Source organism: Prevotella pallens ATCC 700821 (assembly GCF_000220255.1).
In the GTDB taxonomy this organism is placed as follows: Bacteria; Bacteroidota; Bacteroidia; order Bacteroidales; family Bacteroidaceae; genus Prevotella; species Prevotella pallens.
This window is the reverse complement of sequence record NZ_GL982513.1, coordinates 938,021-995,691: the sequence shown is the minus strand read 5'-3', so window position 1 is coordinate 995,691 and position 57,671 is coordinate 938,021. Positions and strand designations below refer to the sequence as shown.

Below are 57,671 nucleotides of genomic sequence, written 5' to 3'. Positions count from 1 at the left end.
TACCAAGCATAATTGCAGGTACTGGCATAGCTGTTTGTGTTTGGTCGTCGTGTGGGAATTTAACTTTACCAATGAGGTAGAGTCCCATTATTCCAAAGATAACAATCCATATTGCGAGGAATGTTTCTCTGTCGAGTATACGCCAGCCGTATGCAAGGTCGGCAACTGATAGGAACTTGAAAGCGAATGCTAATTCTATGAAGCCTAATACTACCTTAATCATATTCATCCATGAACCTGATTTAGGTGCTTGCTTCAGCCATGTTGGGAACAATGCAAACAGTGTGAAAGGCAAGGCTAATGCAAATGCAAAACCAAACATACCTATTGCTGGTGCTACCCAGTCGCCACTTGTGGCTGCTTGTACAAGAAGAAGTCCTACTACCGGTGCTGTACAAGAGAATGACACCAAAGAAAGTGTGAATGCCATCAGGAAGATGGAAAGCAAGCCTGTTGTTGCTGCTGCCTTGTTGTCGATTGCATTTCCCCACGATGCTGGCAAACGGAGTTCGAACCAGCCGAAGAAACTCAATGCGAATACTACCAACATTAGGAAGAAGAAGATGTTGAACGGTGCGTTTGTTGCGAGTTCGTTCAGTTTCTGCGGACCGAACAGGGCTGTTATAACAGCTGCCAAGCCCATATAGATTACGATGATTGAGATTCCGTAGGTTACGGCGTCGCGAATACCTTTCTTCTTGTCGTCTTTAGCACGTTTTAGGAAGAAGCTTACTGTCATTGGAATAATAGGCCATACGCAAGGTGTTAGCAAGGCTATGAAACCTCCTACGATACCCATAAGAAAGATTCCCAATAACGACTTGTCGTTGTTGTCTTTTTCTGCGCTAAACGCTTTCAGTTCTTTAATTACGGGTTGCCAAAGTTCTGAAGCTGTTGCTGCACTTGTTCCTGCTGATTGCACAGAGTCGCCTGGCATTGTTCCGCCCAATTCGGCTGTCTTTGCTGTATCTGTGGTTGCACCTGGTGCAGCTGCCACTTCGCCTATTTCGTTTTCTCCCTCTTTGGCTGCTGTGTTTTCTGTTGCTGCTGGTGCATCGGCTGGTCCGTTGCCTGAATAGCTAAACTCTACTGAAGAAGGTGGCATACACATTTCGTCGTTGCATGCGCCATATTCCATATAGCCTGCTATCTTATAAGTTTTGCCTGTTATTTTATATTTCTGTACGAAGCTTACACTGTGTTCGAAGTAGCGTAGTTTCATTTCGAACACTTTGTCGAATACGTTTATTTCTTTACCACGTGGTGTTAGCTTACCCATTGGCTGTGCGCCTTCAGCTTTTTCTGTGGTGAGTGCTGCTGATGTTGGTCCGCCAGATGGTAGTCCTGTTGAATATACGTGCCAACCTGCATCGATTTTACCTGTAAAAATAACATCTACCTCTGTTGGCGATACTTTCTTTTGTTGTACACTAAAGCGTACTGGGGTTTGCGCCATTGTTGTAAGACTGAATAACGCAAACAAGGCTAAAAGAATCTTAGATTTCATTGTTGTTAGCTTATTTAAATTGTTGCTATTTTGTTCTGTTTTCATTTGATGTTGTTTGAGAATGGAAAGATTACTGTTTGCAAAGGTAATGTTATTTTTTTAAAAACAAAATCATTATGTTATATTTGTGCTTTCTTACTGTTGTTTTTTCGCCTTGTAAATGCTGTGAAGCCCGTATTACGGTGGTGTTAAAGAGTATATATAATAAGGTGAAACCGACGAGCTGAATGGCTCAACGCATAAAACATTACGAACTAAACAATGCCTATTCAGTGTGTTTTCAAGCAATTACTATTAATAACTTCATTGTTCCTTATTAGTTTATTAGCAACTTCTTATTAGCTTATTACCAATTACTTATAAGTTTTTGATAGAAAGCTTATAAGCTTTCTGTAAATAGCTTATAAGCTTTTTGCGAATAGCTTATAAGCTTTTTGATAATAACTTATAAGCTTTTTATTTATAGCTTATAAGTTTTTTTAGTTCTATCTATTGTAAAAACCGAAGGAATTAAGTATCTTTGTGCTGTTAATGTAGTAAAAAGGCTTCTGAAGACTAATTCCTTCGGCTTCGGAAAGACAGAATAAGGGAGGAGTTATTACTAACTTATGGCAGGAAAATCATTGAGTTACATTTTGGTAGAGCGTAAACTAAATGTTGGTCCGAAAGGCAAACAGATTATGCAGATTGCACAGCCTACGAATCGTCGTCGGGTTGATTTTGAAAACTTTTGTGCACAAGTGGCTCGTGCTACCACATTCACCCGCCAAGAAGTGGCGGCTGTTTTAAGCTATTCAACAGAGATAGCACGCGAGATTGTTGCAAGTGGCGACATTGTGGAATTTGGCGATTTGGGTACACTTAAACCATCATTTAAAAGTAAAGCGGTGCCTAAGGGCGAGAAGTTTAAGCCCAATGTGCATATAGAGAAAGCTGTGGTAAAGCTTTCGCCATCGGCTAAATATTTCACGTTGAACGATGTGTCGTACGAACAAGTGAGTAAGTCGGAGAAGAAAGGTAAGCTGTAGGGAACCGAGTTTGATGGGTTTCGTATATACTATGATGCCTACAAACACAAAGTATGCCGTCTAGAAGTATCGGGACGGCATACTTTGTGTAGAATATAATGTGGCGGTTATGGTCGAATAAGTTTCAACGAACAACTGCGCTTAGCTCCACAGAGAGTAAGAACGTAGACTCCTGAAGGTATGCTGGTTGCATCTATTCGGGCATTGCCTGAATGTATTGCAACTTCGGCAAGTTTGCAGCCAGTAAGGTTGTAGAGTGCAACTGTATTGAAGTGGTGCGATACGTTCGATAGAACTATGCTGTTTTCGTTGTTCTGCACGGTTGGTGTTTCGCTGTTCACAGCCTCTACGGCATCTGGCGTGGCTTCAACAATGTTAAACTCTTTCCAAGTGCGCGAGGTGCTGTAAGCCTGCTTGCTTCCTACTGGTACAATTAGCGTACACGTTTCGTGTTTTACACCTTCGAACACATCGTCTGTGTAGGTGTTCTCTACTGGTTTAATGTTCTTAACTGTTAAGCTGTTTAAACCGCTGCAGCCACAGAATGCTCTGTATCCGAACTCGTTGAAAGCTGGCGAAAACTCTAGTTTCTCAATATTTTTGCAGTACCAGAAGGCAAAGTCGGCAATCTTCTTTGTGCTGACATTCATCGTAAAGTTCTTGTCGTTCTTTCCATTTGGATAAATGTAGAGCGTTGTGTAATTCTTGTTGTAAAGTACACCATTCTCTACAGCATACTTTTCGTTGTTGGCATCAACTTCGAACAATTGGAGGGCAGCGCAACCAAGGAACGGATTGTCTATAAGTTTGGCAGCCGACATACCTAACGCCACTCGCTTCAGTCCGAGACATTCGGCAAAGGCAGCGTAGTCTATCATCTCTGTCGCCGTAGGTATTTCGAGCGATTCTATGCCGTGATTGTGGAAGAATGCTTTCTCGCCAATCGTTTTCAATCCGCTTCCTAACTTTAGTCCTGCCATATCGTTGCAATTCAGGAATGCTTCGTTTTCAATGATTTCCAATGAATTTGGAAGCGTAACGTTGTGTAGTTTCTTACAGTTCTGAAACGCATATACAGCAATGTGTTTTAGCCCTTCTTTCAGTTCTATAGTTTCTAAGTTGTGGCAATCTTGAAAAGCATTCTTGTCTATCTTTGTGAGCGATGCGGGCAGTTCTGCTTTCTTCAGTGCCTCGCACATACCAAAAGCACCTTCGGGCAAGGTGGTGATGCCTTCAGGAATTTGAATCTGTTCCAGTCCGTTTGCACCAAAGAAAGCTTCAATTGCCAAGTCTTGGAGCGATTTTGGCAGCGTTAGCTTCTTTAGCATGGGTGTTTGGTCGAATGTGCGCTTGTTTATCTTTGTTACGCCATCGGGTATTGCCACTTCCTTTAGCTTAGCACAATAGGTAAACACGTAGTTGCCCATTGTTTTTAGTTTAGATGGCAGCTGAATGGTTTCCAATGCATCGCAAACACCAAATGCTGTGCTTTGTATCTCGGTAACTTCGTCTGGAATTACAACTTCTTTCATACTGACGCATTTAAAGAATGCACCAATGCCTATTTCTCGAATATGTTTTGGAAGCACCACCGACTCTATGCTGCAACACTTAAAGAATAACTTTTCGGGCAGCAAGGTGGGTTTTGTTCCATCAACAAAATACTTTCTGTCCTTCCCCATATCGTCGGTAAAGATGTAATAGCTATCCGATGTGTCGCCTGTAGATACAAAGGAAACTTCGGATAGGTCTATTCTTTTCAGCGTTGTGGGTATCAGCGCACCATATTCATCAGCCCCGCAGAACTTTCTTACCCAACGCAGGTCGTAACTGTTCAGTGGTCCAACTATCTTTAGAGTGTCCACAACATCGAGCCACACATTCTCGGGAATCTTGTCTTCAAGTTCTCCTGCTTTATCCACACTTACCACTACCTTCTTTATTCTATCGCCTACTTCTTCCTGACAGCCTGTTCCATCGCCTACTACTGAAACCAGCCAGCCCTTGTCTGTTGCAATCTTCGTGTTGCTCACTTTGGCAGCTCCTGGCACATCATTATATAGCAGAATGCCGTGCAAATCGCTCTCGTCGTCCTCTGGTCGTTTTTCTCTCAACGAACGATACATTGCATTCAGGGCACACGCATCTAACTTTGTGTTGTTCACCGAAACATAGCGCAGATTTTTACAGTTATCGAAACCAATGCCAGTGCTGATGGGATTGCCCGCAATGACAACGTCGAGCAGACTTGTACAGTTGCTGAAATCGAGTTGCTCAATTTTGTTGTTACCACAATTTATAGCAGAGAGCTTTGTTTGTGCAGTCAGGTTGAGCGTGCCTATTTGGTTGCCGTCACAAGTAAGATTGTTTAGCAATGGTAGTTTTGTTGTTTCTATCTGTGCAAAATTGCAACTGCTGCAATTGAGCGAAGTGAGCGAATGTGGAAAATCTGCCGTGTTTAATTTCGGATTTACCGAGCAGTCTAAGTTTTTCATACTTGTACAGCCTGTTAGGCTCAGTGTGGCAAGGTTGTTAGAAAAACAGGTAAGTGTTTCCAATTTATTCAGTCCGCTGACGTCGAGTGTAGTTAGCTGATTGTTGTTACACACCAGCGATTCAAGGTTTCGACAGGCTGATAGGTTCAGACTTGTAAGAGCGTTGCCTTCACACGATAGAGCTTTAAGTTGTGTCATTCCCGTTAGGTCGAGTTGAGAAAGCTCGTAGTTGTTGTCTATTCCTAACAGCTTCAGTTGTTTTGTTTGCGATAAATCTATTGCCTTTAGTCCAGCAGCAGGCACCATCAACGTGTCAATCTTGTTGTTTGTTGGTAGTGAGAGTGTGCGCAATGGCCGTCCTAATCCTACGGCTACATACCTCAATTCGCTATTCTTGCTCAAATCGTATTCGTCCACAAGCGTCTGCAAGGCGTCAAGATGCTTTAGTTTAGGACAGTTCTTTAGGTTCAAGTGTTTTAGTTGCGCGTTAGATGTGCACATTAATAATTCCAATGTAGGGTGCGATGCAAGCGTCAGTTCCTTAAGTCGGTTATTGGTAAGAATAAGGCTATCTATCTTAGAATTATGTGTTAGGTCGAGTTTTTCTAACGGAGAGTCTTGCACGTATAGAAGTTTCAGTTCTGGATTGTCCGATACGTCCAAGTCTCTTACAAAATTCTTTCGCGAAATAAGGTGCGTTAGCATAGGCAGTTTCGTAACGTCAAGCGTTGTTAGTTGGTTGTTGGAACACTCTAACACTGCAATGTTGCCATAAATAGTAAGGTCTTGTGTTTCGATGTTTCCCTGTATTCGTGTGGCAGTTTTGTTGAGTTTTCCCTTGTGAGAGTTGCCATCGCCCCAATTAAGCGTATACTCTCCCTCTTCTGCACCCATAATTAAGAGTGCATATTTACTACCAATCTTACCCGCAAAGTGCATCTTCACACAAGGGGTATTAGGCTGATTGTGTTCTGCTCGCATAACGTTCAACGAGCCTAATAGCATAAAAATAGCTACTAATAGCATTTGTTTCATATACTTTTTCATACAGTCTTTAGTTATAAGTTGTTCTTGTTTCAGAACACTAAGGTTATTACTACTGGGCAAAGTTAAAGCAAATTGTGCAATAAACAAAATATTCGAACTAATAAAACAAGCTATACACATATTCTATTTACACCTTATTATATTATATATAGTAGATTGCAGAAGAATATCTAAGAAATTAATAATTATTGCAAAACAACCATTGCTTCACATTTCTATTTATACAGAATATTTATTTTAAATATTAGAATAGACATCTTTGATACACAAAATTACCTAATAGATTATCGTTGCTAAACAGTTGCATAATATTAAATGGTATAAAAAGAAAATCTCATTCTATAATATTAGAAATGAATTTACGTTAATTCATTATATATTACATAACTGATTTAATTCGGAAAAAGAGTTATCAACTTAACCGAATTAAGATGCATTTACGCTAGTTATTGTATATTTGTTACATAGCTGCATACTTAAAATAAAAGTGAAATTTATGAATAAACATTTTAAAAGAGGACTAATATCTATGAGTTTATGGATATTATTCGTTATAGTAGTCTTTGGTTCATATCTGTATATAACTAAAAGACCATTTAGTTATTTCATAGACGAAGAAACTGGAGGTTTTATATCAGCAACTTTTTTTCTATCGTGGGCACTCATTTGGTTTGGTATCGGACAACACTACAGTAAAGATTATGACATAAAGAGAAATATATTCGAGCAAAAAAATCAAGGTATTGATACTAAAGATCTTAACTTAATGTTCAGAAAAACATACTTTGCAAACTTTGCTAAGACGCTATCTTCGCTCTTCTTTTTTTCTGTTCCGTTTTATTTGGCAGCCAACGTAAGAGATTTACCATCTTTAAAAGATTGCATAATAATTGGTCTACTTATGCTGCTTTCTATCACTTCTTATTTATATTATAAAAAGAATAAAGAGGAAATATAAACAGTTGCTACTGTCTGTCCAGCAATCTAATAGAATGTTTCTGAATTTAGAAACAACAACTAAATGTTAGTTACTCTTCTTTCAGATATCTGTAACTTCCGTCGCAGATATCTATCGCATTCGTTTCAGATATCTGTAAGTTGCGAATTAGATATCATAACAAGCTGCAGATTTTATTTGGTTATATTATAATGCCTAATAGTTATTTATTCAGCTGAAGAGTTAGGAAATCTTTTATTTGCATTGTTTTAATTTAATCATTATTATAAGCCTCTAAGCAACAACACATTATTCAGAATTTTGTTATATCGGAGCGGAAATCATTATATTTGCCAGCTTTTCAAAATATACTCTTTTCTTTTTCACAGAGTCTACATTTAGACACATAAACAGACAACTATAATGCAAAAAAAAATAAGAGTACTTATTTAAAAATACTCTTATTTGAGCCTCTTGTCGGATTCGAACCAACGACCCCGAGATTACAAATCACGTGCTCTGGCCAACTGAGCTAAAGAGGCGAGGTGGGCAAGCGGTTCTTATCGCGTCGCTACAACCTTCTGCCCTTGCTACGTTCCCGTCCTGGGGGATTAAAAGGGAGCTGACCGTAAGAGACTTGCCCATTTCTCTTTTCATTATTGAAAAGCGAGTGCAAAGATAGCAAGTTTTTTCTGAATAAAACAAGTTTGCGGTCCTCTTTTTGCGTTTTTAACAAAAAAATATAATTTTACGATGGCTATACATTATATATTATATAATTTCCGTATTTTTGCAGTATGAATAATGAAGAAATAAAACAACTTCGCGTTTACGCACGATACGATGGAATATACTTAGCAATAATATGGGCTGTTAGCTTTACTTGCTTTTTATTATTACCATTGTCTCCTATTTTCTCTACTTTCAGTTCGTTGCTAACAATATCAACACCTTTCTTTGTAGCATACCGACTGAAAATATATAGAGAAATAGGTTTGAATGGAGTTATTTCGTTTAAGCGTGCCTATTTTTATTGTATGCGTGTCTTTGTAAATGCAGCCTTGCTTTTTAGTTTATTGCAATGGCTTTATATGACTTATTTAGACAATGGAAAAGTGATACGCATAATAACTTCTGTAACATCTCTTTCCGAATACAATAGCTTTTTTGCTGCAATGGGAATAGATAGAAAAGAATTTATTGCAATGTTACCAGAAGCTTTTTCGCCAACACCAATGGCTGTAAATAGTTTAATGTACGAAGTTCTTTTCGGTGCTATTATTAGTCTTATAGTATCGGCTATAATGGCACGTAATAAGAAATAACAGAAAATAACACTCGAAGAAATAAACAATATGGATATATCGGTTATAATACCACTCTACAATGAAGAAGAAAGCTTACCAGAACTGCATGCTTGGATTTGCAGGGTAATGGATGCGAACCACTTCTCGTACGAAATAATTTTTGTAAACGATGGTTCTACCGACAAAAGTTGGGAGGTTATTCAACACCTTAGTAAAGAAAACAAAAATGTACGAGGCATTAAGTTCCGTAGAAACTATGGAAAAAGTCCTGCACTTTTCTGTGGTTTTAAAGCTGCACAAGGCAATGTTGTTATAACGATGGACGCAGACCTCCAAGATTCGCCCGACGAGATTCCTGCACTTTATAAAATGATTACTGAAGAGGGTTATGATCTTGTAAGTGGTTACAAACAAAAACGTTACGACCCATTAACAAAAACCATTCCTACAAAACTTTTTAATGCAACAGCACGAAAGATTAGTGGCGTAAAAAATCTACACGACTTTAATTGTGGACTAAAAGCGTACAAGAAAGATGTAGTAAAAAATATTGAGGTATATGGGGAAATGCATCGTTATATTCCATACCTAGCAAAAGAAGCTGGATTCAAAAAGATTGGAGAGAAGGTAGTACACCACCAAGCACGTAAATACGGAACAACAAAGTTTGGGATTAATCGTTTTTTTAATGGTTATCTCGATTTAATAACACTCTGGTTTCTAACCAACTTTGGTAAGAAGCCAATGCATGTATTCGGATTGTTAGGCAGTTTCGTTTTTCTTGTCGGATTTATATCTCTTCTTTGGCTAATTATTGAAAAGACCATAAATCTTTTCAATGGTATTTATGGCGATTTGCTCACCAACCATGCAACATTCTTCATTGCATTAACAGCAATGATTTTAGGAACACTACTCTTCCTAGCTGGATTTTTAGGCGATTTAATCAGTCGCAATAGCGATAGACGAAACGACTATCTTATTGAAGAGGAAATAAACTTATAAAGTAAATATAGAATAGGAATATGACACTCCATATTTCTATTCTTTCGTTTTCTATATTTTTTAGTTCAACCGCTAAACTCAGATGAATTTATGAAAAAAAAAACAAATAAGAGTCTATTATGGCAATTGCCTTTCTTAGTATTGCTTATAATAGGTACTGTGTTCATTATAAAACAACAAAACTCTACACCCTATCAATACAATGAGGGACAAATTTTTGGAACGTTCTACCATATAACTTATCAAAATAATGAAAACCTACAGAAAGAAATAGAAGCAGAGTTAAAGAAAGTGGATAATTCGTTATCTACGTTCAATAAACAATCTATTATTTCAAAAATAAACAGAAACGAACCTACCCAGCTCGACGAACTATTTATAGATGTTTTTGATAAAGCAAAAACAATATCAAAAGAAACCGATGGTGCTTTCGATATTACAGTTGCACCACTTGTAAATTTATGGGGATTTGGATTTGGAGTAAAAGAAAACCAAAAGCCATCAAAACAAAAAATAGATAGCTTAATGCAATTTGTTGGCTATAACAAAATATCGCTTATTGGAAAACAAATAAAGAAAACAAACCAACACATAATGATAGATTGCTCTGCAATAGCAAAAGGATATGGTTCTGATGTTGTAGCACGATTGCTCAGGAAGTACGATATTAAAAACTTTATGATAGAAATTGGTGGAGAAATTGTTGTTAGTGGAATGAACGAAAAACATCAGTTATGGAAAATTGGCGTAAACAAACCTATTGAAGATAGTACGAATATGGATACAGAAATACAAACTGTACTTAGCATAACCAATAAAGCAATGGCAACCAGTGGAAACTATCGTAATTTTTATTATAAAGGAGGGAAAAAATTTGCACATACTATCGACCCAAAGACAGGTTATCCGGTACAACATTCATTGCTTTCTGCAACAGTATTAGCAAACGATTGTGCAACTGCCGATGCCTATGCTACCGCCTTTATGGTAATGGGAATAGAAAAAGCAAAAAGAGTTTTGGAAAACCATAAAGAAATAATGGCATATTTTATTTATTCCGACCCAAAAGGAGCACTTAAGGTTTGGTATAGTCCTGAACTAAAAAAGAAAATTATACAATAATAACTTTGCCATAAAATCGTCTTCAAAGAATGCTTCAGATATACAATAGACTTCTTGAATTGCCTTTGTTCCTTGGTATTGGAGCTACTGACTTAGCAGAAATTGTTAGAACTACAAGATTTGGATTTCTCAAATTAAAACCAAAAGAAATATTGGCAAAAGAGAATGAAAAAAGTGGGAAACTCTATTTTCTTATGGACGGGATATTATCCGTAGAAAGCTATGCAGACAATCATAGTTATAGCATCATTGAAGAGGTTGAGAAGCCTTCTGCCATACAACCAGAACGCATATTCGGGCTTATGCAATATTATTCTAAAACCTTTGTAGCAAAAACAAAATGCAATATCTTATATATTGATAAAAGCGAAGTTTTAAATCTTATAAAGAATTACTTAATTTTTCGATTAAATTTTCTAAATATGCTCTCTTCACAGGCTCAACGTGGCAGTAGAATATCGTGGCAACAACAACCAAAAGATATTAAAGAAAAGTTTATTTACTTTATAAGGACACATTGTGTTTATCCTGCAGGCAAAAAGATTGTAAAAATTAATATGCAAACATTGGCAAACGAGTTACACGAAAGTAGACTTAATGTTTCAAAAATGCTTAACGCTTTAAACGCAAATAATGTAATTGCATTAACAAGAGGACAAATAAACATTGCTTTATTAGAAAAATTGCGTTAAATCTAATATACTCTTTCGTTCATACATAGTTTTTTCTGTATCTTTGTAGCATATTAGAGAAAGCAAAATATGACAAAGAATATTAATAGAAAGGGGCAAACACGATTGAACCCTTTCTTTGAACCGTATAATACACCACACGAAACTATTCCATTCGACAAAATAACACTTGCCGATTATGAGGAAGCAATGTTAGAAGGAATACGTCGAGAAGATGAACAAATAGAGAAAACAATAAACGACCCAGAAGAACCAACTTTCGAAAATACACTTATTCGCGAAGACGAAGTAAAAGGACGTAAGCATTATTACGACCTACTTTCGCGTGTAGAAAGTGCATTCTTCAATATGCTTAGTGCAGAAACAAACGACGAAATGGATGCTTTAGCACAAAAAATGAATCCAATTCTAACTAAGCACGCAAACGATGTTAGTCTTAATCCTAAACTTTTTGAACGTATAAAAGCCGTTTACAATAAACATAGAGAACTTACTCCTGAAGAAAATAAGCTATTGGAAGAGAGTTACGATGGCTTTGTACGTAGTGGTGCGTTATTGAATGAAAACGACAAAGAGAAGTTACGCAAACTTACAGAAGAAGCTAGTTTGCTTGCATTGAAATTCTCACAGAATGTATTAAAAGAGAACAAAGCATACAAACTTCATATTACCAACGAGGAGAAACTTGAAGGATTACCTGATTCTATTCGTGAAGCTGCTGCAACAACTGCTAAAGAACAAGGTGTTGATGGCTGGATTTTCACATTAGATGCTCCAAGTTATGGTCCATTCTTAATGTATAGCACTCAACGAGACTTAAGAAAAGAGCTATATATGGCACACAATACATTATGTATTAAGGCTAACTCGGAGAATAATATCGAAGTTTGCAAACGTTTAGTGAATCTCCGTAGAGAAATGGCACAATTATTAGGATACGATACTTATGCCGATTTTGTTATGAAATATCGTATGGCTAGCAACGTTAAGAATGTTTATACATTGCTCGACAAACTTATTGATGCTTATAAACCAACTGCAAGTGAAGAATACAACGAACTTTGTTCTATTGCAAAAGAACAAGAGGGAAACAATTTTAAGTTGATGCCATGGGATACTGCATACTATGCACATCAATTAAAATTAGCAAAATATAATCTTGACCCAGAAATTCTGAGACCTTATTTTGAACTGAATAACGTTATAAAAGGTGTTTTTGGCTTAGCAACTCGACTTTATGGAATTACATTCAAAGAGAATAAAGATATTCCTGTTTATCACCCAGATGTAAAACCATACGAAGTATACGATAAAGATGGTTCATATCTTGCAGTGCTTTATGTTGATTTCTTTCCACGAAAAGGTAAGCGTGCTGGTGCATGGATGACAGAATTTCAAGGACAACGTATTACGAAAGAAGGTGAAAACATACGACCACACGTATCGTTAGTAATGAATTTTTCTAAACCAACAGACGAGAAACCTGCATTATTACGCTTAGGCGAGGTTACAACTTTCTTGCACGAATTTGGTCATTCACTACATGGTATATTTGCAAATAGCCGATTCGAAAGCCAATCTGGTACAAATGTTTGGTGGGATTTTGTAGAACTCCCATCACAATTTATGGAGAACTTTGCTGTAGAAAAAGAGTTTTTACGCACTTTTGCTTTCCATTATGAAACAGGCGAGCCTATGCCTGATGAACTTATTGAGAAGATTATTGCCAGTCAGAATTTTAATGTTGCAATGGCTTGTTTACGACAGGTAAGTTTTGGATTATTAGATATGGCATACTATACACAAAAAGATAAGTTTGAAGCAGATATTATTCCATTTGAAAAGAAAGCATGGGAAAAAGCCATTATTGGCGAACAAATAGATGGAACATGTATGACTACTCAATTCTCTCATATTATGTCTGGAGGGTATGCAGCAGGATATTATAGTTATAAATGGGCAGAAGTGCTCGATGCGGACGCATTTAGCTTATTTAAAAAGAATGGTATATTTAATCAAACTACTGCTCAAAGTTTCCGAGATAATGTTCTTTCTAAAGGAAGCACCGAACATCCAATGATACTTTATAAACGTTTTCGTGGGCAAGAACCTACTATCGATGCTCTTTTAGAACGTAATGGCATAAAGAAAGTAAACTAGAACAAGCAATACATATATCTATTTGGACAACATGAAGACTGAAAAGCAAGAACTTCTTGACTATCGTTACCTTCGTATGGCACGTGTTTGGGCAGAAAATTCTTATTGCAAACGGCGAAAGGTTGGAGCATTGGTAGTAAAACAAAAAATGATTATTAGCGATGGATATAATGGAACACCAAGTGGTTTCGAGAATATTTGCGAAGAAGAAAATGGAATTACCAAACCATACGTTTTACACGCAGAAGCAAATGCTATTACCAAATTGGCTCGAAGTGGTAATAATAGCGATGGTTCTACATTATATGTAACGGCTTCTCCTTGTATTGAATGTGCCAAACTCATTATTCAGGCAGGCATAAAACGTGTGGTTTATGGAGAGAAATACAGACTTACCGAAGGTATCGACTTGCTTAAACGTGCCAATATAGAGATTGAATTTTTAAATATAGAAGATGATGAGTCAGAACAAAAGTAATCGTTTTATGCCTTTATGGTTGGCATTATGCGTTGTTATAGGTGTACTCGTTGGAACATTCTATGCCAATCATTTTTCAGGAAACAGATTAAATATCATAAACAGTGGTAGTAGCAGATTGAGTAATTTGCTTCACATAATTGATGATCAATATGTAGATTCTGTTAATATAGATGAATTGGTAGACAAAGCTTTGCCACAAATTCTTGCAGAGCTTGATCCTCACTCTGTTTATATTAGTGCGAAAGATGTACAAATGGCAACCGACGACCTAAAAGGGTCGTTTTCTGGTGTTGGCATAGAATTTACAATTCAACAAGACACTTTACATATTCAAAATGTTATAAAGAATGGACCTGCTGAAAAAGCAGGAATTCTTGCTGGCGATAAAATTGTAAGCATCGATAACAAACCTTTTGTTGGAGATAGCGTAACTAACGAAGAAGCACAACATAGACTTAAGGGACCTAAGGATTCTAAAGTAAAGATTGGTATAAAACGCTTTGGCGAAAATAAAGTAAGATATTTCGTTCTTACTCGAAACGATATTCCAATGAAAAGCATTTCGGCTACTTATATGCTAAACGATTCTATTGGTTATATACGGGTAAAGAATTTTGGCGAACGAACTTATGCAGAAATGCTTTCTTCATTGCAACAATTAAACTTGCAAGGAGCCGACAAACTTGTTATAGACTTACGCGATAATTCTGGCGGATACTTAGAAAGTGCTGTGCAAATGGCTGAAGAATTTTTGAGAAAAAACCAACTTGTTGTATATACACAAGGAAGAAAAAGTCCACGACGTGAATACCGTAGTCGTGGGAAAGGCAGTTATCAACAAATTCCATTGGTAGTTCTTATTAATGAAGGCACAGCATCTGCTGCCGAAATTTTCGCAGGAGCAATTCAAGATAACGACCGTGGTACTATTATTGGACGCCGATCATTTGGAAAAGGTCTGGTTCAACAGCAAATACAGTTCCCAGATGGTAGTATGATTCGCCTAACTATTGCACGTTATTACACGCCTTCTGGTAGATGTATACAAAAACCTTTTAAACCTGGAGGTATTGCTGCATACGAACAAGATATGCTAACACGATATCAACATGGAGAATTCTTTTATCAAGATAGCATTAAACATACTGGTCCGGCATACCATACTAACAATGGACGCATTGTTTATGGAGGTGGTGGAATTACACCAGATATTTTTGTTCCAGAAGACACTACCGATGTAACTTCTTATTACAAGGAAGCTGTAATGCGTGGACTTCTTTTACAATATGCATTTAAATATACCGATGATAATAGACAGACTTTAAATAAATATACCGAAATGAAGTCGCTGGCTAACTATTTGAAGAGTAAGAACCTTGTTAATAGTTTTGTGAACTTTGCTGAAAAGAATGGATTGCAACGAAGAAACAACCTTATTCACAAATCGCACTCACTGATAGAAAGGTATATTTGTAGCCGAATTATCTACAATATGCTCGACGAACAAGCTTGGAATGAATATCTAAACAGAAACGATGATATGATAAAAATGGCTATTAAGGTGCTCGATAGTGGCAAAGCTTTCCCAAAAGCACCGATTAAAAAGGCACATACAACGAAAAATAATTAGAACAAAAATAATACTAAGACGAATAGGGACCTGATGTTTTTCACATTCAACAGGTCTCTATTCTTACAAAGATAAAACATTCACCCACAATCCCATAACTATGAACAAAAAAGAACTAAGAAAAGAAATACGAAACCGTAAACAGCAATATACACAAGAAGAATTAAAAAAACTTTCGGAACCTATTATTAATCGTTTACGTCGTCACCCTAAACTAATTGAGGCAAAAACTATTATGCTTTACCATTCATTGCCAGATGAAGTTTTTACACACGACTTTGTAGACGAGATGGTGAAAACTGGGAAAAAAGTGCTTTTACCAGTAGTAATTAACGAGACTGAAATGGAAATACGTTGCTATACTGGTTCGAAAGATATGAAAATAAGTTCATTTAACATCTTAGAACCTATTGGAGATCTTTTTACCGACTACAAAAATATTGATTTTATTGCTGTACCGGGAATGAGTTTTGATACCGATAGAAATAGACTCGGACGTGGAAAAGGATATTACGACCGCTTTCTAAAACAAGCAAAACAAGCTTATAAATTAGGCATTTGTTTCGATTTCCAGAAACTCGAAAGCATTCCTACAGATGAATATGACGAAAAAGTTGATGCTGTGCTATAGAATTTATCTACTAAAAATATAAAATTTTCTATATAAACAGCGCAGATTAACAAGATAGCCCTTATATGTTTGGTTGCATATAAGGGCTTTTTCATATCTAAAGAATAAAGTTCTTAATATATTTCGATCCAAATTTCCACTCTTTGTGGGTAGAAAAGACTGTAAAAATAGCTTTTCTTTTAATTCAATATTACTTTCTTTCCTAAACAATACTACCCTCTTCCTTTAACAAAAGAAATTATTATTAAAAAATGATAGAATTTATTATTAAAAAATCATAGAGTTTATTATTAAAAACAATAGCATTTTTCATTAAAAAAAATATTATGGTTTTTAAGGTTTAACAGTTCCTGATTTTACTATAGGCATTTTTGCTATATTAACTATCTTTATGGACACTTTCTTGTTATGCTTAATAGATAATTATAAACAAATGAATAATTTATACTACAATAATAGGCGCTATTTTCGAAAAAAAGTTGATTCGCTTAAAAAGGAATACATAGAATACGCTCTATAAAATGTGCTTGATTACGCCAAAAGAATATAACTGCGTTTTTGCAATAAGAAATTATACTATGCCATTTAGAGAACAAACCTGCAGAAGCTTTACTTATACCAAATAAAAATAAAAGAAGAATATGATATAGAACATAAATATTAATAAATGCGGATATCGGAAATAACAAACGAACCTACATAGTCGTTTAAACGCTTTACCAACTGACTTCGCATCATAGAAAGGTCTTGACGCAAGGCAGGATTAGATATTTTTACGAATAATGTTTGGTTTCGAATACCTTTTTCTTGTGTATATCGTGTAATAGTTGGCCCAACAACTATATCCCAAGCCGTAATAATTCGCTTCTGAAGTAAAGGAGATTCGAGTCCGCCCTCACGCAAAAATTTACTAATAACTTCTGAAATAGGCTTAACTTTACGTCTAAACATTAGAAGAACTCCTTTCTGTAACTTCACCATTTTCAACCGAAAACATCTTATAATCAAAGCTACTATTACCCAAAATACTATCTAAATGCTCACGATTAGTATCTGTAATGAATATTTGTCCGAAACTATCGCCCGAAACTAATTTTACAATCTGCTCTACTCGACTAGCATCTAACTTATCAAAAATATCATCGAGCAACAGTAATGGAGTTCTATTTCCTCCAGTTTGTTTTAAAAAATAGAATTGAGCAAGCTTTAAAGCCAATACAAATGTTTTGTTTTGCCCCTGACTTCCTTCACGTTTCATGGGAAAACCATTCATCGACATAACAAGGTCGTCTTTATGAATACCATGCAATGAATAGCCCATTATTCGATCTTTTGCTCTATCGCGCTGTATAACATCGAGCAAATTTCCCCGTTCTCCATGCGATACATATTGTAATAAAACCTGTTCTCTGTTTTGCGATATTGTTTGATAGATAGATTGGAATACAGGAATAAGTTGTTTTATAAAAGTTGCTCTTTTATTATAAATTTCTGTTCCATATTCAGCCATCTGCATTTCTAATAACTCTAACAATGTTGTGTCAGGTTCGGTTTCTTGTTTCAACAAACTGTTACGTTGTTGCAAAGCTTTATTATAACGTACTAACGATTCTATATAAAGACGGTCGTATTGAGAAATAACAACATCCATCAATTTACGTCGTTCTTCGCTTCCGCCTTCTATAATAGAAATATCCGATGGAGAAACAAAAATTAAAGGTATTAATCCTATGTGTTCAGAGAGCTTTCTATATTCTTTTTTATTCCGTTTGAAATGCTTTTTTGTTCCCCTCTTCATACTACAATATACCTGTTCACAGTCGTTAGTATCAGTAGTATAGTCGCCTTCCAAAACAAAAAAATCGCTATTATGGCGCATTACCTCCGAATCTTTAGAGTTTAATGCACTTTTGCAAAACGATAGATAATAGACTGCATCTAATAAATTTGTTTTTCCTTCCCCATTATGGCCAATAAAACAATTCAATTTAGCCGACAAGTTAAGTGTTGTCGCTTCTATATTTTTGTAATTTATAATTGAAAGTTTATCTAATCGCATCGCAGCTTCAGTAATTTTGTTTAAAGAACTTAATTATGCAAAGGTACAGAAATTACTAATTATAATAAGCACAAATGGGCTTTTATTGGATAAAAAAAGAAAAGAGCTACCTTTCGGTAACTCTTTTCTCTAACAACCGCTACCATCTATATTACAAGATGACTTGTATTCCTGTTCGTTTTGTAAGCCTGCCTCCTCAGGATTCAGCGTTACTGTACCATTTTCTAGTACAAAACAAGGAATACCAACATAACCTTTCTTTCGAGCTTCTGTAAATACAGAGTTGTTTTCGCGTAAGCGTAAAAACTCTTTTAAAAAGCGAACGTGTTCGCCTATATCTATAATCTCATAACGGTTGTTATTTTTTACTTGTTCAGTTATAGCTGTACAATCTGGACAAGTCTTCATTCCATATATTTTAATCATAGTTATTACCTTAGTGATTACATATTTTACTTGTGTCTACCGTAAAATCATCATTATTTGAAGGCATAAACTTCCCGCGAGCCTCAAGAAAATCAACTAATTCTTCTGCTGTCATTCCTTCTGCAGAACAAGTATAAAAACGCTCATCAGGACCAAATTTGTTTATAATAGCCTCTACTAAGCTCTCTCTATTACTATAGTTGTTACCCTCCATCATGTGGAGAACTTCGTGTCCATGTATCATTTTGTGTATCCTTATATTAATAATTGTATTACTAAAAACATATTTTTCGCTAAAATGTCTCAAAGAACTAATAAGAATTGGTTTCTTTGCAAACATAAAATGCTAAAATGCTTTGCAAAGATAGAGAATATATATTAAAAAACAAGCATTTAACAATGTTTTTTAATTTACTAAATGCTGATAAGTGCAATAAAAGTTGCAACGATACAGTAGCTTTCAATCTACCAAATATACATTATATATTTCTCCCGCTTATAATTACAGATGCAAACTATATAAGAATGGGCTAATTGCTTTCTGCAATCAGCCCATTCAGATAAATAATAGTTTTGCTGTGTAGATATTAATCTGCTATTGCTATTTTATTTCACTACACGTTTCTTACCATTAATAATATACACACCACGTTGAAGATTGTTATAATTCTTAGTATTCGTGCGAACTTTTACACCATTAAGTGTTGTAACATCGAAAGTTTGTGGCTCATTTTCTATTGTTTCAATAGAGGTTGTATTTATAGAAGCATCGTTAGAGAAACCAGATTCGTTTGTTTCACCAGTTTTTGCAGTGTATATTGCCGTAACATTATAAATATGTTCGCCTGTAACACGATTATTGGTATAAGTGTGTTGGCTACCTTTTACACTAGCAATTTTCTTTCCATCTCTATAAATAATGTATTCTGTTATATCATCGTCTGCGCCTGTAGCTACTTGTTCATAGCTAATATCGTCTATACCAAAAATATAAGCTTTACCCTTTGGTGTATTGTGATGAATAGCAAAATACTTTGCACCTTCTGGCACTTCAATAGTAATACGCTTCCAGTTAGCTCCTTCATTAAAAGCAATAGTTCCATCGGCTTGTTCACTCTTGATTTTTACGAATGTGGCTGTATCGGTACTTTCTGTAGAATAAAGCACATCGAAACTTTCTGCATATTTTGTATCACCCGGTCGTGTAGCAACATTCATTACATAGAATGTTATTTCTTGCTTTCTGCCCGATAAACGTGGAGATATAAGCCAATTGTTTTGTTCAACAAGTTTCTGATTTTCGTTAAGCGCATATACAGCAGCAGCATATTGATTTCCATTATGAGGAGCTAATCCTGGATTTACATTGGTCATATCTTCAATCCACCAATTAGGATTGAAAGCTGTAAATGCAAAAGGCTCTCCTTGTCCAGGATATGTAGACGAAGGTTGCAATGCTCCTGTAAGACCTTTATCTCCATCTATCAGTGTCCAAGGGCTCATATTTTTTGCGAACGGAGAATAATTTTCGAAGCCATCATATATACGAATAGGCTCTGGTAATACAGGTTGTCCCCATGTAAGCACAACTTTATGTTCTCCTCCCATTTCAGCTTTTAAATCGTTTATTCTACCATAAGGCGATTGAATAACACTTACAGCTTTTGTTTCTGTTTCATTATCATTTATCAGCATATCACCATCGTATATTACCATAGCTTTTACTTGTAACGATGTAGCTGATTCGTTAATAGCAACAGGCAACTTCAAGTTGATTGTGTCGTTAGCCATTGATGGAAGTTGTTTGGTTCTGCTCACTGCATCGCATTGGTTTCCATTTGCATAAAGAATAACGAAATATCTGGTAGCATCAACTGCCCCTTGATTCTTAACTACAACTTTCACTTGTCCCTTCTTTCCTGCAACAATATTCTCTGGTGTTTCAATGCTTACAGCTGTAAGATTGCGTTCGAGTTGGTTTATAATATTAATATTATCTATTCCTATCATAACCTTAGAACCTTGTGCTACACCTTCGAATTTAACAATAATGTATCGTTCTTTAGCAAATGGTGCTAAATCTACCGATTGTTTTGTCCAACCGTTTTGTGTTGTTTTGCTAAGGTCGTACTGAGCAGCTACGTGGTCTTTCCCATCAGGAGTCTGAATTAATACCTTCAAGGTAGATTCGTTGCCAATAAGCGAATAAAGATCAAAGAAGAGTTTAGGATTTGTTGCTCCAGCAAGTGCAACCTTTGGCAAATTAACTGAAGTTTCATCGCCTTGTTGTATTGTAAAATTCACATCATTTCCTGCGTATTCTTCTGTATAGTTAGCCCAAACAAAACTACCTCCATCGTTATCAGAAGCAGCATCGGTTACAACACGCCATGCTGCAGCCGTCTTTCTGCTATTATATTGTTCGTTGCCTAAAAGAGAAGCAAAGCCATTATCTAACTGTCCATTCGACATACTCTCTTTGAAAGGTAACGAAATACACGGACCAACAACTATTCCACGCGCCGTAACACAGTCGCTTTCTCCAGTACTATTGTTTGCTTTAACACCGAACCAAGCTAATGTTTGTGTTTTACCATCGTCCATAGTTGTTTTATTTGGGTCAAAAGGCAAAATAGTACTGGTTTCGCCAGGCTTACTTGTTGTTAGCGAATCGCCTAATTCAAATCCAAAATCGCCCTTTGTTAATGTATAGAAAGTTACACTAACATCTTTTGGATTAAGATATCCACCATTTGCACCAACAGTTTGGAAAACATTCCAAAAAGCTTTTAAAGTTGTACCTTGATCGGTAAATGTAATGCCTATAGGATTGTGTGGACGATCGATACCAATAAGATTTTTATTTGTAGATTTACGTCCTGGGTGTCCATCAAGATATGGTATTATTGTATAGGTATGGAAACCATTTGTTGGAACGTTCTGGTCTATCCATTCCATTCGAGTTCCAATTGCTGCTGCATTTATGCGTGCAATGTTTATACCATCTCTATTTACAACAAAGCTATCTATACGTGCAAGTGCAGAACCATTAATACGAACCTTCGGAGTTATAAAACTGATAGTAGCTTGTAAAGCTCCTTTTGGTGCAGGAGTAATAGTCAGCGACTTCACTGAATCTGGCGCTGTAGCGTATGCTGTCTTGGTTACAGTAATACTATCAATAGCAATTTGATACTTATCAGTAACACTTGTATTATCGTGGAATCCAATATAGACATTGCCTGTCGCATCGGGAATAATATCAGCTGTGCATACTTGCCATTGTCCATTAGTTTCAGAAAATTCTGGAGTAAAGGTTTCCAACAATACATTTGATAGCTGTTCTACATTGCTTCCTTTACCCCATTTTACTTCAAGTGTATTCTTAGGCTCAGCCATTACATTGCGCACTTTAAATGCAACAGTATAAACACGGTCGGAAGAAAGATGTATAGCAGGAGTTATAAGCCAATCATCACTATTCTTCTTAACATTAGTTTGATGGCTCATTGCACCATAACCAGGAAAACCATTACACCACCATGTAGCTTTATCGTTATTTGCATCAATAATCTTAAACATAGATAATGCAGATTGTCCTTCAAATTTATAGTTCCAGTCTGGCTCTATTGCTGACCCTGCAATAATAGGAGTAGTATTTGTCCAACGCAAACCTTTAACATCACCACTAATTGCCCTAATGGCGTATGTATAACTTGCATGTTCTGCCCCAGACAAATCATCGGTACATATTGTATTTGTAATACCAGTTGCTACATTGGTTGTATCTCGTCCTTGTATACGAATAACATCATAAGTTAGTGCGCCAAGTGTTCCTTGATGTGTACCTGTTGTAGGTGCCGACCACTTTATAGTTACAATTCCGTTCTCTAATTTAGCTGTTGGATTGCCTACCCTCTCTGGTTCATCGAAACCTATCCATTGTTTAAGAGTAGCCATTGGAGACTCTCCCTTTGCATTTGATACAGTAACATTAAAATTATATTCGCCGCTACAAGGTAATTGAACTGACTTACTTATAGATGATCCTGATTGTTCCGTACCATTAAATAGCTGTTTACCATTAGCTGTAACTACATAATCAACATTTCCATTCAGAGCATCTCCCTTAACAGTCTTATTAGGTAAAATAAAATTTATAACACCGTTAAGGCTTGTCCCACTAAATACAGCTGATAAATTAGAAACTACTGCAGGTGCATTTATATTGGCTGGAGTAGGAGCTATTACCATTCCATACATTGTTATTTCAGAATCGGCAATTTTAGTAGCTGCGCCTGTAGCTAAATTTACAACGTAGAGCGCAGTATTATAATCTTTGTCTTGTGCATACCAATAGAAAGTATTATCTTTGGGATCAATCTCTCCAGTTTGTTGATAAGGACCACCATCTTCATCGGTGAGTATTAATCCTGTTGATCCAATACTAGTTTCAGATCCATCAGTAATAGATATTTTATAAAGGATTCCATCAGAAGCAATACCATAAAGTTTATTATCAGATGTTATACCCATAGCTACATATCGACGCGTGGTAGTTCCGAATGTTGTTCGTGTTCGTGTACGATAGTCTACAGTACCTAACTCATATTGTTTATTACTAGCAGAACTGTTATAAAATTCGCCATATACTGTACCATCTTTTGCTTGTGCTGTCTCTATGGCAGCAAGTGAAAAATCGTTATATTTCTGTCCGTTGCCTTTCCACGTGGATATATCGTAGGTATAAAGTGTTAGATCTCCGTTCGAAAGTCCATAGCGTTCAAAATCTACTGTGTACAACTTTCCATCGGCAATTTGTACACCATTTCGAGCAATACGCTGACTTTGGGATCCTAATTGGGTAAAACTAATCGTTCCAGCAGTGTTTTTAGGTTGGAAAGAGTAATAGCCCCACATTTCATTAATAGTAGCATTACCCCAGAGAATAACAGAAGAATCAATAGTTCTTAAGCCTCTATTAGGAGTTTTTAGTACAATAGATTCTTTAACGGGAGTAATGCTTGTTAGTTGCTCGGTTTGAGTTCGGTTTGGCTTCATCAATTTATGAGCTTTCTGAGCCATACTTGTTGGCGGTATAGATAAACTCAATACCAATAAAATGATGCTTGTAAATACTTTCTTCATATAATGTTTAAATAGTTGATTTGTTCTAACGTTAAATATAAAGTTTCTTCATAAAGCTTTTATAATAAAGCATATCCTAAAACCCTTTGGCGAGAGAACTGTTCAAAGATTTGTTTTAGAATATGCCTAAGTGTATATTTATTGTGGCTTAGCATATTATACCAGCCACAATATATATAATACTGATAGTAGAAAGTTTTATTTCTTCAACACTTTCTTTCCGTTTACAATATATACGCCAGCTGGTAAGTTCTCAAATTTAGCATTGATGCGAACACCTTGTAAATTGTAGATTGTTTGAGCCGCTGCATCTACAGTTTGTATGTTTATACCTGTTGGCTTCTTCCATGTTCCGTGTGGATAAATATTAGCTGTTGCACCTACTGCAAGAAGTTTATCTCTTGCATCTTTTGCATCAGCTTCCGTCATATTCTCCTTAATCATACAAGGGGCTGTTTCTATAAGTTTCTTTACTGCCATCATTCCCATACCCGTTATATCTTTTACGATAGCAATAACTGCAATATCTCTATCACCAACAGCTTCTAACACTAGGTCGTAAGTTACAGGAGCATCGTTTGATTGAATTGTTACCCAATCGGTTACAACCTTACCATCTGCACCAAAGAGAGACTGGAATTTATAGCCACTCTTATTGAGTTCTTTCCACACTGTTCCTTCGGGAGATACAATCTTACAGTCGGTAAATTCTGGAATAACATTCAATCTACCCATACTACCTTTGTATTCATCATTCGTGCTTCCGTTACCTTTTACACGAACATTACATTTATTAAACTTCCAACGACCACTGGCAATACCATTTACACCGCCACTGATTTCTAATGAGGTTCCATCTACAGTGATTGTATTATGATTAAGTATACCATAGCAATAGTCTTCGTTACCAGCTTGTGCACCAGTTACGGTAAGTTTACCTGTGCCTGCAAATGTAAGTTTATCGTAGTTTACAACACCGCCACTCTTTTCTGAAGTTATAGTATTTTCACCAACTAGTTTAATAGTTAGGTTCTTAATAGAATTCCAAAGTGCTACACCTGCAGCTTTTTCTGAAGCATTAGAAATTGTAGCATTCTCAAGAGTTAGAACGTTACTTGTTGCATCGTAAGTAACCTTACCTTTTACACCCTCAATAGCAGTAAGGTCGCTGCAGTTTTCTGATGTTACTTGTTTTCCATTAATCAACAAATTATACTTCTCAGGTGCTGTGTTAGGTTTAATTGTTACCCAATCGGTTACAACCTTACCATCTGCACCAAAAAGAGACTGGAATTTATAGCCACTCTTATTGAGTTCTTTCCACACTGTTCCTTCGGGAGATACAATCTTGCAGTCGGTAAATTCTGGAATAACATTCAATCTACCCATACTACCTTTGTATTCATCATTCGTGCTTCCGTTACCTTTTACACGAACATTACATTTATTAAACTTCCAACGACCACTGGCAATACCATTTACACCGCCACTAATTTCTAATGAGGTTCCATCTACAGTGATTGCATTATGATTTAGTATACCATAGCAATAGTCTTCGTTACCAGCTTGTGCACCAGTTACGGTAAGTTTACCTGTGCCTGCAAATGTAAGTTTATCGTAGTTTACAATACCACCACTCTTTTCTGAGGTTATAGTATTTTCACCAACTAGTTTAATAGTTAGGTTCTTAATAGAATTCCAAAGTGCTACACCTGCAGCCTTTTCTGAAGCATTAGAAATTGTAGCATTCTCAAGAGTTAGAACGTTACTTGTTGCATCGTAAGTAACCTTACCTTTTACACCTTCAATAGCAGTAAGGTCGCTGCAGTTTTCTGATGTTACTTGTTTTCCATTAATCAACAAATTATACTTCTCAGGTGCTGTGTTAGGTTTAATTGTTACCCAATCGGTTACAACCTTACCATCTGCACCAAAGAGAGACTGGAATTTATAGCCACTCTTATTGAGTTCTTTCCACACTGTTCCTTCGGGAGATACAATCTTACAATCGGTAAATTCTGGAACATAACCCAATCTGCCCATACTACCTTTGTATTCATCACCTTCCAATCCGTTTCCTTTTACACGAACATTACACTTGTTAAACTTCCAACGACCGCTAGTGATACCATTCACACCACCACTAATTTCCATTGTACACCCATCTACAATAATAGTCCCTGGATTTAGTATACCATAGCTGTAATCCGTATTACTAGACATTACACCTTTGATAGTAAGTTTGCCTGTCCCTGTAAAGGTTAGCTTCTCATAATTTACAACACCACCACTCTTTTCTGAAGTAATGGAGTTTTCACCTACTAATTTAATGGTTAAGTTCTTAACAGAATTCCAAAGTGCTACACCAGCAGATTTCTCCGAAGAGTTAGAAATTGTGGCATTCTCAAGAGTTAGTACGTTACTTGTTGCATCATAAGTAACTTTACCTTTTACACCTTCAATAGCTGTAAGATCACCACAATTCTCCGAAGTTACTCGTTTTCCATTGAGCAAAAGATTGTAGTTCTCGGCCTGTAACTGCTGCGGCAGAACGAAAGATGTGACAAACAATGCAACTATTGCTGCATACATGTTCCTAAGTAAATTGTTTTTCATTGTTTTGAAATGCCTCTCCATGACCCCTTTAGTTAAAGAGAAACGCCTTACTGAGGCTGGGGCGTTGATTATTATTTATTGTTCGGCTATTCGACCACAAATATAGTTATTTTTTGCAATCTATGCAAAAACATTATATAAATATTAAATAAAATGTCCAAGAGACTTGTCAAAAGGTATATTTCTATACATATTGTATAGCTATTTTGGCATCTATATCACAAAAAAACAAAGAGAATTTACTTTCAAACACTATTTAGAAAATAAAGTAATGTCCAACATTTATCTTGTTTTGTTTTATTTTTAAGCTGATATTCGGTAGAATGAGTAAATGGAGGTTCAGTAGAAAAGAAATGGAGATATTATAAACAGTATTTACAGTTTATTGGCAAAACAAATGGCTTATATGACAAACAAATAATCCATCTCAGATGCTTATAAAAATCTATTAGATGTTATTTTCTCATTTAATTAATACAAGTATTGTCTTAATATTTTAGCAAAATCTTTTCGTTCTATCTTTTTTTGTTATCTTTGCAAGTATGAACAAAGCGATATTTACATTATGTGCATTTCTCTTTTCTATCTTTACGCTGCAGGCAACAGCAAAAGATTGGAATGCCAACAATATACCAATGGTGCATCTTCAAGATGCAAGACAATATGTCTGCGATCCTGAGGGTTTAATGTCTAATGCTATGCGCGATTCCACCAATTACTACATAGGGAAATTGGAAAAAGAAGTAAAAATACAAGTAGTATTTGTTGTTGTATCGCACGTTGAGAATAGTGATCCTTTCCGAGTTGCACAGGATATTGGAAATAAGTATGGTGTAGGCAACAAAAATACCGACAGAGGATTGGTAGTTGTAGTAGCCGTAGATGATAGAAAATACTTTATTGCGCCGGGTGAGGGATTAGAAGGAGACCTAACTGACGTTGAATGCGATGACATAGCAAGAGCTTGTATCGTTAAAAATATGAGAAAAGGAAATGTAGACGAGGCAATGCTGTCTACTGCGAAAGCTGTTTATAATAAGTTTAAAACAGGAAGTACAGGGCTCGACAAACAGGAAGAGCCAATAGAGACTGCAATTGCAATAGGCATTATTGGTGCTGTTGTTTTCTTTTGGGTTATATGGTCAATAAAAGGTAAAAACAATAATGGACGCGGTGGTAGGAATGGTGGCGGTGGTCCTTTCATATTCTGGGGTAATCCTGGACACTTAAACGATAGTTTCTTTGGTAGAGGTTTTTCTGGAGGAAGTTTCGGCGGAGGAAGCTTTGGTGGCGGCGGTGCTGGTGGTGGCTGGTAACATAAATGTATATGTGGACATATATATAAGGTATATATATAAGGTGGGAAATATAATATTTAAATAAAAAGATATGAAGAATAAAGCACTTTTAATTGTAATTGCAATTGTAGTTATAATAGGTTTATGGGCCTTTTCTGGCTACAACGGAATGGTAGACAAACAAGAAGCGGCAACAACTGCTCTTAGTAATGTAGAGGCACAATATCAACGTAGAGCCGATATGATGCCACAGCTGGTAAAAATTGTAAAAGCGTATGCAAAGCATGAAAAAGAAACTTTCGATGCAGTAACAAAGGCACGCAATGCTGCGACACAAATTCATCTTGATGCTGACAATTTGACACCTGAAAAGATGAAACAATTTGAAATGGCACAAAACCAGGTGGCACAGGCTTTCTCTCGATTAATAGCTGTAGCGGAAGCTTACCCAGAGTTGAAAGCAAGTGAGAATTTCAAAGCTCTGCAAATACAAGAAGAAGGGACTGAGAACCGTATAAACGAAGCACGAAAGAAATATAATGAGTCTGTGCAAGCATACAATCAGACAGTCAGACACTTCCCTAACTCGTTGTTAGCTGGCATGTTTGGTTTCGAAAAGATGACAAAGTTTGCAGCAGCAGAAGGTGCAGAGAAAGCACCAGACTTGGACATTTAAGACTTAAGAGCTAAGCTACGATAGGCTTAGCTCTTTTTTTATTTACGATAGAAGCTATACATTGAACGAATGTAAAAAACACTAATAATCTAATAAATATTGGTTAAGCTGCTTTTTCTAATTGTTAAATACGAATAAAGAAAACTGACAGATTAGCACATTTCCATATTTTGGGCTTATATTTGCATTCGCTTTCACGACTATTAGTACCGAAAGCGTAGGTAAAACTAACTAATAGTGTAATGAATGCGAGCTTTCTAACTGATAAATGTGAATGATTCGTTTAGATTATAACAACAATAATATTAATATTTATAAGATAAGAGAAATATGAAGAAGATTGAAAAAATTTGTGTTAGTGCGGCTTGCGTGCTTGCACTGACTTTCTCAACAGGGGCTTTCATCAAAGTGTATGCTGCAGAAACACCTGTAAGTACTCCAGGACAACCTGTAGACCTGACTTATGCTGCTGAAAAGGCATTGCCTGCTGTTGTACACATTAAGAATGCACAGAACTCAAAAACACAAACCGTAGAAGTACCTGACGACCCATTCGGTGGATTCTTCGACTTCTTTGGATTCGGTAATCCTGGTGGCGGTTCACGTCAGCAGCAAATACAAACACCAAAACGAAGCATAACGGGTAGTGGTGTTATTATATCGCCCGATGGTTATATCGTAACAAATAATCACGTTGTAGAAGGCGCCGATGAGCTAACAGTTACTCTGAACGACAACCGTGAATTCTCTGCTCGCGTAGTAGGAACTGACAAGAGTACTGACCTTGCTTTGATTAAGGTGAATGCAAAGAACCTTCCTACTTTGCCTATTGGTAACTCCGACAATCTGAAAGTGGGTGAATGGGTTATCGCCGTAGGTAACCCTTACAACCTTAACAGCACTGTTACGGCTGGTATTGTTAGTGCAAAGGCTCGCGGACTTGGCGCAACACAAGGTGTTGAAAGTTTTATTCAGACAGATGCTGCTATTAACCAAGGTAATTCTGGTGGCGCATTGGTTAATGTTCAAGGCGAATTGGTGGGTATTAATGCAATGCTTTATTCGCAGACAGGTGCCTACAGTGGTTATGGCTTTGCTATTCCAACAGCCATTATGAATAAAGTGGTAGAAGACATTAAGAAGTATGGTAGCGTGCAACGTGTAATGTTAGGTATTCAAGGTGGCGACGTTATTAATTATATTAATGCACAGAAAGAAGAAGGAAAGAACGTAGATCTTGGTACAAATGAAGGCGTTTATGTAGACAAGGTAAACGAAGATGGTAACGGTGCAGAGATTGGATTGCAGAGCAAAGATGTTATTACTAAGTTCGATGGTAAGAAAGTAACGAAGATGGCTGAACTGCAGCAACTTCTCAACAGCAAACGTCCTGGCGACAAGGCTACAATAACATTCTTGCGCAATAAAAAAGAGATAACAAAGGCTGTTACTCTAAAGAATGCACAAGGCACTACAAAACCTATAGAACAAGCTGATATTGATGTGCTTGGTGGACAGTTCCGCCCTGTTACTGAGGCTACGCAGAAACAATTGAACATTAAATATGGTCTTGAAGTATTGAAAGTGAATAGTGGCGCTTTGCATAATGCGGGAATCAACCGTGGCTTTATTATTCAAAAGATAAACGACCAGACTGTCAATTCAATCGATGCATTGCAGAAGATTGTTAAGTCTGCCTCTACCAGCAGCGATCCTGTACTCTACATTCAGGGTATTTATCCTACAGGAAAGAAAGCATACTTTGCAGTGCCATTGTCTGAGTAATATTATTCTGACCGAAGAAAACAGAACTGTTGTTCTGAAATGCTCTAATAAATAAAAAAAGTCTTGCTGTTCTTATATGGGACAGCAAGACTTTTTTGTTATTTCCATTACAATACAAATATCTTAGTTCAGCTCAATAGAAAAGAAGGCTATTGTGAAGAGTTACACTCCTATACTATGAATTTTTAAGCAATATATTACTATTCAACAAATTATAGTAATATACAAATTAATACTGTACAGAATAAAGAATGTCATAATTATCATCTAAAGAAACATCTTTTAGGCACTATAATACAGAATTATAAAGGTTGCAGTTTTTTGTGATATCTAATTCGCAACTGATAGATATCTGAAACGAACGTGACAGATATCTGAAACGAACATTACAGATATCTGAAACAAAAGCAACAAACACCAGCTTTATTTTATTTCATTTGTGAGTAACTTCAGAAACTGTTTATAATTTTCCCACCAATTTCTTACAGAACCTTTCGTTCCGCTTTCTTGTAACGAATAATAGTCTGTATACGCCTCATCAGAAAAAACTTAAAATTATATTCTTACTATAGAGCAGACATATTTTTATAAACAATAGAATCTGTTCTACCTTTACTGCTAACATAGATTCAATAAAAACATAAGGTTGTATCTCTTTATACAGTCATTAAAGTTAATCCATCTTTTCAAGTTCTAAATAACAGAATAAGACAAGACAATTATTTGGGTTAAAAAAAAGTAATAAAATACTTGTTTACAAATAAAATGTGTAACTTTGGACGATAGTACAAGTATAATGTGTTTACAACACAAAATAAAGCTTCTAACAACTAAATATAGACAAAAAGCGATAAGAGTATGGGATACCTTAAATTTGAAAAGGCCTCGATGACGAACCTACAAGATTCGCTACCAAGAGAGCTATTACGAACCAATAGGTCGGGAGCATATTCGTGCTCGACCATTGTAGATTGCAACACCCGAAAATATCATGGACTATTAGTGGTACCAGTGCCAGAACTCGACAAGGAAAACCATGTGTTGCTGAGTTCGCTCGATGCAACGGTAATACAACATGGCGCAGCTTTTAACTTAGGACTGCATAAATACCATGGTGGAAACTTCAGTCCGAATGGGCATAAATATATTCGTGAGTTCGATTGCGATAGAGTTCCTACAACTATATATAGAGTAGGTAACGCCGTGTTAAAAAAAGAAGTGGTGTTCCAACACTATGAAGACCGCATACTTGTGCGTTACACTTTGTTAGATGGGCAAGGAACAACCCTATTACAGTTTCGCCCATTCCTCGCATTTAGAAGCGTGCGAGAATTTACACACGAGAATGCTGCAATAAACCGTGAGTTTCATAATGTTGAAAACGGAATAGCAACTTGTCTCTACAACGGATATCCCCATTTGTATATGCAATTCTCTAAAGACAACGAATTTCATTACGAACCTTATTGGTACAGAGGTTTAGAATATCCAAAAGAAGAGGTTCGTGGCTATCATTCAGATGAAGATTTGTATGTTCCTGGCTATTTCGAGATGAAGATACGAAAAGGAGAAAGCATTGTTTTCTCAGGTTCAACATCAGAAATTAAATCATCAACCCTTAAGCGACTCTTCGATAAAGAAGTAGAGGCACGCCAGCCACGCGATAACTTCTTTCATTGTTTAGTAAATGCAGCTCACCAGTTTCATAACCGAAAAGAAAACGACGACCGCTATATACTTGCAGGTTATCCGTGGTTTAAGTGCAGAGCTCGCGACCAGTTTATAGCATTACCAGGATTAACACTCAACATAGAAGAACAAGACTATTTCGAGTTGGTTATGAAAACTGCGGAACGAGGTTTGCGCGAGTTTATGAATAACGAACCGCTAACAGTAGATATAGAAGGTATAGAACAACCTGATGTACCTCTATGGGGCATTTGGGCTATTCAGCAGTATGCTAAAGAAGCAGGAAAAGACAATTGCATAAAACTCTATGCAGATTTGTTGTACAACTTAATGAACTATATAGAAAGCGGACAACACCCCAATCTATCTTTGGAAACAAATGGACTGCTGTTTACAGATGGTAAAAACAAACCAATAACATGGATGGACGGTACAATAGACGATAAACCAGTAAATCCGCGCTCAGGCTATATTGTAGAGTTTAATACACTCTGGTATAACGCACTGAAGTTTGTAGCATGGCTATTTAGCGAAACACCAAAAGCAGAATATGCAGCACATTTAGAAGCAATAGCAACCACTTGCAAAGATTCATTTGTAGACACATTCTTAAACAACTATGGCTATCTATACGATTATGTAGATGGCAATATGATTGATTGGAGTGTTCGTCCAAATATGATAATGGCTGCAGCACTCGATTACTCACCATTAGATCAAGTTCAAAAACGAAACGTAATAGACATTTGTACACGCGAACTACTCACACCGAAAGGGTTACGTTCGCTCTCACCAAAAAGCGGAGGATACACACCTATCTGTGTAGGCGACAAAGAATATCGCACGCGTGTGTACCACCAAGGAACTGCATGGCCTTGGCTGGGGTGCTTCTATCTTGAGGCTTGTTTAAAACTATACAAACGCACCCGGTTGAGTTTCGTTGAACGACAACTAATAGGATACGAAGACGAGGTGGTGAACCACTGCTTAGGCACTATTCCTGAGTTCTTCGATGGTAACCCACCATTCAATGGTCGTGGTGCCATATCGTTTGCAATGAATGTTGGTGGAGTGTTACGCACATTAGCACTGCTCGAAAAGTATAAATATTAAAGTTAGGAGGATACAATATGAAAGTATTAATGTTCGGTTGGGAATACCCACCACATGTGTATGGCGGACTTGCCACTGCTAATTTTGGTATTTCGGAAGGTTTACACGTACAAGGCGACATAGAAACTACACTATGCTTGCCACGTCCATTTGGCGACGAAGATAAAACTTTTGCCAATATTGTTGCTATGAACTGTGTGCCTATTGTGTATCGCGATATAGACGATGGCTATTTGCGACAACGTTTAGGCAACATTATGGATACAGACTTATATTACAAATTGCGCAATAACATATATGCCGACTTCAACAATATGAATGTAAACGACATTGGTGCAATGGAGTTTGCTGGCGGTTATCCTGGTAATTTGACTGAAGAGATAAACAACTATTCTATAATTGCTGGTGTGGTGGCTCGCACGTTAGACTACGATATTATTCATGCGCACGACTGGCTAACTTTCCCTGCTGGTATTCATGCAAAGAAAGTATCGGGTAAACCTCTGTGCATTCATATTCATGCAACAGACTTTGATAGGTCGGGTGGAAAGGTTAATCCTACTGTTTATGCTATAGAGAAAGATGGAATGGATAATGCTGACTGCATTATGTGTGTTTCGGAACTTACTCGACAGATTGTTATTAAACACTATTATCAAAATCCAGACAAGGTGTTTACGGTGCACAATGCGGTATATCCATTGCGTCAAGATATATTGGATATGCCTCGACCATCGCACAAAGGTAAAGATAAAGTGGTTACTTTCCTTGGGCGCATCACTATGCAAAAAGGACCTGAATATTTTATTGAAGCTGCCAATATGGTATTGCAACGTACACGAAATGTACGTTTCTGTATGGCTGGGTCGGGCGATATGATGGACCAAATGATTATGTTGGCTGCCGAACGTGGTATTGCCGATCGCTTCCACTTCCCTGGCTTTATGAAAGGCGATCAGGTGTACGAATGTCTGAAAGATTCCGATGTATATGTTATGCCATCTGTAAGCGAACCTTTTGGCATTTCGCCATTAGAAGCAATGCAATGTGGTACACCCACCATTATATCTAAACAGAGTGGTTGCGCCGAAATACTACACAACTGCATAAAGTTAGATTACTGGGATATAGAGGCTATGGCAGATGCTATATATTCTATTTGCCACAACGAAAGCTTGTTTAACTACTTGGCAGAAGAAGGCATACGCGAAGTGAATAACATTACGTGGGAGAAGGTGGGAGTATGGATACGCGAACTTTATCTCCGCACATTAGGCTGGAACAGTTAAACATAAACGCAACACAGCATTACTTAAATTAAACAACATTTAAAACAACAGACAATGAAAACAATTTGCTTATACTTCGAGATACATCAAATTATACATTTGCGCCGCTATCGATTCTTCGATATTGGAACAGACCATTACTATTACGACGATTTTGAAAACGAACGTAGCATTACCGATATTGTGAAGCGAAGCTATATACCTGCTCTCGACACATTGCTGCAGATGATTAAAGATAGCAACGGATACTTTAAGGTGGCACTATGCCTTTCGGGCGTTGGAATAGAAAGCTTAGAACAATATGCGCCTGAAGTAATAGAAAAAATACAGGAACTTGCCAAAACCGGCTGTGTAGAATTTCTTGCCGAACCCTATTCACACGGATTAGCATCGCTGGGAAATGAAGATAGCTTTAAAGCCGAAGTAAAGAGACAGAGCAAAAAGATAAAAGAATACTTTGGATATACACCGAAAGTGTTGCGCAACTCTTCTCTAATATATAGTGATGAGATTGGTAGAATGGCTGCAGATATGAAATTTAAGGGAATGATTACCGAAGGTGCTAAACATGCGTTGGGGTGGCGAAGCCCACACTATCTTTACGAATGCGCACTAGCTCCACAACTAAAACTAATTCTGCGCGATGTAACACTCAGCGACGATATTTCGCTCCGTTTCAACAATTCGGAATGGCAGGGATATCCACTATTTGCCGACAATTTTATAAACCAAATTGCCGACCAACCAGCTGAAGAACAAATTTATGGCTTGTTTATGAACCTTACAGCTTTAGGCATAGAACAGCCTTTGTATAGCAACATATTAGAGTTCTTTAAAGCCCTGCCCGAATGCGCTCGGCAACGTGGCATCACCTTCTCTACTCCTACAGAGATATGCGACCGTGTTAAAAGCGTAGACAAGTTTGATGTTCCCTATCCATTGAGCTGGAGAGACGAAGAGCGAGACATAAGCACATGGCTCGGAAATCCAATGCAACGCGAAGCATTCAACAAACTATACAGCATTGCCGACAGAGTACGCATTGCCAACGACCCTCGCATTAATCAAGATTGGGACTATCTGCAAGCAAGCGATAACTTCAGTGCAATGAGCACCAAACCTGTTCCAGTGGGCGTGGATCGTGGTATTTATAGCACACCATTCGATGCTTTTACTAACTATATGAACATTTTGGGCGACTTTATGAGCCGTGTAAATGCACTCTATCCAGCAGATATCGACAACGAAGAACTAAATGCTCTGCTAACAACAATACACAACCAGGAATCTGAATTGGAAACAAAAGACAAAGAAATTGTATTGCTGAAAGCAAAAGCAGAGAAGTTGGCAAACGAAAACGACAAACTGCGTGCTAAGTTAGACCAAACTACAGACAGCACGAAAACAACAAAGCCAAAGAAAAAGACTGCAACCACAAAGGCAAAATCAACAACCACAAAGAAGACTGCACCCAAGAAGGCGTAACACACCTCTTACAAAATATATGTAACAATACAAACGGAGAGTATATCCAACAAGCGATATACTCTCTTTTTTATGCGCCTACAGCATTCGGCGCATATTGTAAATCTGCCCGTAACCACTATATAAAGCCATTGTCGGCTACAATCGTAGAGCCTGCACACCTTACACCCACTCACAGCAAACTTGTGTGTTTATCCACTAACACCAGTCACTTCCCAACAAAACACTATAGATATTCTGCCAAAAGCTTATAAGCTATCCACAAAAAACTTATAAGCTATCCACAAAAAGCTTATAAGCTATTCATAAAAAGCTTATAAGCTATCAACAAAAAGCTTATAAGCTATCAATAAAAAGCTTATAAGCTATTCAATAAAAGCTTATAAGCTATTCAATAGAATCTTATAAGCTTCTACTAAAAAACTTATGAATAATTGGGAAGAAATGAATAGTGATACAAAAAAAAGTCTATTGCTTCGGTTGAAGAATAGACTATACTTACATCAGCAACAGATGCTGAATGGAAGAGTGATTAAGCCGTTAAGCCTTTGTTTACTATAATGCTTTTGTGGAGTTGTTATGCAGGAATCAAGAAGTTTATTACTTCCTTTTCCACAGTTACTTTGAATGGTCCAGCAGGTGTTTTCGGCATCAATCTGCCATCAATACCAACAAGTGTGCGCGGTTCAACATGCATCGTAACCTCTTGTGTGCGATAGGGGTGCACACTTTTATAATTTAAGAACCGCCCTCGTAAGAAGAGATAAATACCTTCAAAAAGCTGAGTAACCTCTGAATGATATACCACCGACACATCTAACAAGCCATTATACGGCACCGCATTAGGCGTTTGTCCATAGCCGAGAGCATTGCCAATACAAACAGTAGTAACCTTACGTTTTATCTCATCGGTATTAATCTTAAGATGCATATAGAAGTCCATACGCTGGAAAAACAATAGAATGAACGAAAAGATGAACGAAAGGCTACGCGAACCAAACAAATTACGAGTGCGACGACGTAGATTCATAATGGTAGCAATAAGTCCAATGTTAATGCAATTCAGGAAATAACGGTGGCAACCTTCGCCCTCTCGGTTTCTGTAACGAATGCAGCCAAGGTCTATTCTACGTACACGGCGAGCCTTCAGCCACTCTATGGTTTGTTCAATATTGTCTTCATCGAAGCCCCAAAAATGGGCAAAATCGTTCATAACACCATTAGGAATTACCCCCAACACAATACTTTCGCGCACCTCCCTCTTTTCTTGCATCAGGCAATTCACAGTATCGTTAAGTGCCGAGTCGCCACCAAAAATAACAATAGTGCGATATCCATTTCCTATCATCATACGAACTAGACGATCAACCCCAGCCGAACTTTCACTCTGAACCATATCAAAGTCAATATTATGTGCCTTTAAACAGGCTTCAACACGTTCCCAACGCTTTTGTGGACTACTCAAAACTCCACCTTTTGGACAATAAAGTATGCCCCATCTCTTCTCGTCTACCATATTATATAAATTCCTTTCTGCTTTCTAAACCTCTTTTAAAAGAGCCTGCACATACGCTATTTTTTCATTCAAAGGTGTTGCAGCATCAATCCAATGAATATTGAAACCACGCCGTTCCATTCCTCTGAACCATGTCATTTGTCGTTTAGCAAACTGATGTATAGCAATCTCCAAGTTGCGATACATCTCATCGTAACTTAATTTGCCAATAATATATTGTGTAACAAACTTGTATTCCAAACCATAATAGATAAGGTCATCGGCAGAAATACCCGAATTGAGTAACGCCCGCACCTCGTCTACCATACCTCCATCTAATCGTGCTTTCAAGCGTTTACTTATTTTGCGCCGACGCTCATCGCGACTAATATCTACCCCTATAATAATAGAATCTACAGCAGGCATTAAACGGTCAGGAGTTGGATGCTCAAGCTCAAAAGTCTCTATCTCAATAGCACGAATAGCACGATTATTAGTATCAACATCAGTACGATTGTGCATTGCCGAATGGTTTCTTTTCTTTAAATCAACAAGTATATTGGTAAGTTCATCGAGCGACTTTCCAACTAACGAAGCACGCAAAGCATCGTTCTGAGGCACAGGAGAAAGAGCATAACCCTTTAGCACAGCTTCTACATAAAGTCCAGTTCCACCACACAGAATAACAGGTTTGCCACGTGCAATAATATCTGTATAAGAAGCCAGAAAGTCTTGCTGATACTGAAAGAGATTATATTTTGTTCCAGGTTCCGCAATATCAATCAAATGATAAGGTATTTCTATACCGTCCACCTTGTAATCTGCAAGGTCTTTCCCCGTGCCAATATCCATACGCCTATATACTTGGCGACTATCGGCACTAATAATCTCAGCCTCCATTGAGGCAGCTAACGCAGTAGCAAAAGTTGTCTTTCCACTTGCAGTTGGACCTATTATCGTAAGCATTTTGTTCATTTACCGCACAAAAATAATAAAAAAAAGCCATTCGGCAAGACCCGAATGGCATTTTAATATTGTTTTCTTACGAAATCAGAGACTTAGCCATTAACTTTCGCCATGTGCTTAATCAACTCGATAACTTTGTGTGAGTAACCAATTTCGTTATCGTACCAAGATACAACCTTAACGAAAGTATCAGTCAAAGCAATACCAGCCTTTGCATCGAAGATAGATGTACGTGGGTCGCCAAGGAAGTCAGAAGAAACAACAGCATCTTCTGTGTAACCAAGAATACCCTTCAATTCGCCTTCAGAAGCTTCTTTCATAGCAGCACAAATTTCTTCGTACTTAGCAGGTTTAGCCAAGTTTACAGTGAGGTCTACTACAGAAACGTCCAATGTAGGAACACGCATTGACATACCAGTAAGTTTACCGTTGAGTTCAGGAATTACCTTACCCACAGCTTTTGCTGCACCTGTTGAAGAAGGAATGATGTTGCCAGAAGCAGCACGACCACCACGCCAGTCCTTCATAGAAGGTCCATCTACAGTCTTCTGTGTAGCTGTTGTAGAGTGAACAGTAGTCATCAAACCATCTTTGATACCAAACTTATTGTTCAAAACCTTAGCGATAGGAGCCAAGCAGTTTGTTGTACAAGATGCATTAGAAACAAACTGAGTACCCTTTACATACTTATCGTGGTTAACACCGCAAACAAACATTGGAGTGTCGTCCTTAGAAGGAGCTGACATTACAACGTACTTAGCACCAGCTTGTATATGAGCTTGAGACTTCTCCTTTGTTAAGAAGAGACCAGTAGACTCAACTACGTACTCTGCACCAATTTCGTCCCACTTCAAATCAGCAGGGTTGCGCTCTGCAGTTACACGGATAACGTTACCGTTTACTATAAGCTGAGATTTCTCAACATCAGCTTCGATAGTACCATTGAATATACCGTGCATTGTGTCATACTTCAACATATAAGCAAGATAATCCACTGGGCAGAGGTCGTTAATACCAACTACAACTACTTCTTTAGCGTTTGCCTCTTCAAGACTTGCGCGGAATACGAAACGACCGATACGGCCAAATCCGTTAATACCAATTTTAATCATTTGTCTTTATTTAAAGTGAATACTAAACTATAATACCTAAAATTAATTATTACCTAAAGTCTAATCTAGTGAAAAGTAACTTTTTACCTCTCGTATGCTGCAAAGTTACAAAAAAGTTCTTATATTTGCAACCGAAAAGAGTATTAAACATTATTAAATAAAAAAGTGTTTGCAGGATAACTTGACTTATATTAACAAAATAAGATTATTGCTTTTTCTTGCGGCATTACTAAAAAAATTAATTTATGGGTATCCTTAAAGAATTTAAAGAATTTGCCATGCGTGGTAACGTAATGGACATGGCAGTTGGTGTTATCATTGGTGGCGCATTTGGGAAAATTGTATCTTCATTGGTAGACGATGTTATTATGCCAGTTATCGGTGTATTAACAGGAGGAGTAGACTTCAGTAAATTGAGTCTAATGGTTGGAGATGCAGAAGTTAAATATGGTATGTTTATTCAGAATATTATAGACTTCCTTATTATTGCTATCTGTATTTTCTCAATGATAAAGGTAATGAATAGTATTTCTGCAAAGAAGAAAGAAGAACCAGCAGCCCCTGCAGAACCTTCGAATGAAGAAAAATTACTAAGTGAAATTCGCGACTTATTAAAGAATAAACAATAAGAAGAAGGCTTCAAAAGTTACTTATAGGTTGTTTATAATAACTTATATGGACTTCTGGAAGAAACAAATAGAAAGAACAAAGGCGCATCGTTTATGGTGCGCCTTTAGTATTTATATACTATTTAGTTAAACATTTTCCTTGAGATATTAGTATCTTACTATAACTTATTCCCACTCTATGGTTGCAGGTGGTTTAGAAGAGATGTCGTAACAAACACGGTTTACTCCTTTCACCTTATTAATTATCTCGTTCGAAACTTTTGCCATAAAATCGTAAGGAAGTTGCGCCCAGTCCGCAGACATAGCATCGGTACTGGTCACGGCACGCAAAGCTACAGGATGTTCGTAGGTGCGTTCATCGCCCATAACGCCAACACTACGAATTGTAGACAATAGAACGGTGCCTGCTTGCCATACTTTATCGTAGAGAACTTCGCCGTCTTCACAAATGTAATTGTGCATATTCTCGATGTAAATGTCATCAGCATCTTGCAGAATACGTACTTTCTCTCGAGTAATATCTCCAAGAATACGTACAGCCAAACCTGGTCCTGGAAATGGATGGCGCTTTATTAAACGCTCTGGCATACCTAACTCGTAGCCCACACGGCGCACTTCGTCTTTAAAAAGCCACTGTAGAGGTTCGCAAAGTTTCAAATTCATCTCCTTAGGAAGCCCTCCTACATTGTGATGGCTCTTAATAACCATACCCGTAATGCTTAAACTTTCAATACGATCGGGATAAATTGTACCTTGTGCCAACCACTTCGCATCGGTTATTTTTTTAGCTTCGGCATTGAATACTTCTACAAAATCGCGACCGATAATCTTGCGCTTTTGTTCAGGATCAGTAACCCCAGCTAAATCGCTAAAGAATTTTTCTGATGCATCAACACCAATAACGTTTAATCCTAAGCCTTCATAAGCTTCCATTACTTTTGCAAACTCATTCTTACGAAGCATACCATGATCTACAAAAATACAGGTAAGATTTTTTCCTATGGCTTGATTGAGCAAGGTTGCACATACCGATGAATCAACACCTCCAGACAGTCCGAGTATCACACGGTCGTTTCCCAGCTGTTCTTTCAATTCTTTTACGGTTGTTTCCACATACGAAGCGGGGCTCCATTCTTGCTTACTACCACAAATATCTACCACAAAATTCTTTAAAAGAAGAGTTCCTTGTGCTGTATGGAATACCTCTGGATGGAACTGAACTGCCCACAGAGGTTGCGTTGTCGAAGCATAAGCAGCAAATTTCACATCGCTCGTAGAAGCTATAATTTTGCAGTTTGAAGGAATGGCTGTAATGGTATCACCATGACTCATCCATACTTGAGAGTTACTATCGAAACCGCGAAACAGTGGATTTTCTGTGTCCACACTAGCTAAATTAGCACGTCCATACTCACGTGTACCCGTTTGTTCTACTTTACCCCCGTTTTTATGCGAAATGTATTGCGCACCGTAGCAAATGCCAAGTACAGGGACTTTCCCTACAAACTGGTTTAAATCTACTTGAAATGCTTCGGGATCGTGAACCGAATAGGGAGAACCAGAGAGTATAACGCCAATCACCGATGGATCGTTTTTGGGAAACTTGTTGTATGGAAGTATCTCACAAAATGTGTCTAATTCACGCAATCGTCTACCAATTAGCTGCGTTGTTTGTGAGCCGAAATCCAAAATGATGATCTTTTGCATATATTATTTATTGTTATTTCTTCTATTTTATTATAGTTGTTCTGTTTAATATCCTAATTGTTTTACGAAAGCATCAGCCTCTGCAAGTGTATCCAACTTACCAACATCCATAAGTTTAAGGTTGTTTTTCACCTTTCCAACGAAGTGTAAATCCTTTGCATACTGCAGATAAAAGTCCATTATGGGGAATTTCGCAGAACATTCGTTCATAGCTTCAAATACTTTGTTGCCTATAACATGTATTCCAGAGAAAGCAAAAAGTGTGTACCCATACTGTTCGTTGGTAACGTTGTTATTGTCGTAAGGTTGCGTAAAGGTGAGTTCATGCAAGGTTTCGTATGGCGATTTCACTTCGCCTGTATCTACATTTGTCCATCCTACTAAACGCATATCCTTATTAAAAATAAGATAACGTTTCGTTTTTCTTAAACTTACAAGTAGAACTGCATCAACCTTTTGCTCTATTTCTGCTTCACAAGCGTAATTGTATAACGCACGTAAGTCTACATTGCTAAGTATATCTACGTTATGAATGAGTACAGGTTCGCTAGTGTTGAAAAATGGTGCTGCATTTTTTATTCCACCACCTGTATCAAGCAACATTTCTGTTTCATCAGAAACACAAATATCTACACCGAAATCGTTCTGCTGTAAATATTCAATGATTTGATTGGCAAAGTGGTGTACGTTCACCACGATACGCTTACTACCTGCTGCTACCAGATTTTTAAGAACATATTCTATAAGCGGTTTGCCTCCAACTCTTACCAATGCTTTGGGTATTCTGTCGGTAAGAGGTTTCAGACGCGTGCCAAGTCCGGCGGCAAATATCATTGATTGCATTGTATTCTGCTTTTAATGCGTGCAAATTTACTAATTAAATCTCAGACAGCAAAGAAATAAACTTATAACCTTAATTATATATGTTAAGTGCCAAAGCAAGGAGAATAACCTTCTTAATTTGTTTTATCTTCTCGCTAAAGTTTGTTTTATGCCCTGTTCACGATGTATAATATGCACTTCTATACCATACTTTTTGTTTAAATGTTCTGCCAAATGTTGAGCACAATATACGGAACGGTGTTGTCCTCCCGTGCACCCGAACGAAAACATAAGGTTTGTGAAACCACGCTGCATATAGCGTTCTACATGGTGATCGGCGAGTTCGTAGACTGGACGAAGAAATTCTACGATTTCACCATCATCTTCTAAGAAACGAATAACAGCCTCATCAAGCCCCGTTATCTTCTTATAAGGTTCGTAACGACCGGGATTGTGAGTGCTACGACAATCGAACACATAACCGCCACCATTACCAGAAGTGTCTTCAGGAATGCCTTTCTTAAAAGAAAAACTAAATACTCGTACCACCAATGGACCTTTTCCATCGTATTTGGAGAACGAGGCGGGACCGTCTAATGGGTTTGCTGTGTACACATCTTGCTCGGCGATTTTATAACCATCGGTTCTATTCTTTGCAGTTTGTACTGTCTTGTTAAATTGTGGCAATTGTGTTAGTTCCCGCAGCAATGTAAACAGATATGGATAAGGAAACATTTTCTCACCCAAATCTAATACGTCGCTGAGGTTTTGAATGGCTGGTGGAATGGATTCTATGAAGTGTTGTTTTCGCTCAAAGTAGCCACGAAAACCATACGCACCCAACACTTGCAACAAACGGAATAGTACAAAGAGAGAAAGACGATTAACAAAATGGTGTTTTGATGGTACTTCAGTAAAATGTTTCAGACTGTTATAATAATCGAAAACCAATTCGCGACGTAACTTAAACGGATATTTTGCACTTGCTTGCCATAAAAATGAGGCAAGGTCATAATAGTATGGACCTTTACGACCGCCTTGAAAATCAATAAAGTGAGGATTTCCTTTACTATCGAGCATTACATTGCGTGCTTGGAAATCGCGATATTGAAAGGCTTCTATCTTCTCCGATGTAAGGTCTTTTGCAAACATTCGGAAGTTGGCTTGTAGCTTTAGTTCATGGAAATCTATTTCGGTTGCTTTCAGAAAGCAGTATTTAAAGTAGTTCAAATCGAAGAGAACGCTCTCTTCGTTAAACTCTGCTTGGGGGTAACAATAGCTATAATCTAACCCACGTGCCCCACGAAGCTGAAAGTTAGGTAGTTCTTTTATGGTTTTGCGTAACAGTTCTTGTTCGGCTAAATTATATCGTCCGCCTGCCTCTCTCCCACCTCGAATAGCATCGAAAAGAGATATTACACCCAGATCGGTCTGTAAATAGCACATTTCATCAACAGAAACAGCAAGCACATGGGGCACAGGCAACTGTCGTTTAGCAAAGTGTTTGGCAAGATAAATAAAGGCATGGTTCTCATCGCGACTCGTACCGATAACACCAATTACCGTTTTTCCTTCACTATCAGTAAGGCGATAGTATGCTCGATTACTGCCTGCACCTGCCAATTTTTCTACATTTGCAGGAGCGCTACCTGCCCATTTTCTGTATAGTTCTACGAGTTTCTCCATTACTCTGTTAATATTTATCTTTTAATTTGTGCCTTCTTCTTCGTTTTCTTTCTCTTCTTTTGTATCTCGTTCTATTTCTTTTAAAATTTCTTCTGCTTGTTTTTTACCTTGTTTTTTCAGTTCATATTCGCGTAAGAAACCGTCTATAAGTAACAAGATAACCATTATGCCAGAAGTTATCAAGATACTTTTTGTTATTATGTAAAGCCCCCCTATGATTCCAAAGAAGACTATAAACATTTTCCAATTAAGCTTTATCTTCATGCTACAAAGTTACTCAAAAGTTTTTAGATAACGAGAAATGAGGTCAGAATTATTAGCATTTGCTAAGGTTGAAATTTTATAGCACACCCCTATAAACCCAACCAGGACATAAAAAAAAGAAGGAGAAATAGAAGCAGAAATGTAGCTCCACTTAACAGTTTGGCTATCAATGCAATACAAAAGACATAGTTTTTATATTGTAAAAACCACCATTTTACACGCTAAAAACCATTGTTTTGCAACGTAAAAACCATACTTTTGCGTTGCAAAAGTGTTGTTGCATAATTATAATTCCATTTGTATAAGAATTTAAACAGGATATGAATATAGAGAATTCCTATATCTTTTATAACGATATCGTAACAATACAGCGTATCATTATTCGCCATTTAAAATAGACAAAGACACTTGTTTGCCGTTTCAAATAAATAGGAAAGAAAGTTCTTAGAGTTTGTTAAACTCTGCCAAAGTTGCAGAATTTAAAAAATAAATAGGTAAATTTGTCAGCAGAATGAATAATATTGAACTTCAACATATAAAGCAACGTTACAACGTTGTGGGCAATTGCGATGCACTAAACAGAGCTTTAGATATAGCATTGCAGGTTGCACCCACCGACTTGTCTGTACTTATAGTAGGCGAAAGCGGAGTGGGTAAAGAGATAATTCCTCGTATCATTCACGATAATTCGCCACGAAGACGAGAGAAATATTTTGCAATTAATTGTGGATCAATCCCAGAAGGAACCATTGATAGCGAACTTTTCGGACACGAAAAAGGTTCGTTTACAGGAGCTATTGGCGAAAGCGATGGATATTTTGGTATAGCAAACAAAGGAACTATCTTCCTCGATGAGGTAGGCGAACTCCCCTTAGCCACCCAAGCAAAGCTGTTACGCGTATTAGAAACTGGCGAATATATAAGAGTGGGAGGTCAAGATATACGTAAAACTGATGTACGTATAGTGGCAGCAACCAATGTAAATATGCGTAAAGCTGTTAGTGAAGGAAAATTTAGAGAGGATTTATTCTACCGATTAAACACAATTCCTATCCAGATGCCTCCACTCCGCGACCGTGGTGAAGATATTCTTTTGCTGTTCCGACTCTTTGCTATGCAAATGGCAGAAAAATACCATCTTCCAAAAATAACATTGTCTGAAGATGCAAAGAAGATACTATTGCACTATAAATGGCCGGGAAATGTACGACAATTGAAGAATATTACCGAACAGATGTCGGTGCTAAGTGAGCAACGTGAAATAACTGCAGAGATGCTAACCAACTTTATTCCACGCGATTCAGACACTACACAATTAGCAATTATAGGCAAAGATGGAGAGCATAACTACGAAAGTGAACGCGACATACTATATCAAATATTGTATGAATTACGTGGTAACGTAAGCGATTTGCGACGTGATTTAAACAATGTTAGAAAACAGTTAGAAGAAACACGTGCATTAAACGGAGCGCAAGGGTTTGAACCTTTACCCGAAGAACATCATAACACAATGCCTATCCCTCGCAAACATACATTATCAGAAACATCTCCTTCAAATGGTTTAGTAGAATTTGCAGATGCAGAAGAAATATCAGAACCCGAGATATTAAATCTGAGTGATGTGGGCAGACAAATGGTAGAGAAAGCTCTGGAACGCAATAATGGTAATAGGAAAAAGGCTGCACAAGAATTAGGAATAAGCGATAGAACACTCTATAGACGAATAAAACAATATGGTTTGGATAGTAAATAAGTTAAGAAAAATACACCTTATATATATAATAGTAGCATTGATGGGACTCACTGCTTGTTCTGTGAGCTATAAATTTAATGGAGCAAGCATCAATTATACTAAGGTGCATACTATCCAAATTGCCGATTTCCCTATTCGTTCAGCTTATGTTTGGGGACCAATGGGACCAATGTTCAATAATAAACTGAAAGATATGTATGCCAATCATACTCGTTTGGAACAGGTGAAACGTAATGGCGATTTAAAGATAGAAGGCGAAATAACACAATATCAACAACGCAATAAAAGCGTATCAAGCGAAGGTTATTCTGCACAAACAGAATTGTCTATAACCGTAAACGTACGTTTTGTAAATAACACAAACCATAACGAGGATTTTGAAAAGCAGTTTACAGCAACAGCAAGCTACGATACAACTAGAAGTTTAAATTCTGTACAAGAAGAATTGGTAGAGCAAATGATAAAGGATTTGACAGAACAAATATTCAATGCAACTGTTGCTAATTGGTAATAATACTGAAACAAACTCTGTAAAGCAAAAGAAAAATGGATATAGCGCATTATTTTAATTATCCAGAAGAACTGAATAAGGAAACATTATACGATCTTCGGAAGCTTATAGCTATCTATCCGTTCTACCAACCAGCTCGTATACTGCTTCTAAAAAACTTATTCTTGTTACACGATGCAACTTTCGATGAAGAGTTGCGACGTGCAGCTATCTACATTACAGACCGTAGAGTGCTTTTTAATCTTGTTGAGGCAGCACATTGTCAACTACATATCGAAAAAATACAAGAAAGTGTTCTACAACCTGCAAAAGGTCAGGAACAAACAGAAATATCTACCAATAGAACAGTATCACTTATTGATAATTTCCTCGAACAAATTCCCAATATTCCAGAAAAGGAAGGAAAAGAACACAGAAAGCCTACTCCTATTGATGCAACTGTAGACTATGTGGCTTTCTTAATGAACTCGAAAGAAGAAGAAAAGAAAGAAAATGAAACACCAGAATTACGAGGACAAAGCTTGATAGATAATTTTATTCACAACGAAGGCGGAAAAATTATCTTACAAGAAAACACAGAATACGAACCAGAAGACATAGACGAAACCGATGAGGAAATAGCTACAACAGAAGATAATGGCTATTTTACTGAGACTTTAGCACGTATATATATAAAACAAGGAAGATATTCTAAAGCCTTGGAAATAATTAATCGATTAAATTTGGTATATCCAAAAAAAAATCGTTACTTTGCAGACCAAATTAGATTTCTACAGAAATTAATAATAAACAATAATAATAAAATAACATAGAAATGTATACGCTTTTAGTAATACTCATCGTTATTGCAGCTATCTTGATGATTGGTGTAGTTCTAATTCAAGAATCTAAGGGCGGAGGGTTATCATCAAACTTCTCCTCTTCTAATGCCATTATGGGTGTTCGCAAAACTACCGACTTTGTTGAAAAACTCACTTGGGGTTGCGCTATCTTTATGGTTGTGCTCAGTGTAATATCAACTCGTATTGCACCACAAGCAACAACAGACCAAAGTGTAATCGAAAAAGCAACAAAAGACGACGGAGCAACAAACCCAAATAACCTACCTAATTTTGGCGCAAGTCAACAAAAACAAGCAGCTCCTGCAGCACAAGGACAGCCAACAAAAGCTCCTGCAGCTCCTGCAAAATAATGAATAATAATAAAAAGTGCGAATTTTATTTGCATAAAACAAATAAAGTTCGTAACTTTGCAATCGCTTTTTAAAGCAATAATATATGGTGGACGTAGTTCAGTTGGTTAGAGCGTCAGATTGTGGTTCTGAATGTCGTGGGTTCGAGTCCCACCTTCCACCCCATAAAAAACAAGCGGAAATCCAATAAATAAAAGGGTCTCCGCTTTTTTTGTGTTTCATAAATAACACTCAATCTCTATAAGTATTGCTTAAATACTACAAGTGAAGCCAGAATATTAACTAAATATTGATTGAAATATGGCTACGTTTAAGGCAATAATAAATATGATTACGAAACAATACAAAAAAAATAGAGGCGACTAAGCCCCTAAATAGATTGGCGAAGGAGTTGAACCTTGCAATATGCTGCCTTTTGGGAAGCCCCGCTACCGATGCGACCATCAACCTATTGCAAATGTAAAGAGAATATTCGATAAAAGCAAATTATAATCGTTAAAAGATATGGCAGGACCAGTGCGATATCTAATTAAAAATTTAGGCGTATAAATCAAAATCTACTAATATCTAAAACAAAACAGACTGATGCCTAAGAAGAATACAACAGATATCTGTAACACGAGTAAATATATCCAGCTAATTTTCCTAAACATTTGAGTTGTTCTATTAGATTGTTTAGTAAACAGTAATCACCCTCTATAATTTTCCCACATATCTCTCTATTGAATCATTATTCTTCCTATCTGTTTATACGAAATATACAAATCTATTTATGGTTACGCTTATAGTAAATAATAAGTCTCCTGTTTAAGTAACTCACAATAAAAGTATTTCTGTCTTATCACTCAATGATGGTTAAAAGATAATCTGTACATCACTGCCATGTTTTTTCTTTATCAAATCCACCACTTCCTCTATTGTATACTTCCGCTGGTTTTGAATAGTAAGGAAAACCATCTGAAACATTACGTCCAAATCTTCATTATATCCAGTTGGAATCTTAGGACTTTTTGCCATATTAGTAGAAAATAATTCGTTTTTGATTTGAGGAACATCTAATCCCAAATATTTGCGCACCTTTTGCAAATTAATCAGCTCCATAGGAATCATTCCTGAGGTCAAAAACTCTTCATTTTCCCATTTCTCACCACGCTGTAATCCTATACCTTTCAAATGATATTCACACAGTTCGTCCCAATAACTATTATCTATTTGTGAAAGATCTTCCCAATTATCAATAATTTTTTGATAGATACCATAACCAGTTTCATAGTTCATAACAAGTTCTTTCACCGGATTATACCCAAGCCATTTCTCCAATAGAAAATGAATCAATTGCGTACTCGCATACAGTTTTTGTTTCTTAAAATACTTATCCGACAAGTTTTGTTCGTTTGTCAATATAGATAAAAGAAAATCAAACAATTGGTCTATTAAGTCTTTCCGTTCTACATATAAAGCATACGCAAGAGGAAAGCTCATTTCCTCAATCCAATCGCCATTACTATGACCATTTGTTAAAAATACAGCTGTTCTTTCAAAATATTTCCAACAGTCTTCATCTCCTTGAAACAAAAGTTTCTTAGCCTTAATATGTGTACTATTTGGAATTCCAGATAAACACAATCGTACTGTTTTTATATTCTTACGCAAATCTTCCTTTTGGGTATAAAGATCGTACATATTCAAAAAAGTCTTTACACTCTCTTCCCTATCAATAGGCTCAGCATATTTATAATGCTTAACAGCCCTATCTATCCATTTTTTCATTATTCGAATTATAACATAACAGAATGTAACTCTATATTTATCCAAAGAAACTTGTTATTATACGTTGTTAAAGTGTACTGTTTCAAATGCAACTATTTATTTTTGTTCATCTGAAAACTATTCCACTATGCAGCACATACCTTAACTTCTGCTAAAAGTTCCCCAACTCAACAATTTTTTTATTGTTCTCAACTATCTATACCCATCAAGAATAACTCTTGTAAGTCTCCACTTATCACATTTCCATTTATTGTAAGTTCAAAGTTGCCTTCTTGGTTTTTAAATGAAGAAATATTATCTAACTTTCCAAATATTATAGATACCACATCTTGCATAACCAACCTTGTAAAAGCTTGCATTTGTTGTTTTTGTTCTTCGTTCAAACTATGATATAATTCCTTGCTCGCTTTCCAATTTTTATCTGTCCCTGCAATCGGATTAGGAAGCGTTTTAAAATAATACTCAAACGTTTCCTTAAAAACTTCATCTTTTACGTTACTTACAAATTCTTCTGCGGTCATATTCGTATTGCCGATTCTATATTTTATAATATTATGAGTGCAAATCTATTAAGTGCTGCGCTTGTTTTTTTAGATAATCTGGAATTTCCATCTTTAAAATACTTTTCAGCATTTCCATATAGCATTCTTTTTCTTTAGCATCAGAAGTTCCGTTTATTATTCTGTTCAACATCCACAACGTATAAAAAGTTGGTTTCCGATTAAGCGATTTAAATAATTCTTCTTCTAATCCTTTCTTATAATGTTTTTCTAACGTGTGTACTATTTGCCCAGGCATACCAAAATCGAAATCAGAATTTTTCTCAAGAATTCTGAAAAGTGGGTCCATAAGTATTGCTGTATCCCAACCTTCATTATTCAATTCAATTATGTCTTCACACAATGCGTCTAAATCACTTATGTTAGAATCATCAATCGTATCAATAATTTCTATCTCTTTTTTTATCTCATCTATTTTATCCATATATACTATTTTTGTATTCTTATTACCACGTTATAGTTCATTACCATACAAAAGTAAAGAAATTTAGATAATCGAACAAATAAAAAGCAGTTAAGAAGATAAAATTATGAAAACAAAATAAGGGCATATAAAAGTAAACTACTACATTTGTAGCGATAAACTTTGGTGTAACATAAATGTAACGCTATATGAATATAGAAGAGCAAGAAAAAGTTTTGAAGAATCTGTACTCCAGCGATATCTCTTCTCTCTTCAAACAGAAGAAAGAATTTGAATATTCTTATTGCATTTGGGGAACATCTTTTCTATTTGAAATATATCCTTTTGATATGGAGAGGAAAAACATAAAAAGAGGACGAAAATTAGCTAAAGAGCCAACAAAAAAGAGTGGTAAGTTTCAGCATTTTTTAGATGCCGAAAACAAAGTTGTTGCTATTTATGGCTATACAGACAATTACGATTTGCCCGCCCAATATATATTCTTTGAATACCATAGTTCGGAAACCATTGTTTATAGTTTCGATATTGTAGAGAAAATAGATTACATTCAGCACTCAATCCTTAAAAATGGAAAGACAATATCCATGCTGAATATGGACTGCAAAGGAAATTTTATAGCAGAAGAATATTTCTACAACGAAAATAATCGGATAATATCCATTGACAGACAACATAAAGATAAGTCGTTATTTAAGAATACAGATTTCTTCCCCAACAACCTGTATAAAAGTAAGTTTATCTTAGAATATGCAGACGGCAATTTGTCGCAAATAAAATGGAATGCCAATGCAGAAAAAGTGATGAAAGTAATATTTCCTCTTTAATAATGCAGGTATGTAGTAAAGCAACAAAAGGAAAAGAAATTGCAAAATAAGATGGAAAAAATGAATATTGATTGGCAACATTATCATGCACCGAACAAAGAGGCTATTAAAGAAATACCTTCTCAATTAGATTATTTATTTTCTGCCAATGACGCACCAGAAAATATTGAATATTTTCTTTATAACGAATTAGCTCCCAACATAAAACATCAATTTAAAATATATGATATTATAGAACCTGTAATTGAAGTTATAGAGTTCAACATTCTTCAAAATGGGAAACATCAATATAAAAATGAGATTTTAAACTTCTTAGGATATATATTTCAAGAGTTTATTCGAGACGAAAATTCTATTTTAATTCCTCCTATAGAATATCAGATTGCAGCACAAAAATTGTCTTCGCAATATTCTAACGAGTTTAAATTTTATAAGCGTTTTCAATCTTTCGTGAAAAGCGTATTTCCTGACAATATAGAAACGCAAACGCCAGAAGTTATTTTTTATAAATCAGCATTAAACAACAATCAAAAAACTTTTGAAACGTTGATTCATCTTGCTAACTTGCAAAATATTAAAGAGATACTTTTTGCATGTGGATTGATGAGTTTCAAAAATCCAAATTTAAAAATCCACGATTTAAATATTACCACCCAACAAGATGGCATTACCAATTTAGGCTTCTGCATAAATGGAATGGAATTTGACAAAGAACTTGCTATTACTTCTCTTTCTATGCCCAAACAACAATCATTTGTATGGGGAAATGGTTATGAATGTGTTTTAGCAACATCTGCTATGATGATTGATAGTTTACATAAAGATGCAAGATATCAGAAAAACACTATCAATGATATTATGAATGGATACGACACAATAAGAAAAATAAATATTGACGAAGATTTTAATTTTCCACCCCATAAGTTTATGTTAGAAGATTTGAGCAGCATCTTATTTCATGAATATCTTGGTAAAGGTATATTGATTGATAAAAAGATGCTTACTGAAACGCAATTATATTTTTATAATTTAATGACTGAAGAATTTCGCACTCACACTTATTCGCTCCTTTATGCAGGAATAATGCCCGAAGGGATGTCTATTGAGAGCGCAAACAATATAGACGATATTTACAATTGCTACAACTAAAAAATAAATGGAAGAGTTATTAGTTTTTTCGGACAACAAGACTGGCGAAAAAGTTGGTATGTATTATAACGCATGGCTGTTTATTATCAGGTGTATTTTGGTAAAATATGGACACAAAACAGAAGCCGAAGCAGATGAAATTCTAAAGAAACATTATTATAAAAAGCCAGCCGATTTTGATGATGTAATATGCATAAGTCATGAAACTGAATATCATTGGGCAATGTTGGGTGCTTATGGCGAACAATATTGGCTGAAAGGAATGAGTGCCGAAGTACCAATAGACTACAACGAATGGTATGATAACTGCATAAAAGACAACCATTTGCTTTCTCTTTTTGAATGGTTTTAATTCTCATAATAAGGACATAAAATCAGGCTATAATAGTCTTCCGAAATTTTATTATTATAAATTTTAATTTTATAATTACAAAATAAAAATTTATAATAATAAACTTGTGCGTTTTTAATTATAAATTTTCGGGTCATAATTATCTCTCCTTTACTTAAAGGCTAAATCGACTGTTGAAAAGATAGATGTTTGCTACATCGTTACATGAAAACGAACAAAGATACATCAGTTCAGAAACAACTTATGATAACAAAATAACGACTCGAGAAAGCATCTTTCCAAATTTTTACTACGTTCATTAAAAACTTTATTTTCTTTGGTTGTTAAACGCAAAATAACTATATTTGCAAGGTAGTTAAGAACTTGTAACTATAATATTTTTAAAGATGAAATTGCGAGAAATACATAGAGTTATCTCTAATCAAACAACAAAGAATACATATTCAGTAAAATACTACATACCATTCTTTGTCTTGTTTAACTTATTGTTTGTTTCTTCTGTTATAGCAAAAGATACAAGTTCGTGCAATACAATCCAGCAGTTTGCGCATAAAGATTCTTGTAAAACTGATTTCAAGGTTTTAGAGTTCATAGAATATGCTTGGAATAAAAAAGCATTTCCTAAGGAGACGCATACCGCTATTCCTCAAATAGAACATATACATCGACTATATATTATTCCTTTCTTTGAATCGCTCACCCAAAGTGATAGAAAATCGTTACATCTAAAAATCAATAACATAAAATATAATTATCAGCACACCTTTTTAAATGTTCCATACAAAAACGATAATGATAGCATTTGCAATACGCATTTTGTTATAGATAAACTTGAATTTCCGTCCGACCAACAAAATCTATTGAACTATCTAAAAAGAAAGATTGGTAACGAACCTATAAACGTAGACGTTGCATCGGAATCTCCCACTCTATGTTTTACTTTCTGGAGAAAAAATGCTTTAATAATCGCTTGGTACAATATTTTTGATGATAAAGAAATGATACTGAAAACAATTGATGCTTACTTAGGGATAAAATCTGAATAAGAAAAACGCTTGTAAAATAGAGAGCTATAGTTGTCAAACTAAAATTCAAACAAAAATAGTATAAGAAGCTATCAAAATAAATAACTATATTTGTAGCAATAAACTCTGTTTAAAAACGTATAGTAAATTGAAAAAGGCGAGAGAAACATATCTGCTTTAAATTAAAAATGGAACATTATGTGCTTAAGTACAGATGAAAAATATACAGAATTGATAGAAGCAATAAACTCTTTAGACTGTAAAGAGGATATTATAGAAGTTCAAAATAAAGAAAAAGATGATATCATAACTGCTATCATGGACAAATATGTTGTTGGAAATCCCAGAGTTTGGTGGTTAGCTTTCAAAAAGAACCCTAAATCTTTTTCTTACGAGGACGAATTTCAATATCAAAGAATTAATCAATTTTTTAATGATGACGAAGTTTGTTATCTTATAACAGAGTTAGAAACAATCCATGTATTTAAATTGTCAGTTAGAAATATTATCAAAATTTTAGGAGAATGTTCCTTCTTCGAATATTACATAACAGATTTGAAATTCCAAAATTTGTTATGTGAAACTGATCACGGCGATTTACTCTATTTGTAAAGTTACATAAATATACCATATTAGATATGAAAAAATCAATAGAAATAATTCCTTTAAAAGGAGTAAAAATGGATAATTTGGATATTGACTTAGGAAATGATATGAAATCTATTATCAACATCTTAGGTAAACCAAATATTCAAGAAGAAAATCAACTCTATTATGATAGATATGAATTCAGATTGGATTTTGATATTAACCAAAAACTAGAGTTTATAGAACTACAAGGACCAAATACCAAGTATATAAATCCTACAATATATGGCATCAATCCTTTTGAAATAGAAGCAGATGAATTAGTAAAGCTTTTAAAAGAAAAGAATGGAAGTAACATTGACGATACAGAAGCACAATATAGTTACTGCTTTTCTGATATTTCTGTTGGTATATGGCGACAGAATATTCCTGAAAATTTTTCTGAATATGAAATAAAAGATGCCACAGAAGAAGAAAAAAATATTTGGAAAACTGAACAAAATAAAGCAAAATTCTTTTGGACAATTGGCATTGGAAATGTTGGCTATTATGATATTTAAATAAACAAAAAAATATGGCAAGATATTTAGAACATTTTTAGCAGAAGTAAAGATAATAAGCAACTTATATCTGTTAAAGACTCTTCAGAAATATATTTGAATATTCCAAAACTAAATTGTTCTATTCAGTATACATAAACATATTTCTCATTAGATAATGTTATTTCATATATGTTGCCATATTTAAAAGTAATATTGATATCGTGCCATAATCACCTTATTTCGGTTAATTTGCCAAAAGTTTTTGTTGCTAAATCAAAAGAAATAGAAAAATCGTTATTACGTATAATTAAATGAAACAAGAATGTTGAGCCTTCGCAAATAACTCCTTCTACAAAACACAAATTAGAAATGCCATTTGTTATATTATTAAAGAGTAGTTTTTTAAAATCGTTAATCATTAATTTGTTTTCTGCATTTACGATATACACATTATTAAATGCCTTTGAATAAGGAGCTTCTACAACAGCAATAGCATTATAACTTTTAGAATAATCGGCTATTAATCTGTCTGTTATATTTTCTCTTTTATACGTTTTACCTTTGAAAGACCAAGTAATAGCTATTGGAGTTCTATCAAAAATATTTGAATGTTCTTTTAAAACATCTGAATAAAGATACTTGAAGTCTTTTATTTCTTCCATTTTATTTATTCCATAACTGTTCAATGTTATACAAAAGTAATGAAATCTAAGAAATGAACAAAATAAAAATCCATTTCACTATATATTATTCGTTATAATTTGCGACTACTTCTTCTATAATTTGGCGCTTATTCAAATATAATTTCGCAAAGGTTTAGCTTTGTCTGATCGTCGCTAATAAACATCTTGTTGCCCCATATATCCAATATACGGAAGGAAGTATAACCTCTTGGCATAACAACATCTATTAGTGTACAGTCTGAAAGACGTAACAGCTTAGGTTTTCCTTTCCATTCATCATTCTTGAATATAGGTGAAATAATCAAGTAATTCTGTTCTGCTGAAAACTTGCCCCTTACTCCATGCTTTCCTGGTAATTGATTTAAGTTATCTTTACCCCATAATTTTCTTTTAATCAATCCATCTTTGCTTATTTCTACATAAGAGTAATATCCCATCATACTTAATCCTGCTGGGTTTATTGTACTACTTTCCAGAAAGGCATACAACTTCTCATTTTGTTCATAGATTGAACCTATCAAAGGATAATTATAATTATAATCGGCTAAAGCAAAATTTCCATTTACCTTTTTTACAGCATCAAGATGTTGCTGACGAATTTCTTCTTTGTTATATATACACGAGCCATTATGAGTCCAACGGGCAGTTTTCTTATCAAAATCAACAGAAAGTATAGCAAAAGAATTGGTAGCTTCTAACATAGAATCAACCCTACATACTATTGGAAAAGTATCATTTATTCCTGTAACAGCCACTTTCATAGGTATTCCTCTGAGCGTCCACTCTTCAATTGAAATAGGTAACCATTCACTTTCCTGAGTTTGTAATAACCATAATGTATTACTAGCACCACAAAGCAGCAATATTCCTTTATCGCAGGATAAAAGTACAGGCATCTTCCAAATATCCTGTTGTTCTTTGGCTTCTGGAGTAGGGAAAAAGCGGACGTTTTTGCCCTTTATCCATAGTATTCCATCTTGTTTTTTCTCTGAATGATAAATAGAAAATACTATTTCGTTCTCACCACGCATCACCATTTCTTTACCACCGGTTGGACTATATTTAAAGGAAGTTCTAGATAACTGTATATCTTCAAACTCCCAACTGTCTATTACTTTTAGTTTTGCTTTCATATAAATTTATATTTTATTGTGCAGTTAAAGCCAAATATTATTTATTAGAAATATATTGGCTATTCGTTTTCTCATTTACTCTGTACATCTTACACAAAACAATCGTATGCATCTCCCATATTTTCAAAGTCTTCTTGTAACCAATAAAAATAATCGCCTTTGCTTTGATATAATTGTTCTAATAGTTCTGTAAATGAATTTGCAATAATTGGCTGTTCTCCTACAACTCCATGCCTATCCCAAAAGCTATCATAACATCTTCCTAAACGTTCTTTAAATAAATCTATTGTTATGAATTGTGGATTATCTTCTGCTATTATAAACCAATTATTACTAATATCATCAGGAACATCTTCGCCTATTATAATAGGGTTGGCTTTTTTAAAACCTTCTATTCCGACTATTTTCACAGAATAATTTGATTTTTCCCAAAACGTAATAGAAGTATAATTTTCAAAATAAAATCTCAAATCATCAGGTAATATAATACCTAGTTCAATATTTATAGGCTTTTCTCTTTTCACCAATTTACAGCCGTTTGTTTCTGAAATTGACTTAAGAATTCTTTGAAGTCTTTCCATAACGTTCTTTTTCATTACCATTGTGCAAATATACATTTTTATTGGTAACTAACAAAAACACTTACTTAATTTTTGGGGACTTACTTATGTATTTTCTTTTTATAACTACTGCTTGAAAAATTATAATTAGAAAATTAAAAAACATAATTACAATTTTAAAATTTATACCCGTTGGCGGAATTAATCAATAGATAAAATATCAGAAATATGAATGTAAAAAAAGTTGCACATGTCGCTAAAAATCAGTAACTTTATGATAATCAACAATACTGTT

General features: G+C 35.9%; 48 protein-coding genes and 2 tRNA genes (1 of these 50 cut by a window edge). 28 read left to right on the top strand and 22 right to left on the bottom strand.

The genetic code is table 11. From position 1 onward, the window contains the following. Positions 1–1,507, bottom strand: partial view of a protein-disulfide reductase DsbD family protein gene (locus HMPREF9144_RS03755; protein WP_040595558.1) — the 5' portion only. 551 nt of this gene lie to the left of the window's left edge; only the first 1,507 of its 2,058 coding nucleotides appear in the window; it begins with the start codon at positions 1,505–1,507; its stop codon lies off the left edge, out of view. 608 nt (positions 1,508–2,115) lie between these two features. Here HMPREF9144_RS03755 and HMPREF9144_RS03750 point away from each other — a divergent pair. Further along, positions 2,116–2,535: an HU family DNA-binding protein gene (locus tag HMPREF9144_RS03750; RefSeq protein ID WP_006044541.1), complete on the top strand. Its 420-nt coding sequence runs from the start codon at positions 2,116–2,118 to the stop codon at positions 2,533–2,535. A 107-nt stretch (positions 2,536–2,642) separates the two neighbouring features. On the opposite strand, the gene HMPREF9144_RS03745 is transcribed toward HMPREF9144_RS03750, so the two are convergent. Beyond that, positions 2,643–6,077 carry a leucine-rich repeat protein gene (locus tag HMPREF9144_RS03745; protein WP_040595557.1) on the bottom strand — a complete coding sequence of 1,145 codons (3,435 nt, stop codon included), beginning with the start codon at positions 6,075–6,077 and terminating at the stop codon, positions 2,643–2,645. 496 nt (positions 6,078–6,573) lie between these two features. On the opposite strand from HMPREF9144_RS03745, the gene HMPREF9144_RS03740 reads away from it, so the two are divergent. After that, a complete protein-coding gene (locus tag HMPREF9144_RS03740; RefSeq protein WP_006044539.1) occupies positions 6,574–7,035 on the top strand; it encodes a hypothetical protein in 462 nt (153 codons plus the stop codon). A 447-nt stretch (positions 7,036–7,482) separates the two neighbouring features. Here the strand turns inward: HMPREF9144_RS03740 and HMPREF9144_RS03735 are convergent. Then, positions 7,483–7,556: transfer RNA gene (locus HMPREF9144_RS03735), tRNA-Thr, on the bottom strand. 255 nt (positions 7,557–7,811) lie between these two features. Between HMPREF9144_RS03735 and HMPREF9144_RS03730 the strand changes: the two genes are divergently transcribed. The 8 genes from HMPREF9144_RS03730 to HMPREF9144_RS03695 all read left to right on the top strand — a co-directional run bounded on the left by HMPREF9144_RS03730 (position 7,812) and on the right by HMPREF9144_RS03695 (position 16,042). Continuing rightward, on the top strand, positions 7,812–8,339 hold the full coding sequence (locus tag HMPREF9144_RS03730; RefSeq protein ID WP_006044538.1) for a DUF4199 domain-containing protein: 528 nt from the start codon (positions 7,812–7,814) through the stop codon (positions 8,337–8,339). Positions 8,340–8,369: 30 nt separating this feature from the next. After that, positions 8,370–9,326, top strand: a complete 957-nt coding sequence (locus HMPREF9144_RS03725) for a glycosyltransferase family 2 protein (RefSeq protein WP_006044537.1) — start codon at positions 8,370–8,372, stop codon at positions 9,324–9,326. A 90-nt stretch (positions 9,327–9,416) separates the two neighbouring features. Then, the gene (locus HMPREF9144_RS03720; RefSeq protein WP_006044536.1) at positions 9,417–10,448 is read left to right on the top strand and encodes an FAD:protein FMN transferase; all 1,032 of its coding nucleotides are present in this window, start codon (positions 9,417–9,419) and stop codon (positions 10,446–10,448) included. Positions 10,449–10,477: 29 nt separating this feature from the next. Then, the gene (locus HMPREF9144_RS03715) at positions 10,478–11,140 is read left to right on the top strand and encodes a Crp/Fnr family transcriptional regulator (protein ID WP_006044535.1); all 663 of its coding nucleotides are present in this window, start codon (positions 10,478–10,480) and stop codon (positions 11,138–11,140) included. A gap of 69 nt (positions 11,141–11,209) precedes the next feature. Further along, positions 11,210–13,300, top strand: a complete 2,091-nt coding sequence (locus HMPREF9144_RS03710; protein WP_006044534.1) for a M3 family metallopeptidase — start codon at positions 11,210–11,212, stop codon at positions 13,298–13,300. Between the two features lie 31 nt (positions 13,301–13,331). Then, positions 13,332–13,778: a deoxycytidylate deaminase gene (locus HMPREF9144_RS03705; RefSeq protein WP_006044533.1), complete on the top strand. Its 447-nt coding sequence runs from the start codon at positions 13,332–13,334 to the stop codon at positions 13,776–13,778. Beyond that, positions 13,759–15,411 (top strand): S41 family peptidase, encoded by a 1,653-nt coding sequence (locus HMPREF9144_RS03700; RefSeq protein WP_040595377.1) that lies wholly within the window; start codon positions 13,759–13,761, stop codon positions 15,409–15,411. Before HMPREF9144_RS03705 ends, HMPREF9144_RS03700 begins: the two co-directional genes overlap by 20 nt. Positions 15,412–15,511: 100 nt before the next feature. Next, positions 15,512–16,042, top strand: a complete 531-nt coding sequence (locus HMPREF9144_RS03695) for a 5-formyltetrahydrofolate cyclo-ligase (protein ID WP_006044531.1) — start codon at positions 15,512–15,514, stop codon at positions 16,040–16,042. 660 nt (positions 16,043–16,702) lie between these two features. On the opposite strand, the gene HMPREF9144_RS03690 is transcribed toward HMPREF9144_RS03695, so the two are convergent. The 6 genes from HMPREF9144_RS03690 to HMPREF9144_RS12650 all read right to left on the bottom strand — a co-directional run bounded on the left by HMPREF9144_RS03690 (position 16,703) and on the right by HMPREF9144_RS12650 (position 26,291). Beyond that, positions 16,703–16,993 (bottom strand): DciA family protein, encoded by a 291-nt coding sequence (locus tag HMPREF9144_RS03690; RefSeq protein WP_006044529.1) that lies wholly within the window; start codon positions 16,991–16,993, stop codon positions 16,703–16,705. Then, positions 16,986–18,101 (bottom strand): DNA replication/repair protein RecF, encoded by a 1,116-nt coding sequence (gene recF / locus HMPREF9144_RS03685; RefSeq protein WP_006044528.1) that lies wholly within the window; start codon positions 18,099–18,101, stop codon positions 16,986–16,988. The genes HMPREF9144_RS03690 and recF overlap by 8 nt, the downstream gene beginning before the upstream one ends. A 129-nt stretch (positions 18,102–18,230) precedes the next feature. Beyond that, the gene (locus HMPREF9144_RS03680; RefSeq protein WP_006044527.1) at positions 18,231–18,527 is read right to left on the bottom strand and encodes a hypothetical protein; all 297 of its coding nucleotides are present in this window, start codon (positions 18,525–18,527) and stop codon (positions 18,231–18,233) included. Between the two features lie 10 nt (positions 18,528–18,537). Next, positions 18,538–18,771, bottom strand: coding sequence for a YecH family metal-binding protein (locus tag HMPREF9144_RS03675; RefSeq protein ID WP_040595556.1), 234 nt, complete (start codon positions 18,769–18,771; stop codon positions 18,538–18,540). Between the two features lie 362 nt (positions 18,772–19,133). Further along, positions 19,134–23,675, bottom strand: a complete 4,542-nt coding sequence (locus HMPREF9144_RS03665; protein WP_040595375.1) for a choice-of-anchor J domain-containing protein — start codon at positions 23,673–23,675, stop codon at positions 19,134–19,136. 198 nt (positions 23,676–23,873) lie between these two features. Beyond that, complete coding sequence (locus HMPREF9144_RS12650; protein WP_249031160.1) at positions 23,874–26,291, bottom strand: ribosomal protein L7/L12; 2,418 nt, start codon at positions 26,289–26,291, stop codon at positions 23,874–23,876. A 542-nt stretch (positions 26,292–26,833) separates the two neighbouring features. Between HMPREF9144_RS12650 and HMPREF9144_RS03655 the strand changes: the two genes are divergently transcribed. From HMPREF9144_RS03655 to HMPREF9144_RS03630, 6 genes are all read left to right on the top strand, one after another. Next, entirely contained in the window at positions 26,834–27,607 is a 774-nt protein-coding gene (locus tag HMPREF9144_RS03655; RefSeq protein ID WP_006044522.1) for a TPM domain-containing protein, read from the top strand. A gap of 73 nt (positions 27,608–27,680) precedes the next feature. Then, positions 27,681–28,265 (top strand): LemA family protein, encoded by a 585-nt coding sequence (locus tag HMPREF9144_RS03650; protein WP_006044521.1) that lies wholly within the window; start codon positions 27,681–27,683, stop codon positions 28,263–28,265. Positions 28,266–28,595: 330 nt separating this feature from the next. Next, on the top strand, positions 28,596–30,050 hold the full coding sequence (locus HMPREF9144_RS03645; RefSeq protein WP_006044520.1) for a trypsin-like peptidase domain-containing protein: 1,455 nt from the start codon (positions 28,596–28,598) through the stop codon (positions 30,048–30,050). 858 nt (positions 30,051–30,908) lie between these two features. Next, on the top strand, positions 30,909–32,852 hold the full coding sequence (locus HMPREF9144_RS03640) for a glycogen debranching enzyme N-terminal domain-containing protein (RefSeq protein WP_006044519.1): 1,944 nt from the start codon (positions 30,909–30,911) through the stop codon (positions 32,850–32,852). Between the two features lie 17 nt (positions 32,853–32,869). Next, positions 32,870–34,141, top strand: a complete 1,272-nt coding sequence (locus tag HMPREF9144_RS03635; RefSeq protein ID WP_006044518.1) for a glycosyltransferase family 4 protein — start codon at positions 32,870–32,872, stop codon at positions 34,139–34,141. A gap of 54 nt (positions 34,142–34,195) precedes the next feature. Beyond that, on the top strand, positions 34,196–35,626 hold the full coding sequence (locus HMPREF9144_RS03630) for a glycoside hydrolase family 57 protein (RefSeq protein WP_006044517.1): 1,431 nt from the start codon (positions 34,196–34,198) through the stop codon (positions 35,624–35,626). 577 nt (positions 35,627–36,203) lie between these two features. Here HMPREF9144_RS03630 and HMPREF9144_RS03625 read toward each other — a convergent pair. From HMPREF9144_RS03625 to gap, 3 genes are all read right to left on the bottom strand, one after another. Beyond that, positions 36,204–37,142 carry a diacylglycerol/lipid kinase family protein gene (locus HMPREF9144_RS03625; RefSeq protein ID WP_006044515.1) on the bottom strand — a complete coding sequence of 313 codons (939 nt, stop codon included), beginning with the start codon at positions 37,140–37,142 and terminating at the stop codon, positions 36,204–36,206. A gap of 24 nt (positions 37,143–37,166) precedes the next feature. Then, entirely contained in the window at positions 37,167–38,096 is a 930-nt protein-coding gene (gene miaA / locus HMPREF9144_RS03620; RefSeq protein WP_006044514.1) for a tRNA (adenosine(37)-N6)-dimethylallyltransferase MiaA, read from the bottom strand. Between the two features lie 83 nt (positions 38,097–38,179). After that, positions 38,180–39,199 (bottom strand): type I glyceraldehyde-3-phosphate dehydrogenase, encoded by a 1,020-nt coding sequence (gap, locus tag HMPREF9144_RS03615; RefSeq protein WP_006044513.1) that lies wholly within the window; start codon positions 39,197–39,199, stop codon positions 38,180–38,182. Positions 39,200–39,444: 245 nt separating this feature from the next. Between gap and mscL the strand changes: the two genes are divergently transcribed. Continuing rightward, on the top strand, positions 39,445–39,828 hold the full coding sequence (mscL, locus tag HMPREF9144_RS03610) for a large-conductance mechanosensitive channel protein MscL (RefSeq protein ID WP_006044512.1): 384 nt from the start codon (positions 39,445–39,447) through the stop codon (positions 39,826–39,828). A 165-nt stretch (positions 39,829–39,993) separates the two neighbouring features. Here the strand turns inward: mscL and guaA are convergent, their stop codons facing one another. The 4 genes from guaA to HMPREF9144_RS03590 all read right to left on the bottom strand — a co-directional run bounded on the left by guaA (position 39,994) and on the right by HMPREF9144_RS03590 (position 44,307). Further along, complete coding sequence (gene guaA, locus HMPREF9144_RS03605) at positions 39,994–41,535, bottom strand: glutamine-hydrolyzing GMP synthase (protein ID WP_006044511.1); 1,542 nt, start codon at positions 41,533–41,535, stop codon at positions 39,994–39,996. A 45-nt stretch (positions 41,536–41,580) separates the two neighbouring features. Next, positions 41,581–42,378: a nucleotidyltransferase family protein gene (locus HMPREF9144_RS03600; RefSeq protein WP_006044510.1), complete on the bottom strand. Its 798-nt coding sequence runs from the start codon at positions 42,376–42,378 to the stop codon at positions 41,581–41,583. Between the two features lie 123 nt (positions 42,379–42,501). Further along, positions 42,502–44,043, bottom strand: a complete 1,542-nt coding sequence (locus HMPREF9144_RS03595; RefSeq protein WP_006044509.1) for a RapZ C-terminal domain-containing protein — start codon at positions 44,041–44,043, stop codon at positions 42,502–42,504. Between the two features lie 21 nt (positions 44,044–44,064). Continuing rightward, positions 44,065–44,307: a hypothetical protein gene (locus HMPREF9144_RS03590; protein WP_006044508.1), complete on the bottom strand. Its 243-nt coding sequence runs from the start codon at positions 44,305–44,307 to the stop codon at positions 44,065–44,067. A gap of 511 nt (positions 44,308–44,818) precedes the next feature. On the opposite strand from HMPREF9144_RS03590, the gene HMPREF9144_RS03585 reads away from it, so the two are divergent. From HMPREF9144_RS03585 to HMPREF9144_RS03565, 5 genes are all read left to right on the top strand, one after another. Then, positions 44,819–46,063 (top strand): sigma-54 interaction domain-containing protein, encoded by a 1,245-nt coding sequence (locus tag HMPREF9144_RS03585; RefSeq protein ID WP_006044506.1) that lies wholly within the window; start codon positions 44,819–44,821, stop codon positions 46,061–46,063. Positions 46,064–46,103: 40 nt separating this feature from the next. Next, positions 46,104–46,574: an LptE family protein gene (locus HMPREF9144_RS03580; RefSeq protein WP_370992415.1), complete on the top strand. Its 471-nt coding sequence runs from the start codon at positions 46,104–46,106 to the stop codon at positions 46,572–46,574. 35 nt (positions 46,575–46,609) lie between these two features. Further along, positions 46,610–47,386, top strand: coding sequence for a DUF8458 domain-containing protein (locus HMPREF9144_RS03575; protein WP_006044504.1), 777 nt, complete (start codon positions 46,610–46,612; stop codon positions 47,384–47,386). A gap of 2 nt (positions 47,387–47,388) precedes the next feature. After that, entirely contained in the window at positions 47,389–47,766 is a 378-nt protein-coding gene (gene secG / locus HMPREF9144_RS03570) for a preprotein translocase subunit SecG (RefSeq protein WP_006044503.1), read from the top strand. A gap of 88 nt (positions 47,767–47,854) precedes the next feature. Next, positions 47,855–47,931 (top strand) — tRNA-His (locus tag HMPREF9144_RS03565). A 690-nt stretch (positions 47,932–48,621) separates the two neighbouring features. Here HMPREF9144_RS03565 and HMPREF9144_RS03560 read toward each other — a convergent pair. From HMPREF9144_RS03560 to HMPREF9144_RS03550, 3 genes are all read right to left on the bottom strand, one after another. Continuing rightward, positions 48,622–49,536 carry a hypothetical protein gene (locus HMPREF9144_RS03560; protein ID WP_006044502.1) on the bottom strand — a complete coding sequence of 305 codons (915 nt, stop codon included), beginning with the start codon at positions 49,534–49,536 and terminating at the stop codon, positions 48,622–48,624. Between the two features lie 188 nt (positions 49,537–49,724). Continuing rightward, positions 49,725–50,057: a hypothetical protein gene (locus HMPREF9144_RS03555; protein ID WP_006044501.1), complete on the bottom strand. Its 333-nt coding sequence runs from the start codon at positions 50,055–50,057 to the stop codon at positions 49,725–49,727. Positions 50,058–50,088: 31 nt separating this feature from the next. Continuing rightward, positions 50,089–50,520, bottom strand: coding sequence for a hypothetical protein (locus HMPREF9144_RS03550; RefSeq protein WP_006044500.1), 432 nt, complete (start codon positions 50,518–50,520; stop codon positions 50,089–50,091). Between the two features lie 188 nt (positions 50,521–50,708). Between HMPREF9144_RS03550 and HMPREF9144_RS03545 the strand changes: the two genes are divergently transcribed. The 6 genes from HMPREF9144_RS03545 to HMPREF9144_RS03520 all read left to right on the top strand — a co-directional run bounded on the left by HMPREF9144_RS03545 (position 50,709) and on the right by HMPREF9144_RS03520 (position 55,018). Further along, positions 50,709–51,344, top strand: a complete 636-nt coding sequence (locus HMPREF9144_RS03545; protein ID WP_006044499.1) for a hypothetical protein — start codon at positions 50,709–50,711, stop codon at positions 51,342–51,344. 51 nt (positions 51,345–51,395) lie between these two features. Next, positions 51,396–52,493: a hypothetical protein gene (locus tag HMPREF9144_RS03540; protein ID WP_006044498.1), complete on the top strand. Its 1,098-nt coding sequence runs from the start codon at positions 51,396–51,398 to the stop codon at positions 52,491–52,493. A 7-nt stretch (positions 52,494–52,500) separates the two neighbouring features. Further along, positions 52,501–52,845 (top strand): hypothetical protein, encoded by a 345-nt coding sequence (locus HMPREF9144_RS03535; protein WP_006044497.1) that lies wholly within the window; start codon positions 52,501–52,503, stop codon positions 52,843–52,845. Between the two features lie 386 nt (positions 52,846–53,231). Continuing rightward, complete coding sequence (locus HMPREF9144_RS03530; RefSeq protein WP_006044495.1) at positions 53,232–53,891, top strand: hypothetical protein; 660 nt, start codon at positions 53,232–53,234, stop codon at positions 53,889–53,891. Between the two features lie 177 nt (positions 53,892–54,068). Next, positions 54,069–54,482, top strand: coding sequence for a DUF6756 family protein (locus HMPREF9144_RS03525; RefSeq protein WP_006044494.1), 414 nt, complete (start codon positions 54,069–54,071; stop codon positions 54,480–54,482). Between the two features lie 26 nt (positions 54,483–54,508). After that, positions 54,509–55,018: a hypothetical protein gene (locus tag HMPREF9144_RS03520; RefSeq protein WP_006044493.1), complete on the top strand. Its 510-nt coding sequence runs from the start codon at positions 54,509–54,511 to the stop codon at positions 55,016–55,018. Between the two features lie 212 nt (positions 55,019–55,230). Here HMPREF9144_RS03520 and HMPREF9144_RS03515 read toward each other — a convergent pair whose 3' ends face one another. The 3 genes from HMPREF9144_RS03515 to HMPREF9144_RS03505 all read right to left on the bottom strand — a co-directional run bounded on the left by HMPREF9144_RS03515 (position 55,231) and on the right by HMPREF9144_RS03505 (position 57,397). Next, complete coding sequence (locus tag HMPREF9144_RS03515; RefSeq protein ID WP_006044492.1) at positions 55,231–55,662, bottom strand: hypothetical protein; 432 nt, start codon at positions 55,660–55,662, stop codon at positions 55,231–55,233. 128 nt (positions 55,663–55,790) lie between these two features. Beyond that, positions 55,791–56,816, bottom strand: coding sequence for a hypothetical protein (locus tag HMPREF9144_RS03510; protein WP_006044491.1), 1,026 nt, complete (start codon positions 56,814–56,816; stop codon positions 55,791–55,793). A gap of 89 nt (positions 56,817–56,905) precedes the next feature. Further along, a complete protein-coding gene (locus tag HMPREF9144_RS03505; protein WP_040595552.1) occupies positions 56,906–57,397 on the bottom strand; it encodes an SMI1/KNR4 family protein in 492 nt (163 codons plus the stop codon). Positions 57,398–57,671 lie beyond the last annotated feature (274 nt).

What these genes read in the sequence shown, in the direction of transcription:
- HMPREF9144_RS03510 (WP_006044491.1), bottom strand. Translation starts at nt 56,816, where the DNA reads ATGAAAGCAAAACTAAAAGTAATAGACAGTTGGGAGTTTGAAGATATA.
- recF (WP_006044528.1), bottom strand. Translation starts at nt 18,101, where the DNA reads ATGCGATTAGATAAACTTTCAATTATAAATTACAAAAATATAGAAGCG.
- HMPREF9144_RS03625 (WP_006044515.1), bottom strand. Translation starts at nt 37,142, where the DNA reads ATGGTAGACGAGAAGAGATGGGGCATACTTTATTGTCCAAAAGGTGGA.
- HMPREF9144_RS03555 (WP_006044501.1), bottom strand. Translation starts at nt 50,057, where the DNA reads ATGACCGCAGAAGAATTTGTAAGTAACGTAAAAGATGAAGTTTTTAAG.
- HMPREF9144_RS03695 (WP_006044531.1), top strand. Translation starts at nt 15,512, where the DNA reads ATGAACAAAAAAGAACTAAGAAAAGAAATACGAAACCGTAAACAGCAA.
- HMPREF9144_RS03535 (WP_006044497.1), top strand. Translation starts at nt 52,501, where the DNA reads ATGGAAGAGTTATTAGTTTTTTCGGACAACAAGACTGGCGAAAAAGTT.
- HMPREF9144_RS03750 (WP_006044541.1), top strand. Translation starts at nt 2,116, where the DNA reads ATGGCAGGAAAATCATTGAGTTACATTTTGGTAGAGCGTAAACTAAAT.
- mscL (WP_006044512.1), top strand. Translation starts at nt 39,445, where the DNA reads ATGGGTATCCTTAAAGAATTTAAAGAATTTGCCATGCGTGGTAACGTA.
- HMPREF9144_RS03635 (WP_006044518.1), top strand. Translation starts at nt 32,870, where the DNA reads ATGAAAGTATTAATGTTCGGTTGGGAATACCCACCACATGTGTATGGC.
- HMPREF9144_RS03730 (WP_006044538.1), top strand. Translation starts at nt 7,812, where the DNA reads ATGAATAATGAAGAAATAAAACAACTTCGCGTTTACGCACGATACGAT.
- HMPREF9144_RS03665 (WP_040595375.1), bottom strand. Translation starts at nt 23,675, where the DNA reads ATGAAGAAAGTATTTACAAGCATCATTTTATTGGTATTGAGTTTATCT.
- HMPREF9144_RS03575 (WP_006044504.1), top strand. Translation starts at nt 46,610, where the DNA reads ATGGATATAGCGCATTATTTTAATTATCCAGAAGAACTGAATAAGGAA.
- HMPREF9144_RS03650 (WP_006044521.1), top strand. Translation starts at nt 27,681, where the DNA reads ATGAAGAATAAAGCACTTTTAATTGTAATTGCAATTGTAGTTATAATA.
- HMPREF9144_RS03585 (WP_006044506.1), top strand. Translation starts at nt 44,819, where the DNA reads ATGAATAATATTGAACTTCAACATATAAAGCAACGTTACAACGTTGTG.
- HMPREF9144_RS03505 (WP_040595552.1), bottom strand. Translation starts at nt 57,397, where the DNA reads ATGGAAAGACTTCAAAGAATTCTTAAGTCAATTTCAGAAACAAACGGC.
- guaA (WP_006044511.1), bottom strand. Translation starts at nt 41,535, where the DNA reads ATGCAAAAGATCATCATTTTGGATTTCGGCTCACAAACAACGCAGCTA.
- HMPREF9144_RS03705 (WP_006044533.1), top strand. Translation starts at nt 13,332, where the DNA reads ATGAAGACTGAAAAGCAAGAACTTCTTGACTATCGTTACCTTCGTATG.
- HMPREF9144_RS03590 (WP_006044508.1), bottom strand. Translation starts at nt 44,307, where the DNA reads ATGAAGATAAAGCTTAATTGGAAAATGTTTATAGTCTTCTTTGGAATC.
- HMPREF9144_RS03525 (WP_006044494.1), top strand. Translation starts at nt 54,069, where the DNA reads ATGTGCTTAAGTACAGATGAAAAATATACAGAATTGATAGAAGCAATA.
- HMPREF9144_RS03725 (WP_006044537.1), top strand. Translation starts at nt 8,370, where the DNA reads ATGGATATATCGGTTATAATACCACTCTACAATGAAGAAGAAAGCTTA.
- HMPREF9144_RS03595 (WP_006044509.1), bottom strand. Translation starts at nt 44,043, where the DNA reads ATGGAGAAACTCGTAGAACTATACAGAAAATGGGCAGGTAGCGCTCCT.
- HMPREF9144_RS03580 (WP_370992415.1), top strand. Translation starts at nt 46,104, where the DNA reads ATGGGACTCACTGCTTGTTCTGTGAGCTATAAATTTAATGGAGCAAGC.
- HMPREF9144_RS03640 (WP_006044519.1), top strand. Translation starts at nt 30,909, where the DNA reads ATGGGATACCTTAAATTTGAAAAGGCCTCGATGACGAACCTACAAGAT.
- HMPREF9144_RS03515 (WP_006044492.1), bottom strand. Translation starts at nt 55,662, where the DNA reads ATGGAAGAAATAAAAGACTTCAAGTATCTTTATTCAGATGTTTTAAAA.
- HMPREF9144_RS03700 (WP_040595377.1), top strand. Translation starts at nt 13,759, where the DNA reads ATGAGTCAGAACAAAAGTAATCGTTTTATGCCTTTATGGTTGGCATTA.
- HMPREF9144_RS03720 (WP_006044536.1), top strand. Translation starts at nt 9,417, where the DNA reads ATGAAAAAAAAAACAAATAAGAGTCTATTATGGCAATTGCCTTTCTTA.
- HMPREF9144_RS03530 (WP_006044495.1), top strand. Translation starts at nt 53,232, where the DNA reads ATGAAATTGCGAGAAATACATAGAGTTATCTCTAATCAAACAACAAAG.
- HMPREF9144_RS03600 (WP_006044510.1), bottom strand. Translation starts at nt 42,378, where the DNA reads ATGCAATCAATGATATTTGCCGCCGGACTTGGCACGCGTCTGAAACCT.
- HMPREF9144_RS03545 (WP_006044499.1), top strand. Translation starts at nt 50,709, where the DNA reads ATGAATATAGAAGAGCAAGAAAAAGTTTTGAAGAATCTGTACTCCAGC.
- HMPREF9144_RS03560 (WP_006044502.1), bottom strand. Translation starts at nt 49,536, where the DNA reads ATGAAAAAATGGATAGATAGGGCTGTTAAGCATTATAAATATGCTGAG.
- HMPREF9144_RS03630 (WP_006044517.1), top strand. Translation starts at nt 34,196, where the DNA reads ATGAAAACAATTTGCTTATACTTCGAGATACATCAAATTATACATTTG.
- HMPREF9144_RS03675 (WP_040595556.1), bottom strand. Translation starts at nt 18,771, where the DNA reads ATGATACATGGACACGAAGTTCTCCACATGATGGAGGGTAACAACTAT.
- secG (WP_006044503.1), top strand. Translation starts at nt 47,389, where the DNA reads ATGTATACGCTTTTAGTAATACTCATCGTTATTGCAGCTATCTTGATG.
- gap (WP_006044513.1), bottom strand. Translation starts at nt 39,199, where the DNA reads ATGATTAAAATTGGTATTAACGGATTTGGCCGTATCGGTCGTTTCGTA.
- HMPREF9144_RS03655 (WP_006044522.1), top strand. Translation starts at nt 26,834, where the DNA reads ATGAACAAAGCGATATTTACATTATGTGCATTTCTCTTTTCTATCTTT.
- HMPREF9144_RS03550 (WP_006044500.1), bottom strand. Translation starts at nt 50,520, where the DNA reads ATGGATAAAATAGATGAGATAAAAAAAGAGATAGAAATTATTGATACG.
- HMPREF9144_RS03520 (WP_006044493.1), top strand. Translation starts at nt 54,509, where the DNA reads ATGAAAAAATCAATAGAAATAATTCCTTTAAAAGGAGTAAAAATGGAT.
- HMPREF9144_RS03690 (WP_006044529.1), bottom strand. Translation starts at nt 16,993, where the DNA reads ATGTTTAGACGTAAAGTTAAGCCTATTTCAGAAGTTATTAGTAAATTT.
- HMPREF9144_RS12650 (WP_249031160.1), bottom strand. Translation starts at nt 26,291, where the DNA reads ATGAAAAACAATTTACTTAGGAACATGTATGCAGCAATAGTTGCATTG.
- HMPREF9144_RS03740 (WP_006044539.1), top strand. Translation starts at nt 6,574, where the DNA reads ATGAATAAACATTTTAAAAGAGGACTAATATCTATGAGTTTATGGATA.
- HMPREF9144_RS03745 (WP_040595557.1), bottom strand. Translation starts at nt 6,077, where the DNA reads ATGAAAAAGTATATGAAACAAATGCTATTAGTAGCTATTTTTATGCTA.
- miaA (WP_006044514.1), bottom strand. Translation starts at nt 38,096, where the DNA reads ATGAACAAAATGCTTACGATAATAGGTCCAACTGCAAGTGGAAAGACA.
- HMPREF9144_RS03680 (WP_006044527.1), bottom strand. Translation starts at nt 18,527, where the DNA reads ATGATTAAAATATATGGAATGAAGACTTGTCCAGATTGTACAGCTATA.
- HMPREF9144_RS03540 (WP_006044498.1), top strand. Translation starts at nt 51,396, where the DNA reads ATGGAAAAAATGAATATTGATTGGCAACATTATCATGCACCGAACAAA.
- HMPREF9144_RS03710 (WP_006044534.1), top strand. Translation starts at nt 11,210, where the DNA reads ATGACAAAGAATATTAATAGAAAGGGGCAAACACGATTGAACCCTTTC.
- HMPREF9144_RS03715 (WP_006044535.1), top strand. Translation starts at nt 10,478, where the DNA reads ATGCTTCAGATATACAATAGACTTCTTGAATTGCCTTTGTTCCTTGGT.
- HMPREF9144_RS03645 (WP_006044520.1), top strand. Translation starts at nt 28,596, where the DNA reads ATGAAGAAGATTGAAAAAATTTGTGTTAGTGCGGCTTGCGTGCTTGCA.